We start from the raw sequence: 51,788 nt of genomic DNA on the forward strand, positions 1-51,788 counted from the left end.
GGCCGTCGGCGCAGCAGTGCGCGGCGCTCCCGTTCCGTCATGCCTCCCCACACGCCGAACTCGACGCGGTTGTCGAGCGCGTCGGCCAGGCACTCGGTCCGCACCGGACATCCGGTGCACACCGCCTTGGCCCTGTTCTGCGCTGCTCCTTGAACGAACAGTTCATCCGGATCGGTAGTGCGGCAGGCCGCCTGCGCACTCCAGTCGGTTACCCAGCCCATACCGGCGCCGTCCTCTCCCGAATCGAGGCTCCCCCACGGCGGCAGCGGCATATGCACCGCCGCCAGTTGAGGACGTTACGGAAGGTGGGCACAGCGCAACACCCCCTTCGGGCCCAATCTTGAATGGCCCGAACGGACTATGCGCAACCGGCAGATCACCCGGGGGAGTGAGCCTGCGACATGCGCGGCATTCCCGGCATCCCGGGATGATTCAGTTGCGTCACAACGGACGCCAGGTGACACACAAGGCGGATTCGGGCACGCACCCAACACACCGTCGGGCAGCGCTCCGAGAAGTCGCCGGACCAGCCCGGGAACGTTTCGCCGTCGCCGGACGTATTGATACGTGGCCCCACTGCTGTGACAGTCGAGAGCAGCTTAGGCCAAGGCATATACGCGTGTCCGGCGATTGAGAACGTAGGCTGCCCTCATGGCAAAGAAGCGCTCGGGCGGGGGTCTGTCTCCTACGCAGCAGGCCGCCAAGTTCCTCGGTGTCAGTGTGCTCGCGGGAGCCGTCATGGCCGGCATCGCGCTGCCCGCCGTGGGTGTGCTGGGGCTCGCGGCGAAGGGTTCGGTCGAGGGGTTCGACGAGATCCCCGCCAACCTGAAGACACCGCCGCTCAGTCAGCGCACCACCATCCTCGACGCCCAGGGCGACAGCATCGCGACGGTCTACTCACGCGACCGCACGGTCGTCGACCTCACGGACATCTCGCCGTACATGCAGAAGGCGATCGTCGCGATCGAGGACGCCCGCTTCTATCAGCACGGCGCGATCGACCTGAAGGGCGTCCTGCGCGCCCTCAACAAGAACGCGCAGAGCGGCGGGGTCGCCGAAGGTGCCTCCACGCTCACCCAGCAGTATGTGAAGAACGTCTTCGTGGAGGAGGCCGGCGACGACCCGACGAAGGTCGCGCAGGCCACCCAGCAGACCCTCGGCCGCAAGATCAAGGAGCTGAAGTACGCGATCCAGGTCGAGGAGGAGCTGGGCAAGAAGAAGATCCTCGAGAACTACCTGAACATCACGTTCTTCGGCCAGCAGGCCTACGGCGTCGAGGCCGCCTCCCAGCGGTACTTCTCGAAGCACGCCAAGGACCTCAACCTCCAGGAGGCCGCCCTCCTCGCCGGCATCGTCCAGTCGCCGAGCCGGTACGACCCGGTGAACGACGAGGCGGAGGCCACCAAGCGCCGCAACATCGTCCTCCAGCGCATGGCCGAGGTCGGCGACATCTCGCAGGCGGAGGCCGACCGCGCAACGAAGACCCCGCTGGGCCTCAAGGTGAGCCGGCCGAAGAACGGCTGCATCACCGCGGTCAAGGGCGCCAGCTTCTTCTGCAAGTACGTCGAGAAGGTCTTCCTCAACGACCCGGTCTTCGGGGAGACCAGGGAGGAGCGGGCCAAGCTCTGGAACCAGGGCGGCCTCACCATCCGCACCACCCTCGACCCGCAGGCACAGGAGTCGGTGCAGGACTCGCTGTCCCAGCACGTCAACAAGTCGGACTCGGTCGCCGCGGCCGTCACCCTGGTCGAACCCGGCACCGGCAAGATCCTCGGCATGGGCCAGTCGAAGCCCTTCGGCTACGGCGACAACGAGACCGAGATCAACTACAACGTCGGCAACGGCATGGGCGGCTCCAACTACGGCTTCCCGACCGGTTCCACGTTCAAGCCGTTCGTGGCCGCGGCGGCCCTGGAGCAGGGGCGCCCGCCGACGCAGGAGTACTCGTCGCCGTACGACATGGAGTACCCGAGCCCCGTCCAGACCTGCGACGGAAAGCCGTGGGTCAACACGGACGGCGCGCGCGTCGAGAACGAGGACGAGTCCGAGGTCGGCCCGTACCGCCTGAAGGAGGCCATGGCGAAGTCGGTCAACACCTACTTCGTCCAGATGATCTCCGACATCGGCATGTGCCCGGTGATGAAGACGCTCGACGGGCTGAACGTGGTGCAGGGCAACGGTGAGAAGCTGCCGGAGCTCCCGGCGATCTCCCTCGGCTCCAAGGGCATCTCCCCGCTGACCATGGCGACCGCGTACGCCGCGTTCGCCGCCCGCGGCATGTACTGCACGCCGATCGCGATCGAGTCGATCACGCAGAAGATCGGCGACAAGCAGAAGTCGCTGGAGGTGCCGAAGTCGACCTGCTCCCGCGCCATGTCCGAGAAGACCGCCGACACCGTCAACACCCTGCTGCGCGGCGTGGTCGACTCCGGTACGGGCCAGCAGGCCGGTCTGACCAGCCGCGAGAGCGCGGGCAAGACGGGTACGACGGACGAGCGCAGGAACGCCTGGTTCGTCGGCTACACCCCGAACATGTCCGGCGCCGTCTGGGTCGGCAGCGCCAGCCAGCAGGTCAAGATGGTCGACATCACCATCGGCGGCCGCTGGCACCCCAAGGTCTACGGCGGTGAGGTGCCGGGCCCGATCTGGCGCGACGCCATGGCCGGCGCGCTGGCGAACAAGGAGGCCCCCTCCTTCGACCTCGTCGACATCCCCGACGCCGAGCGCGACCGCGACCCCGGCGAGGACCACGGCGACAACGACAACGGCAACGGCGACGGCAACGGCGGCGACCAGGACAACGGGAACGGTGACGGCAACGGCGCCGGTGGCGCCGGCGGCGCCGGTGGCGACGGCGGACTGATCGCCGGTCTCACCACCGGCGGCCCCGAGCCGGACCCGACCTTCTCCATCCCGGAGGGCTGGTTCCAGGGCGGCGACAACGGCGGGAACAACGGGAACGGCAACGGAAACGGCGGCAACTGGCCGTAGAGGCCGTAGACCCTCCGGCCGCGTCAGCCGTACGAACGACGGCGGGGGCGCCCCCTTACACCTGGGGGCGCCCCCGCCGTCGTATTCGCCTGTCGACGCATCGACGCATCGACGCCTCGACTGCCGGTCGTCAGCCGGCGTATCCGCTGTCGCCGGTGAGCCGGCGTAGCGGCTGTCGCCGGTCAGCCGGCGAGGAACTTCTTCACCGCGGCGGCGACGCGCCCGCCCTCGGCCTGGCCCGCGACCTTCGGGTTCACGATCTTCATGACGGCGCCCATGGCCCGCGGCCCCTCGGCACCGGCCGCCTTGGCCTCCTCGACGGCCTGGGCGACGATCTGGTTCAGCTCGTCGTCACCGAGCTGCTTGGGCAGGTAGCCGGCGAGGACCTCGCCCTCCGCCTTCTCCCGCTCGGCCTGCTCGGCGCGACCACCCTGCGCGAACGCCTCGGCGGCCTCCCGCCGCTTCTTCGCCTCGCGGGCGATCACCTTCTGGACCTCGTCGTCGGAGAGCTCGCGCTTCTCCTTGCCCGCGACCTCCTCCTTGGTGATCGCGGCGAGCGTCAGCCGGAGCGTCGAGGAGCGCAGCTCGTCGCGCTCCTTGATCGCGGCGTTGAGGTCTTCCTGAAGCTTCGACTTGAGCGTGGTCATGGGTGTGATTGTCGCAGGTGCGCACGGCTCACCGCCCGCGCATTTACGGCGGCCGACGCCCGCGCCCGGACGGACCGCCGGGTCTGACACGATGGGCTCATGCGCGCGCGATACGGAGTTCCCCTGGGAATCGCGGCGGTTGGCGCCGCCGGACTGCTCTACTCGGCGGGTTTCGAAGCCCGCTCCTTCCGTCTGCGACGGGTGACCGTGCCCGTCCTGCCCCCGGGCATGCGCCCCCTGCGCGTACTCCAGGTCTCCGACATCCACATGGTCGGCGGGCAGCGCAAGAAGCAGCGCTGGCTGCGCTCGCTGGCCGGACTGCGCCCGGACTTCGTGATCAACACGGGTGACAACCTGTCCGACCCGGAGGGCGTTCCGGAGACCCTGGACGCGCTGGGCCCCCTGATGGAGTTCCCGGGCGCGTACGTCTTCGGCTCGAACGACTACTACGGCCCGAAGCTCCGCAACCCCGCCCGCTACCTGATCGAGAAGGCGCAGGGCCGCCACGGCCTGAACGGCAACGCGCCCGCCGTGGGAGTGGTCCACAACCCGTGGGAGGACCTGCGGGACGGCTTCGACGGGGCCGGCTGGCTGAATCTGACCAACACGCGCGGCACCCTGAAGATCGACGGGTTGTCGGTGGAGCTGACGGGCCTGGACGACCCGCACATCAAGCGGGACCGGTACGCGCGGGTCGCGGGCGGCCCGTCGGACACGGCGGACTTCTCCATGGGCGTCGTCCACGCCCCGTACCTGCGCGTCCTGGACGCGTTCACCGCCGACGACTACCCCCTGATCCTGGCCGGCCACACCCACGGCGGCCAGCTCTGCATCCCCTTCTACGGCGCGCTGGTCACCAACTGCGACCTGGACACGGACCGCGTGAAGGGCCTCTCCACCCACACCGCGGAAGGCCGTACGGCGTACCTCCACGTCTCGGCGGGCTGCGGGACGAACCGCTACACGCCGGTACGGTTCGCCTGCCCGCCCGAGGCGACGCTGCTCACGCTGGTGGCGGGCACGTGAGGCAGCAGCGGGCCAAGTAGCCAGGGACGCGTGGGGGCGGGCCTCGGGGGCCGGAGCCGACTCGGACTCGGATTAACCCACTCGGCCCGCCCGAATCGCCCCTTTCGCCCCTTTTCCTTAGCGTGAGGGGCATGACCGCCCCGATACCCAGGGACATCCCGGACCTCCCCGCGCTCCCGGGCATGCCCGGACTGCTGCCCTCCCCCGTCCCCGCCAGGGCGGTGGTGGCCCCCGTACGCCGCCCCCTGGCCGCCGTCTTCCGCCTGCTGACGGCGCTGACCGCCCTCACGGGCGTGACGATCTGCCTCGCGCTCGGCAGCCCGCTGCGCGTCCTCGGCTACTTCACCGTCCAGAACGGCATCCTGCTGGCCCTGATCATGCTGCTCTCGGCCCGCCGCGCCTGGACCGCCCGCCACCCCCTGCCGAGCGCCCTGACCGGAGCGGTACTGCTGTACACGGCGATCACCGGCCTCGTGTACCACCTGCTGCTGGCCGACGCGGCGACCCCGTTCACGATGATCGACACGGCCACGACCGCCCCGAGCCCCTGGCACGCCGTGGCCGTCCACCTCCTGCACACCGCGGTACCCGCGGCGGCGGTCGTCGACTGGCTGCTCCTGACCGCGCCGGCCCAGCTGCGCCTGCGCCAGGCCCCCGGCTGGCTCCTCTACCCCCTCGCCTACCTGGCGTTCTCCTTCGCCCGCGGCGAGCTGCTCCTCCCCGGCACCCCGGGCCGCTACCTCTACCCCTTCCTCGACGTCGAGGCCCACGGCTACAAGGGCGTCCTCGGCAACGCCCTCCTCCTCGGCCTCTCCTTCTACGCCCTCGCCGTCCTCCTCGTGGCTCTCGACCACGCCCGCCCGAACCCCATCCGGCACCGCTCCAAAACCGGATTTCGTGTCCAGCCACCAGTGGGCTAAAGTAAACGACGTCGCCGCGACGAGCAGCGACACCGGGGTGTAGCGCAGCTTGGCAGCGCGCTTCGTTCGGGACGAAGAGGTCGTGGGTTCAAATCCCGCCACCCCGACGCCGTAGTACCAGGTCAGGGGCCTGATCCGCATCGCGGGTCGGGCCCCTGAATGGTTTCGGAGGCCATCTCGGGATCCGTTTGGGAGCAAAGTTCGGGATCTGGCTCCCGCGGAGCGCTGGTGGCCCGCCTCAGGACCCCCGACGCCTCCGAGCGCAGTCGACTCACCTTCAAGCGGCCGACTCGTGTCCCGGACCGACCTCTTCCGGTGGGGCGAGAAGCCAGCCTGAAGTCGCAGTCGCCGGGACGGTGCCGCAAGCGCTGGACCATCAGAGTGCCGAGAAGTGCGACCCCACGGCCGCCAACCGGCGCCGCGTCCGTACCGACGTCTGGTGGGGAGTGGACGCATGGATCGCAGAGGCTTCCTCACCATCACGGGAGCCACCCTGACGGGTCTCGCGGCGAGCTGGGTGGACGCGCCCTCCGCCATGTCCGCGGCGCTCAACGGTGACCGGGCCACGGACACTATCGTCTCGATGATCGAGCAGCGCATCAGCACCCTCGCACGCTCGACGACCAGCTCGGCGGCGCTCGACTGCTGGAACAGGCGCGAGGCGACCTGGCTTTGGTCATCGGTCTCGTCAGCACTGGCCGCTACACCGACAAAGTCAGGCTCCGGCTGTACTCGCTGGCGGCCCGCGTGTCACACCTGGCCGGATGGATGGCCTACGACGCCGGCCTACGATCCGCAGGGCAGCGCTATTACGTCGGTGCCTGCGCAGCGCCCGCACCGCCGGCGACGACGCCTTCGACGCATTCAGCCTCGCAGAGATGGGCGTGCACGTCTCCGAGGCGGGGCGCACCGCCGAGCGTCATGACCTCATCTCGACCGCCATCGACAACGCGCCACGTTCTCTGCCGCCCTGCACCCAGTCGTTCCTCTACTTGCACAAGGCAGAGGCCATGTCACCCGACGGCGATCACCGCGAGGCATGCACGGCCCTCAGCCGTGTTACCTCCCTGAGGGAACGCCACGTGACGGACGAAAACCCTGACTGGCTCGACTTGGCCGCTCAACGCCCTCTCTGAACTCCGGGCACAGCGCACGGCAACAGGGCGTATGCCGTCACCGACCCACCCGAGATCGACTTCGACTCACCGGAGGTGCAGGAGGCAGAGCTCCCGGCGTCTAATGGGGTTGGTACAGCTCGCGCGCTTGCGCGCATGTACGCAGCGCTGATCGACGAGGTGGACGGCGTGCGCCTGCTCCCCCCCGTTACCTTTTTCGTGGCTCCGCAATGGGGCCTCCGGCCTTCGGGTCCGGCATGACTTCCCCCCCCTTGTTGTTCATGATCCGGGGGGTGGTGTCACCGGGTCCGGAGGCATCGACGGACCGCTGATGAGGGGCTTGAGCACCGGCTTCACCCAGGCCGGAAGAGCTCTCCGTAACGTGGATGTGGCAGCTCGGTGCCCAGGCAAGGCCGGACGTGAACGTGATGGAGGGGCCTGCACGTGATCGACACCGGCGACATCGACGTCTTCCTCGGCCTGGACGTCGGCAAGGGCGAACACCACGCCACCGCCGTCACCCCGGCCGGCAAGAAAGCCTTCGACAAGCGCCTGCCCAACACCGAACCCAAGCTCCGCGAGCTGTTCGCCAAACTCCAGGCCAAGCACGGAACGGTGCTGGTCGTGGTCGACCAGCCGGCCTCGATCGGCGCCCTGCCGCTGGCCGTGGCCCGGGACATGGGCTGCCCGGTCGCCTACCTGCCGGGCCTCACGATGCGGCGGATCGCCGACCTCTACCCCGGTGAGGCCAAGACGGACGCGAAGGACGCGTTCATCATCGCCGACGCGGCCCGAGCGATGCCACATACGCTGCGGGCGATCGACGGCGAGGACGAGACGATCGCCGAGCTGGAGATGATCGTCGGCTTCGACGACGACCTGGCTGGCGAGGCGACCCGGGTCGCGAACCGGCTGCATGGCCTGCTGACCCAGATCCACCCGTCGCTGGAACGGGTGCTGGGGCCGCGGTTGCAGCACCCGGCCGTCCTGACGCTGCTGGAACGGTTCGGGTCACCGGCCCAGATCCGCAAGGCGGGGAGGCGGCGGCTGGTCACGCTGCTGCGGCCGAAGGCACCGAGGATGGCCGAGCGTCTGATCGAGGACATCTTCGCCGCGCTGGACGAGCAGACCGTGACCGTTCCGGGGACCGAGGCGGCCGCGCTGATCGTCCCGAGCCTGGCCGCCTCCCTGGCGGCCGTGCTCGACCAGCGCAAGCTGCTGGCCGGGCGGATCGAGGAACTGCTGGAGGCCCACCCTCTTTCGAAGGTCCTGACGTCGATGCCAGGAGTCGGCGTCAGGACCGGAGCACGGATCCTGATTGAGGTCGGCGACGGCAGGACCTTCCCGACCGCCGGCCACCTCGCCGCCTACGCCGGTCTCGCCCCGGCCACCCGGAGCTCGGGCTCCTCGATCCGCGGCGAACAGCCCTCCAGGAGAGGAAACAAGCGGCTCAAAAGGGCTTTCTTCCTCTCCGCGTTCGCCGCCCTGGGCGACCCCGCGTCCCGGGCCTACTACGACAAGAAGATCGCCCAGGGCAAGCACCACACCCAGGCCCTGCTCTGCCTCGCCCGACGCCGGGCCGACGTCCTGTTCGCGATGCTCCGTGACGGAACCTTCTATGAACCGCAGTCGTCGGCCGCAGTCACCTGACCTGCGGGTCTGCGAGGAGGACGACTCGATCGGCCTCGACATCGAAGCCGAGCACTGGATGGCCATGGTCGCCTTCCGGGTCCATCAGCACGGGCTTGTTCAGCCGCCTTCCGATCTCCCGGAGGAAGCCGCAGAACACATCAAGTCGCTCCTGGCCCTGCAACTCCCGCAGGTCGACGTCGAAGTCGACTTCGTCGTCGGCATAGAACCGGAAGATCGCCAGCACATCGGCCGTCGGCCAGACCCGCAGGTTCGGGCACTCGGCGCCCGCCGGGCGGGACAGCACGACCTCCGCCCGGGGCACCGGAAGCACCGCTTCTCCCTCGGAGTACTGGCACTTCCAGCCCTTCCCCGCGACCAGGTCGAGGACCGCCTGCCAGTCCTGCACCGAGGCATTCGGGACACGCATGTCCGGCAACGACCCCATCAAGTCCGGGTCGAAGAAGCACTTCACGTCATCCCACAACAGATCAGCCACCCGGCCATGCTGCCCGCCTCACCGACCCAGCGCACCCCCGTTTCCCTTGACCAAAGACATAGGGGCCCCCCGGCCACCCTGGCATCGGCAACCGAGGAGGAGGCCAGCGGCAAGGATCAGGTCATGCTCATCCCGAGCCGCTTCAGCGCCGGGTACTCGCTGCCCATCGAGACCCACCCGATGATTGAGCCAAGCTCTTTTGGTCACACCGGCCGAGGCGGGTCACTCGCCTTCGCCGATCCAGAGCACGGTGTTGCTTTCGCCTACACGATGAACCGCGTCATCGGAGGCGGCGGCGACGTGCGTGCGGCCTCGCTGGTCGAGGCTGTGCGCCGGGCCCTGACGTGACTGACTTGGTGGCCGAGCGTCTGGTGATCATTCGGAAAGCCATGACCGCTTCACGTATGAACGGCGACGAAACGCACGGGTTCGGCAAGTACTGCTGTAGCGACGGTCAGGTCCGCCAGTCGCGCCGACAGCGTCGCCTCCGCCAGGCGTAGCGGCAGCGCGTCCGCGAACTTCAGTCCTCGCACCGCCCGTTCGTCGACTGCGGGAAGGCAGAGCCGGTCGGGGGCCTCACTCAACGCTTCCTTCCACACCGGCGGGGTGAGATCTTCGCGTAGGCGGATCCAGTGATCGTTGATGCGCTGAGCCGGCACCGCGATGCCCTCCAGCGTGGCGGCCAGCGTCGCGTTCGCCCGGTGGCCTGCCCAGGTCCACCAGCGCAGTTGTCCCGATTCGTCGCGCGCGATCAACGTGCCGCCCGGGTGAACCTTCTCCAGGAAGACCTCACGTGCCTCCTTGAGCGTCGTGGTGGCGCGTTGGGTCTGGGCGATGGGCGGATCCGTGCCGAGCAGGACCTCGCGCACGGCGCGGGTGACCTCGAAGGAGGTTCCCTGGCCGAAACCGGTGCCGCTCCACTTGGCCTTTCCGCCGCCGTCGACCGGCTCGACGAAGCAGCGTTTGCGGCGCCAGTCGATGTAGGTGACCTGCCAGCTGCGGCCGGCGAGGAGGAGTCTGCGGGGGCCGGCGACGCGCTCGGTGAGCAGGGCGGGGTCGGTGCGGCCGATCTCGGTGCGGCCCTGGAGGACGGTGAACTGCGGGGGTGCGGTGAAGACGGCGGTGAGGTTCATGAAGTGGCGGTGGCCGAAGCGCCGTTCGGCTTCGGGGCCGATGAACAACATGCCGCCGTCCTGGTCCAGGTATCCCTCCTCGACCAGATGGCGGACGATCGGCTCGGCCGGTCCTCCGAACGGCCCCAGGCCGTTCCACCACTCCTGCCAGAGCCGGTCTCCGACGCGGTGTTCCTGGAGGCAGAGGGCGAGCAACTGCTGGGCGACGATGTGGCGGGGCTCGGGGGGCGCGGTGACCGGTTCGACCCAGCCTCGCGACCACTGGAGCAGCAGACCCGCGGCAGCCAGGAGTCCGCCCTGGTCGAGGGTGAGGAAGAGGCAGTTGCGGGTCGTCCCGGGGCGGCGCCCGGTGCGGCCCAGGCGCTGCAGGAAGGAAGCGACCGAGGTGGGCGCGTCGATCTGGATGACGCGGTCCAGGTCGCCGACGTCGATGCCCAGTTCCAGGGTGCTCGTGGCGACGATGACGCAGTCGCGCGCCTCCGCGAACGCTGTTTCCGCGCGTCTGCGTTCGTCGAGGGAGAGGGAGGCGTGCGAGAGGAACGTGGTCACGCCCTTGGCCCGCAGTTTGGCGCCCAGCTCCTCGACCAGGCGCCGCGACTCGCAGAAGACGAGCCGCTTCTCGCCACGGTGGAGGGCGCTGATGACGGTGGCCGCGTTGTCGAGCGAGCCGACGTAGTCGAGCTGGATGTCACCCGGTGGCGCGGAAGCCGGTGTCGGCTGTGCCTCGGACAGGTGGGGCGCGACGACGTGGCCGTGGCGCCGCCCTGCTCCCGATCCCTGGAGCCAGGTGAGCAGGGCTTCGGGGTTGCCGACCGTCGCGGAGAGGCCGACGCGCTGTACAGAGCGGCCTACGACTCGCTGGAGGCGCTCCAGTACGGCGAGCAGGTGCCAGCCGCGGTCGTCGCCGGCGAAGGCGTGGACCTCGTCGACGATCACGGCCCGCAACCCGGAGAAGAAGGACGCGTGGTCGACGTTGACGCTGACCAGCATGGCTTCCAGCGACTCGGGGGTGGTCAGCAGCACGTCGGGCCGGGCCGCGAGGATGCGGCGCCGGGCGCCGGCCGGTGTGTCGCCGTGCCACAGGGCAGCGGTCCGGCCGAGCCAGGCGGTGTAGGTCTCCACGCGCGGAAGCAGGTTGTTCAGCAGCGCCTTGAGGGGACATACGTACAGCACCGATGTGCCGGACCAGCCCTGGGCGTGCATCCGGGACAGCAGGGGGAAGCAGGCGGCTTCGGTCTTGCCGCCGGCCGTCGGGGCCAGCAGCAGGGCGTCGTCTCCCGCGGTGAGCGGGGCGACGGCGGCCTTCTGGAGCGGGCGCAGGTCCTTCCAGCCCAGGGTGTTGACGATGTGGTGGACCAGCGCCGGTTCCAGGCCGTCGGCGGCGGTCACGGCAGGTCCAGCTCGATGTCGTCCGCCCTGTCGGCGGCGGCGTTGCGTTCGGTGTCCGTCAGCTCGCCGTCCGAGACGGTGAGCTGGTAGTGCCTGCGCGGGTCGAAGTCCTCGAACTCGTCGACACGGTCGAGGACGTCGGCGACGAGCTTGCGCAGAAAGACGCGGGGGGCGATCCCGACGTTGCCGCCCAGACCTCCGGTGACGGCGGTGGCGAGTTCGCCCACGTAGGCGTCGTCGACCCGCGCGGTGACCCGCTCGGGGTGGCGGGCCGCTCCCCGGTAGAGGTCCCGCACCTTCCGGCCGAGTTCGCCCAGGCGCGGGAGGTCGAAGCCGGGCAGGCGGAGCTGGACGGCGCGGGGCGAGTCGAAGCGGGCGTCTGTGGTGAAATCAGTCGCGAGCCGCTGGGCCAGGGGCGGGAGCCGCTGGACGCCCTGCTGGCCGTCGTAGAACGCGGGCGTCCCGGTGATGACGAGGAAGAGACCGGGGAAGCGTCCGGCGTCGATCTCGTCGAGGAGCTGGCGCAGTGCGTTGAGGCCTTTCTCCCGGACATCGCCGCGGACGCGTTGCAGGGTCTCCGTCTCGTCGAGGACGAGGAGCAGCCCCGGGTGGCCACAGTCGCGCAGCACGGTCAGCAGTCCCTGGAGGAAGCCGAGCGCGGCGAAGTGGTCCAGGTCTCCGCGCACTCCCGCGGCCCGGCGGGCGGACGCGGCCACGGACTTCTGGCCGCCGAGCCAGGCGATCAGGGCTTCCGCTGTCGCGCCGTCCCCGGCGGTGACGGCCCGCCGGTAGCCGCGCAGGGCGGCGGCGAACGCGGGTGTGGTGCGGGCGACGTCGGCGAGCCGGCGTTCCATCAGCGCGTCCACCGCCGCGGCGAGGGCTTCCTCGTCGTCCTCGTCGATCTCCGAGCCGTCGAGGACCTCCTCCTCCAGGGTGTAGAACCACGAGTCGACGACCGCGCGCAGCGCGCTGGGCTGGTGGGTGGCGGTGGCCAGGCGCTCGGTGAGCCGGCGGTAGACGGTCTCCAGCCGGTGCAACGGTGTCTCGGTCTCGGAGATCTGCACCTCGGCGGTGGCGAGTCCCGCGCGTTTGGCGCGTTCGGCCAGCCAGCGGGCGAAAAAGGTCTTGCCGGAGCCGTAGTCGCCGCGGACGGCGTGGAAGGCGGCACCGCCGCGGGTGACGGTGGCCAGGTCGTCGTCCAGGGCGGCTTCGAACCGGTCCAGTCCGACCGCGAACAGGTCGAGGCCGGACTGCGGGACCGTGCCGCGCCGCAGGGCGTCGATGACCTCGCGGCGCCGGACGGCGCTCACGGAGGCGGGGTCGGTCACGCCTTCTCCTCCCCCTGACTCGCTGCCTCGTCCGTTTCGCCTTCCTTCGGCTTGGGCAGGAACTGCCCGCGCAGGAGCGGCACGTCGAGCTTGACCGCGTGCCCGCCGTCGATGAACCCGAGGACGGGATACCCCTCGACGTTCAGCAGCCGCTGCACCGTGGCGACGAAGCCCTCGATGTTGCGGCGGACCCGCCCGGTGGCGGAGATCGCCGTGGCCAGAGCGGCCGGCGACATCGTCCCGCCCGCTGTGACGAGTGCGTCGATGACCGCGGCCACCACCTTGGCCTCGGGCGCTTTGCGGACGTACTCCTTCTGGGCCGCGTACACCTCGCTGCTCACCACCATGGTCCCCAGCGACTCTGCCGCCGGCGGCGCGGCTTCCGTCCGGGCGGACGGCCGCGCCTCGGCGGCCGGCGCGCTCTCGGAGGGCGCCGTGGGCCGCGCGGGCGTGGGGTGCTCAGGCGTCGTGAGGCGAGCGGCCGTCACGGCGGCGGACTCCGGTCCGTCACCGGTGGCCCGCGTCCGCCACCAGCCCGGCGTGGACAGCTCGCGCGGCAGCGGCACCCAGTCCTTCGGGGCTTCCTCCCCGGCCGGCAGCAGAACGAGCACCGGGACGGTGACTTCGGCCAGGGATGCTCCGCCGTGGTACCCGGCGCGCCGCCCGGTGTAGCGGATGTCCTCGCGCCACGGCAGGATCACCGCTCCCCCGCCCTCTCGGACCCGCGGGCCGTGGACGGCGATCTCCCCATCCTCCACCACCTCACCGGTACGCCAACGGGCGGACTCCGCGCCGTCGGCGGCCGTCGGGGCGTCGGCGCGGCTGCCGCGCTCCAGGACGTGTCCGTGGTCGGCGACGAGGACGACCGGGCGGCCGTAGCTGCGGGCGGCGGCGAGCAGTTCGCGCAGATGCGTGACGTCGGCCAGGGACCAGGTGGTGCCGCGGCCGTGCCGGCCGTTGTCCAGTGCCTCGTCGATGGTGTTGAGAACCACGCCCACCACGGCGTCGGAGGCGAGGGCGGTCATGAGTTCGTGGGAGAGCGCGTGGCCCGCTTCGCCGCCGATGGCCGCCTTGTGGAAGAGGGCCGCCGCCTTGCGCCGCCGTTTCCAGAAGGCGGTGAAGCCGCTCGTCTCGGTCGACTGGCCGCCACCCGCCGCTTCACCCGTCAGCAGCGAGGCACGGCTGACGCGGGTGATGGAGGGCAGCATCGAGACAGCGGCGAGCCGTGCCGGGGCCTCTCCCGCCTCTGGACGTGGCACGATCTCGCGCCAGCCGTCGCGTTCCGCCTCCTCGCCGAGCTGGGCGGCGACCGCGCTGCTCATGCCGTCGAGGACGAGGAGGAGCGGAGCGGCCTGGCCGGCCAGCGGGCGTACGACGGTGTCCAGCACGTTCTCGACGACGAGGCAGCCGTCGGGGTGCCGGGCGGTGGCGTGCGCGGCCCAGGCGGCGAGCCTTCGGGCGAACTCCTGGTCGAGGCGCTGCCTGCGCTCCCGTGCCTGTTCGTAGAGGGCGCGCAGGTCCCGGCCGGTCTCCAGGTCGCCGTCGGGGTCGCCCGCCCACAGCACGGTGAGCGCCCGGTCCACCCAGCCCCAGTCGGAGACGTGCGCCCGTACGGCGGCGGCCACGCTGGTGACGGCGGGCTCGGGGCCGCTGAGCCAGCGCGCCACCCGTACGGCCGTCTCGGCGGCCTGGACGTGGTCCGGGCGGAGGCCGGCCAGGGCGTGGCCGAGCAGGTCGGCCAGCGCGGCCTCGCCGACGGCCGGTGAACGGCGGGCCTCCGCGACGGTCCGGCGCAGTTGCGCGGTGAAGCTGGACGGGAGGAAGCGGCTCGCGGTGAGTCCCGGAATGAGACCTGCCTTGTCGGCCAGCTCGTCGGCCCGGTCCAGTACGGCGTCGACGCGTCGGCGGGCGTCCTGGCTGGTCCGGGCGTCGGCGATCCAGCGGGTGAGGGTTCCCTCCACGGCGTCGGTGAACACGGCGAGTTCCGACCGCCGGGGCATGACCTGCCCGAACAGCCCGCCGAGGGCGAGCACGGTGTCGGGCTGGGCGGCGGGGTCCCGCAGTGCGGCGCCGAGCAGTCCGAGTGGCAGGGCGTCGTGGCCGAGTCCGGCCTCGGCGAGGGACAGCAGGACGGGGACGGCCGGTCCGGCGACCTCCGCGAGCCACTTCTTCAGTTCCGCGCGCTCGGTGGTGCCCAGTTCCGCGAACCGCCGGGGGCCGGCGGGTGTGCGCGACCAGGCGAGCAGAGTGTCGGCGTCGAGGGTGACCTGCCCGTCCTGCCCTGAGGAGCCGTGCACCGCGCGCAGGCCGAGCCGTTCGGCGGTCAGGGCGCGCAGGGCCGCGTCCCGGGTCAGCACTCCGCCGACGCGCGGCCAGCCGTCTTCCGCGGGCTCCGCTTCGACCAGGGCTTCCAGGAGCCACCGCTCGCGGTACATCCGCGGGTCCAGGGCGGTGGCGCCGAAACGCTGGAGGACGACTTCGGCGTTCTCGACGGTGAGGGTCTTGCGCCGTACGGCCCTGCCGCGCACGTCCCAGCCGAGCTGCTCGTCCTCGATCCCGGTCGTCAGCACCAGCACGTCGGAGGAGGCGGCGGTGCTCCTGTGCTCGTGGAGGGCGGCGACGACGCCGAGGACGGAGGCTTCGTCCCGTACCTGGACGCGCCGCGCCTCGCCGTCCAGGGTGACGGTGAACCGGGGCGGGGCGCCAGGCGCGTACCGGCCGTGGACGAGCACGAGGCTGCACTCACCCAGGTCCTTGGCGTTCGCCGCGAGCAGGGCCTCGACGGTACGGCGGCCCACCCGGGGCAGGGCCGGGGCCATCAGCCGGCGGTCCCTTCGCCCGGTTCCGTAACGGTCCCGGCGGAGCCGTCGGGACCGGACCCGTTGTCGAGGACCGGCTGCCAGGAGACCTGGATGCGGGTGCCGGGGTGGGCGGCGAGGTAGGCGCGGATCTCCGCGTCGATCTCGGCGACCGTGGTGGCCAGCGATACCTCCAGCTGGGTGGGCTCGATGAGGTGGACGGCGCGCCGGGGACCGGCCTGTGCCGGGACGACGGCCTGTGCGTCGCCCCCGCCGCGGGAGGCGTCGTCCGGCGTGGAGGGCTGGTCCGGGGTGGGTGTCGAGGGGACGGAGGGCTTGCCGTGGGTGGCCGGGCTGACGTCCTCGGCGGTCGGCTCCGGCGTGACCGGCGCGACGGGCGGAGTTGTCGGCTGGGCCGGCTGCGCGAGACGGGTGGCCTCGCGCATCAGGGCCATGACGGTGTCCGGGAGCCGGTCCAGGACGGGCACGAGCGAGACGGTCTGCTCGTGCTCGCGGGCGGTGCGGTGCACCTCGTCCAGGAAGCGGGTGGCCCGCTCGCCGAGGCTGTCCTGGCGTACGGCGAGGTCGCGGCGTACGTCCTCCAGCAGGGACCACTTGGTACCGCGCAGCGCGGCGGCGACCTCCGGGGCGTGCCGCAGGGCACCCGCGATCTCCTCGTCGGTCACGTCGTACGCGGCGGCGGCCAGCTCCCGCACGCACGCGGCCGGTTCGGTGGTGCGCAGCAGCCGGGCGACGAGGTCGGCGGCGGCCTTGGTGGACTTCAGGCGGGGTGCGTCGGCGCCGGTCAGCCCGAGGTGGGTGGCGTGCTCCGTCAGCAGGGTGCGCACCTCGCCGAGGGCCACGCGGTGTTCCTCCGCGACCGCGCGCACGCCTTCGGCGAGCCGGGCGACGTTGCGGGCGAACAGGACCCGCGAGACGGTCCTGCCGAAGATCGTCCCGGCGCGGCCGAGCGCGGTGTGGAACTCGTCCTCGGTGGGCAGTTCCACGGCCCTCAGCCCGTATCCGGGACCGATCCGCTCCAGCTCCGGGGCCTTGGGCAGCGGCGAGGTCTGGTAGACCCAGGTGCGGTCGTCGAGCAGGGCGTACGTGGCGATGATGAGGTTGCCGACGTGGCGGTCGAGGCCGGTGTAGCCGAGCTCCTCGATCCAGTCGCGGATGTCCTCCACGGACAGGTCCGGGCCGGCGTCGGAGGTCTCGGCGGCCTTCTTGTTGATGCGCAGGCGCCAGTCGGTGGTGACGTTCAGCGGCCCCTCGTGGACCTCGCCGAGCTGGAGGGCGTGCGCGATCCGGCGGACGACGGGCAGGTGCCGGCTGTCGACCACGACGCGCCGGGAGCCGTCCTCCATCGCCCTCGTGATCCATTCGAGGGTGGTCTTCAGCTCGCCGGTGGTGACGGCCTTGCGGGTGAGGCGCGGGTCGAAGTCGGGGTGCTTGGGGTGGCGGGCGCCGAGGAGCCCGTCGGCGAGCAGGAAGAGGTTCTCCTCGAAGCCGACCGCCGGTTCGGGCCGGGTGCGGGTGAAGCCGGGCTGGAGGGAGATCAGGTGGTGGCCCTCGGGGACCTCGGCGCCCGCGGTGCCCGGCTCGGCCTTGTTGATGCCGTACAGCTGCAGCAGGGCGTCGGTGAGCTGGGTCGTGAGACTGTCGCGGGACGCCTTGAGCTGGTTGCGGATCTGGATGCGTTCCTCGGCGGGGCGGGTCGCCGTGTGGTCGTCGAGCCGGTCGCGCTCCAGCAGATAGTTGATCTTCAGCAGGCGTCCGAGGTTGCGGGCCTTCTGCTCGGACAGGAAGTGTGGCAGCCAGACGATGGTCGGCGCCGTCTTCCCGGCGCGCTTCATCCGCTCCACCCGCTGCACGTCGTCCATGGGCGAGCGGCCGTGGTCGTCGAAGGGGTAGTCGAAGACGAAGCGGATGTTGCCCTTGGTCTGCGGCGCGAACTCGGCGTCGGGCAGGTGCGGGTCGCGGACGTTGCCGAAGACGAACTCGACGGTGCGCTTGGTGCCGCGCCAGACGACGGTCCGCTCGCAGACGAACGCCTGGGTGTCGGGGATGCCCAGGGCCGCCCACAGCTGGTCCTTGATCCACTGGCGGCGGTAGCCGTCCTGGTCGGCGACGCCCTGCACCTCCTCCAGCAGCGGTTCGACGTCCAGGTCGGACAGGTGCAGGTGGAAGACCGGGTCGGCGGGGTCGCCCTCGCTGCGCAGCTCGCCGTCGAAGCCCTCGGCCTGGAGCTCCTGGAGGCGCTGGACGGCTTTGGCCCCGGCGTCGCCCACCCGGGTCCTGATGGTGCCGTGGTTCAGCGCGGCGAGCCGGCCGCCCGTGAGCCGGGTCAGGGCGGGCACGTTGGGGGCGAGGGAGGCCAGCAGCAGCGTCTTGACGAGCCGGTCGTCGATCCGGAACCGCTGGTCGTCCTCGGAGCCGTACTTGGTCAGCAGGTGCTCGCGGACGCGGGCGTGGAAGCGGTGCGCGATCTCCGACTCCTTGCGGAGCTTCGCGGTGAACGCCTCACCGGTCCGCTCGGCGATGACGTCCCACAGGTCGCCGATCGGGATGAGCTGGCCGAGCCGCAGGTCGTCGCGGTGGCGCCGCAGCAGCTCCTGCACCAGTTTGAGACCGGTCCGCTCGCGCTGGAGCGCACCGGAGAGGTCGACCAGCACGTTGAGCAGGGCCGGGGACAGCGGATACAGGGTGCGGAAGTCGTCCCAGCTCGCCTCGGTGCGCCCCTGCGCGTCGAGCAGCACCTGCCGCACCTCGTCCCGCGACGACTCGACGATCTTGAACGCGTCGTCGCGTGCCTGCTCCATGCCCGGACGCGGGGCGAGCACCCGGTGCTTGATGATCTCGACGAGGTTGCTGTCCTCCAGCTCCACGACGTCCAGCCGGCCGGCGAGGTAGTCGACCTGCTGTTCCAGGTTCTGCACGTCGGCGCCCGCCACGTCGGAGCCGATCAGCTGGGACAGGTCGCGCTGGCGGGAGATGAAGGACACGATCGGCACGGGCCGGCCACTGTCGGCGGACTCGATCAGCTTGACCAGCCGCTGCACCTGGTCGCGGACGAAATCCTGGTCACCCATGTGCGCCTGGAGCCACAGGATCAGCTCGTCGAGGAAGAGGACGACGCCGTGGTAGCCCAGCGACTGGGCGTGGCGGGAGATGACCTTCAGGCCGTTCTCCAGCGGGATGAAGGACTGCGCGTCGCCGCGGGCAGCCTGCGTGTACGCGGCCATGGGCCCGGTCAGCAGCGCCGACACCAGCCGCTCCCGCTCCTCGCTGCCGGGCGGCGCGGCGAAAGCCCGGTCCAGCTCGGCGGTGCTCCAGCCGCCCGTGCCGGGCAGGTCGGCTCCTCCGTCGATGCCCGGCAGGTCGTCCTCGTCGTCCGCACCGCCCCCGCCGGGGGCGGTGGCCGCCGCCCCGGCACCGAGCCACTGCCGGAACTTGTCGTCGTCGCCGAGGAACTTGCGCTGCCGGTCCGCGTCGGCGAGCAGCGCGTCCGACCGGTAGACGGCGGGGGTCGCCGCCTCCGGGTGCAGCTCCCGCACCGTGTGGACGTAACCACCGAGCAGCGCCGAGTCGAGATCGGTCGATCCGACCAGGTGGTACGGGATCATCAGGAACCGGCTGCCGCCCAGCCAGTCCCGGTGCTCGGCGACGACCTCCGTCAGTCCCCGCTTGTTCAGAGCCCCCTCGTGGCCGTTGAGCACGGCGTGCAGCACGGTGAGGAAGTGGCTCTTACCGGCACCGAACGAGCCGTGCAGGTACGCGGCGTGCGAGTCGCCCGTGCGGACGGCCTTCGCGACGATGCCGAGCGCCTTGCGGAACGCCTTCTGCAGCTGCTCGGTGACAACGTACTCCGCCACCCGCTCGTCGGCCTCGTGGAAACCCTGGGAGAGGTCGACCTTGAAATCGCCCGCGTGGACGTCCTCCTTGATGTCGATGACATCCCGGAGGAACAGCTCTGTGGTCGACATCAGGCGATCATTCCCTCACTGTGCTGGCGGCCGGCCCGGACAGCGCCCCCCTCAGGCGTTGGCGCGACGTCCATCTTGCCAGGTGGGTCCGACAGTGGGAGGGGAGATCGTCACACCTTCAGGGTGGGGGATCACGGTGGGTGATCGTCTGGGGGTGGGTGGCCGGGTGCGCTCACGCGGGGTGTCCGGCGGGGGCCCTTCCCGGGAGGTCCACCTCCGCCCACACCGTCTTTCCCGGCCCGGTGCGCTCCGTCACACCCCAGCGAGAAGCCAGGGCGCCGACCAGGAGCAGGCCCCGGCCCCCGTCGGCGTCGGCGGACGGGGCCAGGCACACGGGCAGGGCGGGATGCGTGTCGGACACCTCGACGCGTACGAGCGCGGCGGCCGGCCTGTGGACCAGCCGCAGCGCGAAGTCGCGCCCCGCTACGCGTCCGTGCACCACGGCGTTGGCGCTCAGCTCCGCGACGATCAGTACGACGGCGTCCGACGCCGACGTGCCGTGGGGTACGCCCCACACGTCCAGTTGGTGCGCGGCGAGCCTGCGGGCGAGCCGCGCCCCGCGGCGGGTCGCGGAGAAACGCTGGGCGAACGTACGTACGGTGACGGTGACTTGGGTCTGCGGCGTCGGCATGCGGACCAAGGTCCCGCCGTCACGGCCCCGCCAACAGGGCCGACGCTGATACAGATTCGCCTGTACTGGTTCACTCGGTGGACTGGGTCAATCACGTTGCGTATCCATAGGGGCGGGTTCGGTGTGTGACGGTGCACGGGGAGGCGGCTGCATGGCTACGGACAACGGCGGCGGGGTCGGCAGCGGGGGCGGGGGTGTCGGTGGTGCCGGTGGCTCGAACGGAGAGCACGATCTGTCCGACAGCCTCAAGACTTTCGGCGCGGTGTTGAAGGCGCTGCGGGAGGAGGCCCGGCTCACCCAGGAGGATTTCGCCCAGCGGGTGCAGTACTCCGCGGCCTACGTCGCCAAGATCGAGCAGGGTAAGAGGTTCCCGCCGAGCGATCTGCCGTCACGAGCGGAACCGGCGCTCGGGGCGGCTGCGGCCAAGGTGCTGGCCGCTGCGGCGCGGAGCCTTACGCGGCGGGCGGGGCTGGCGTCGTGGTTCCGGCAGTGGGCGGGGATCGAGGAGGAGGCGGTGTCGTTGTATGCGTACGAAGCATGCGCGATCCCCGGTTTGTTGCAGCCGGAGCCGTACATCCGGGCCATCTTCGACCGCAGGTTGCCGCCTCTGTGCGAGGAGCAATTCGAGCGGCAGGTTGCCGCCCGCTTGGAACGACAGCGCCTGCTGGCCGAACGCCCCAACACCGAGTTCTCCTTCGTCATCGAAGAGGCGCTGCTGCGACGCCGGTTGGGAGGTAGTGAGGTCACTCGCGCGCTCATCGACAACCTGCTGGAGCAGGGCCGTCGCCGTAACGTTGAGATCTTGGTCATGCCGCTGCGCCAGGAAGACCACTCAGGGTTCGAGGGGCCGCAGTACCTTGCGGAATCTCAGGACAACAAGTGGGTGGGATACGTCGAAGCGCACGACACCAGCGCTCTCGTCACCGACCCGAAACTCGTGAGTGCGATGCTCCGCCGCTATGGAAAGATGCGCTCGCAGGCACTCAGCCGGACGGACACCGCGAGCCTGTTGGAGCAGATGCGAGGAGCGCTATGAGCAGCACCGAACTTGTCTGGTTCAAGAGCAGCTACAGCGGCGGTGGCGGTGGCAACTGCGTCGAGGTGGCCCTGGCCCCGCAGGCTGTGCACGTTCGCGACTCCAAGGACACTCGGATTCAGCCCCTGCGCATGTCCCCCACGGCCTGGTCGGCGTTCACCGCGCACGCGTCCGGCACCGCCCGCTGAGTCGTCGGTCGGCAGCTCGGGGAGAGCACTCTGGCTCTCCCCTTTGCCCGCTCTACGCGTCGTCCAGCTCCGGCTGTTCGGTCGTCTCCCGACGCGGTACGGCCTTCCGCCCGCGTGTCTTCCGTACCGGACGCCAGTCCTTCATCTGCGCCTCGCTCACGCCGTGTGTGCGCAGCAGTTTCCGGTACTCCGCCTCCAGGTCCTCTGCCGGTGAGCTCTCCCACTCGTCGTCGTACGCGCTGTGCCACTGGTGCACCCACGGCATGACCTCACGCAGTCCGGCGAGCAGGGGGACGAGCCGGTCGGCACCCCACGCGTCATTCCTGACACGCGTGTCGATCAGATCCGTGAGGGCCAGGGCCTGGTCCTTGTGGTCCCAGCCGGCCCAGCCGAGCATCAGTGTGGAGTCGCTGTCCGGGCCCGCGTCCGGGTAGGAGATGAACCGTTCCTTGGGGACGTCGAGCTTGCCGCGGTGGGTCCAGTAGGACTGCTTGAGGAAGTCGGAGGACTTGTACTTGGTCGGCGGGTCGATGTCGAGCCGTGTGCCGGTACGGTCCTCCTCGCGCTGCTTCTCCCAGACCTTCTCCCACTCGCGGCGAATGCGCAGGCCGGAGTCCTTGTAGCGCATCGCGGCGAGGTACGGCACGTGCTCGTCGGCGATGATCTCGTTGAGGATCTGCGCGAGGGGGAGGTCCGGCTTCTTCAGGTGGTCTGCGGCATAGAGCGCGGCCACTGAGGTGAAGTCGGGGTCGGAACCGAGCCGGTCGGCAAGGTTGTTGACGGTCAGCGTCCGGGGGCGGCGCAGCCCGTCACGCACCTCGAACCACAGGTCCTCGTCCTCGCAGCGGTCCAGCAGCCAGGTGCGGAGCGCGGCGCGTTCCTTCTTCTCCCACGGCTCGGTCGCCCAGCGGCGCTTGCACTCCGGGCGCTCGATGAGGGCGATGTCCTTGCGGCTGGTGATCAGGTCGATACGGGCCTGGACGATCTCCCGGTACCAGTCGGGCCAGTGGGCGGGGATCTCGGTGACGGGGGTCGAGCCGTGGCGCGTGAACCAGGCGGTTTCGACCTCCCCGGCCTCGGCTTTCCGCGCGAGGACGATTTCGAAGGCGCGCTCGCCGAGCTTGACCTCGGGGATGGTCTCTGGGTCGGGTGAGGGGGTCACGGTCCGGGCGACCTCGCGGTCGGTGAGCAGCCCGTAGAGACCGTAGACCTGCCAGTCCAGCTCCTCTTGCAGCGCGATCATGCGACGGCGGACCTCAGCGTGCGCGGCTTCGGCGTCATCCAGCGCTTGTCGCGTGGGCACGACAGTTGCGGCCACGGCCGAGGGCTCGAACTCGGCGAGCTTCTGTGCCTGGGCGTCGAGGATGCGGCCGAGGTGGCGCGGGAGCTTGGCTGGGAGGGGGAACTCTTGCAGCTTGGTACTGGTGAACTCGAAACGGTGCTCCCACAGCTCATCCGAGATACCGCCACCAATACCACCGTTCCCCTTGGACTGACTCACCTGCTTCAGCCAAAAACACGCGGTCGATGAATTGAGGAGTCCAAACAACTCCAGATATTCATCAACACAAGCCCCTTCGCGGAGCTTGATCACTGGAGCAGTACGGTTGAACACCTTGCCGCCCCGGTCCAGCACGAAGTGGTTGTGCGTAGCCACAAATGGAAAAGCGACAGAGAGCGGACTCCGGAAGCGACGCGGAAAGAACATGCTGTGGTCGAACCAACGCAGTCCTCTCTCCTCTGGCGTTTCACCGAAGTCCATGCGCTGCCGCAGTACGGTTCGGCTGGGCCAGAGGAACTGCTCCTCGCGTGGAGAAAGTTGGCGCAAATCTCCCTCCTTCGAGTAGGGGAAGAAGGTCTGCATCGGGGCCGAAAGGACATAATCGCGCAGCCCTTCACCTCGAACTACGGCGACACATCCGTGCGCTAGGCCACGGGTGTGCACAGCGGAGCGCGGCAGATAAAACGCATCATCCAGACCCGTATGCGTAGTCCGACCACCTTCAAGCAACACATCCGACAATTTGACGCGCGCCCGCTCGAAAATGGCGAACAGGTCTCCTGCCCCACCACCAGTCAAAGACCAGGGGTGTGCGGAGTATGCGACTGCCGCCGCATCCTCCACCGAAACCCACTCCGACTCGCTCCCCGGCTTGCCCACCTGCTCGACAATCGCCCGCCACACGGCCCCCTGGGACGCCTCTTCCGGCTGGGCAGGCTCCCCCCGCACACCCAGCACCGCCCGCACCGTCCGCTCCGGACTCGGAACCCGGTTACGCCCCACCAGAATCACCGTCGGCGTACCGTGCCCCGGAATGAAGGCACCCGACGTGTCGATCACGTGGGACAGCTCGACCCGGTTCCGGAAGACGACCTCGATGAGCTTCTTGCCGAACTCCCGCTTCATGAACGAATTCGCGGTGATCTGCCCTACGAACCCACCGCCGCCCAGCCGCCCGCCGGGCCCCTTCACCGCAAGCTCGAACATCCGCTGTGCGAACGGCACCGACAGCGCGTACGTGCCCGCGCACGCGTCGTACGCCGCCCGGTAGTTCTCGTTCTCCTGCTTGTCCTTCACCGTGATGTACGGCGGATTCCCCACCACCACGTGATACGAGCCCCGCCCCAGCAGGTCGACCTTCCTCGCGTACTCCCAGACATCCTCCGTGGCGTACGCGTACGTCTCCCCCTCTTCGCGCCCCACGACCGCCTCCGCGAGCAGCGTCTCCAAGTCGGTCTGGCTGCCCTGCGCTCCGCGCCCGTGCAGCAGCGAGTCGCCCACGGCCACGTTGATGGGGAACGGCGGCGCGTCCGCCAGCCTCCGCGTGCCCGCCGCGCGCATCGCGGCGACCAGGAGGCGGAAGCGGGCGATGCTCGCGGCGAAGGGGTTCTTGTCGCAGCCGTGGACGGACTCCAGCACCCGGCGCACCAGTGTCCAGTCGTCCGTGCCGGGTTCCGCCTGGCGCCACTTGTCCAGCAGGCGGTGGAAGATGCCGAGCAGGAAGTGGCCGGAGCCGCACGCCGGGTCGATGGTGCGCAGGCCGCGGCGTTCCCGGCCGTCGGGGCCGGTCCACACGGGGTCGAGACCGAAGCCCTGCCCGTCGTCGGCGACCGCCGGTTCCAGGGTCAGGTCGAGGATGAACTCCTCGACGAACTCGGGGGTCTGGAGCAGCGCGTACGTCTTGCGGGCGTGCTCGCTCAGGTCCTGGTAGAGGTCACCGAGGAAACGGGTGTCCCACTCAGGGTCGGTGAAGTCGTAGCGGATCTCGCCGTCCGCGCCCCAGCGGCGCCAGAACATCAGCAGTTCCGTCGCCGTCTCGTAGCCGGGGGTCAGCCCCCACAGCGGGTTGTGCCGCTCGTCGAAGAGGCCGGCGGCCGTCTCGTTGGTGCTCGCCAGGTGGCGGAACGCCTCGATGATCCAGTCGCGGTTGTTGTGGTGCGGGTAAGTGCGGAAGTGGGCTTCGTGCCGGGCCTCCGCCTCGGCGAGGCGTTCGCCGGGGCCGGCGAGGTACGGCTCGTCGATCAGGCCGTTGTCCTCGCAGAAGCGGACGAAGACACAGCCCAGTACCCACGCCACGGCGGCCTGCGTGACGCGCTCGTCGCGCCAGGCCGGGTAGGACAGGGCGGTACGCCGGGCCTCCTTGGCCTCGCGCCACTCGCGGTCCAGGCGGGTGCGGAACTCCTCCTCGGACTCGCTGCGGACCCGCAGGTCGTCCTCCAGTGCGACGACCAGCTTCTTCAGGTCCTTGAGCAGGGCCGCCTTGTCCGTGCCCGTAGTCGTCACCGTCACTCTTCGCTTCCTTCTCCCTGCACCGCGTCAGCGCCCCACCGCGTCATCCGCGGACCGGACCTCCCATCCTGCCGCACCAGCGCCTCCGTACGACGGCCCAGGGTCCGTCGCGATCTGGGAAAAGCCCCCGCAGCCCTCTTGATCGACTCGTTAAAGTGATCGTCGTGACGGCCTCGACACCCTCCGCGACACCGCCGCCGCCCGCATTCGCGACGGCGAGCAGGAACCACTATCGCGCGGCCACGCTGGCCGCCGCCAAGGACCTGCGGATATCCGCCGATCATCTGGCCGGGCTGGCGGCGGAATGCGGCATCAAGGCCATCCTGGCCGACTTCCTGGGTTCCCGGCTCAACACGCGAAACCGGCTGGAGAACGCCGAAGTGGCCACCGTGAAGGGCGCCCCGGGCAACCGGACGAGGAAACCGCAGGAACACGGGCACCTCCCCGAGCTGTGGGAACACCTCACCGCCGTCGCCCACCGCCGCCGGGGAGGCGGATCGGGCGCACTGTTCACGCAGCTCATCTGGAAGAACCCGTTCGCCGGCTGGGACGTCGGGGACCGGTACTGCGACGGCACCACGATTTCCGACGCCGCTCTCGACCGTCATCTGAAAGCCGCGTACGACCTCATCGCCGCGCATGAGCAGGCGAGCATTCTGGGGACGAGGACCCACGCATGAGCCGTTCCCCCGTGCGGTTCGACACCGCCTGGCAGGCCGCCCTCGACCACGCCCAGCAGGCTGCGGCGCAGTTCGGCATGGACGTCGTCGTCACCCGGGACGTGCTCGGCCGGGCCTGCCTCCTCATCGACGACCGGCAAAGCCCCCTCGCGCCCGATGACCCCGCCGTGGTGGTTCTCCGGGACGCGTTCACCGCCGCCACGCGCCCTTTCACCGGGCTGGAACCTCTCCTCTTCGGCGACAAGCTCTTCGCGCCCGAGCTGTACTTCGACGCCGACGACCGCGTGGAGGTCACTCCCCGGCAGGCCACCGGAACCGGGCCCGGCAGTGTGCACGTCCTGGAGCGGACCGTCATCGGCACCGACTGGGCACGGAGCACCCCCGCGCCGTCCGCCGGAGCCTCCCGGCGCCGGGACCGGCGGGTGGCGCTGTACGGCTTCAAGGGCGGGGTGGGGCGCACCACCGCCACCGCCGTCCTCGCCCGGTACCTGGCCGGAACGGGCCGCTGCGTGCTCGTGGTGGACCTCGACCTGGAGTCACCGGGCGTCTCAAACCTGCTGGAGGATGCCGCCGGCATCCCCCGCCACGGCATCGTCGACCACCTGATCGAGGGCGGTGTCGGCAACGCCGACGGGCTGGAGCTGGTGGCGCGCAGTTCCGCATTACCCTTCAAGGGCAACGGAGAGGTGTGGCTGGCGCCCGCGGGCGGCTCGCCGCTGGAGGGGGAGCCGTACGACTACCTCGCCAAGCTGAACCGCATCTACAGCGACCTCGCCGGGCTCAACCCCGGTGACGGGGACCGGCCGTTCGCCGCGCGGCTGGAGGAGGCGATCGCTGCCTGCGAGGACCAGGTGACCGAGCTGTCCCGGCGGCCGGACGTCGTCCTGCTGGACAGCAGGGCCGGCATGCACGACATCGCGGCGGTCACCCTGACCCATCTCAGCGGGCTCGCCCTGCTGTTCGCGGTGGACAACCCCTCCACCTGGGAGGGCTACAGCATGCTGTTCACGCAGTGGCAACGGCGTCCGGCCCTGGCCCGGGAGCTGCGGGAGCGGCTGCGGATCGTGGCGGCCATGTTCCATTCCGCCGGGGACGCGAAGCGGCTGCCCGCCCTGCGCGACCGCGCCCAGGAGCTGTTCGCCTCGACGCTGTACGACCAGCTCGACACGGACGAGGACGGCCCGGACGACGAGGGCGACGAGCTGTACCACCCTCCCCTGGAGGACGACGACGCCCCGCACGCCCCCATCCCCATCCTCTTCGGCAACGACCTGGTGGGGCTGGACCCGCTGCGCAGCCGGGACTGGCCCGAGCTGCCATTCGTCGAGGCCGCGTATCGGACGTTTACTACTACGGTGGAGCGTCTGCTGCCGAAACTGAACCCCGCCCCGGAGTCCTCATGACCGCCGCCCCGACCACCGACGAGTACCGCACCCTGATCGCCAGGGCCCTCGGTGCCGCACTCGACGCGGACACGGACGGCCCGGACCTGCGGCGGCTATTCACCCCGTCCAGCCACCGCCTCGCGCTCGACCCGGACGTGACCGTGGTCCGGGGCGCGCGCGGCACAGGCAAGACGTACTGGGCGAAGGCGCTGACCGATCCCGAGCTGAGGGAGGTGGCCGCGCGGTCATACATGATGCCGCGGCTCCGGCGGGTCCGGGTCACCACCGGGTTCAGGACAGGCGGCAACAGTGAGACCCCTTATCCGGGTAAGCGTAAAATCGCCAGGCTGTTGCGGGACGTGGTTGGTCCCGACGGCTATGACATCTTCTGGCACGCAATCGTGATGATGGCGCTCGACGTACCGGAGATCGCGAGCATTCCTGACTGGCCCGACCGTATCCGCTGGGCCGCGGCGAACGAAGACGCGTATGACGACGCGCTAGGCAAAGCCGACCGGGAAGCCCGAGACAGCGGCGAGACGCGCGTGCTGCTCTTCGACGCCTTGGACCATCTTCACGCGGACCGCACGACCGCCGACCGGCTGGTGTCGGCACTGTTCCAGGTGGCACTGGAGTTGCGGCTGACCACGGGGGCGCTGCGCGCCAAGATCTTCGTACGCCCGGACATGTACGACAGCGCGCCCAAGACGTTCCCGGACGCCTCGAAACTGGGGGCGAACGCGGCCGACCTGACATGGAGCCGAGAGAACCTCTACGGGCTCCTTTTCCACCGGCTGGGCAACCATCCGAGTACCGAGGCGGAAAAGTTTCGGGCGCAGTACGGCAAGTGGGAGGTGCAAGGTGAGGGGCGATTCATCGCGCCGGTCGACCTGATCGCCGACGAGAAGTGCCAGGAGCAGGCTTTCATCTCCCTGGCTGGGCCGTACATGGGAACCGACCGCCGCAAGGGTCACACCTTCACCTGGGTGCCGAATCATCTCCAGGACGGCAAGGGACGCGTGAGCCCGAGGACCTGGCTGCTCGCGCTGCGCACGGCTGCGGACCTGACGGCGGCGCGGTACGCCATGCAGCCGTACCCGCTGCACTACGAGGCGCTCCGAGAGAGCCTGCACGAGGCGTCGCGGGTCCGGGTGAACGAGTTGAAGGAGGACATCGGCTGGGCCGCCGCAGCGATCGGACAGCTTGAGGGCGAACAGGTACCCATGGAGCCGTCACACGTCCGCTTCCTGTGGGAGCAGGGAGGTCTTACTGGAATCCTTCGGGACATGGCCGCCGCCGACGAAGGCGCCGAGGGGCCTGAGGGAGGACGTGAAGGGGGCAGCGGCCCCCGTGACGCCGACGATCTCTTCGCGCTCATAGAGGAACTTGTGGATCTCGGCGTCCTGACCAAACGCACCAGCGGCGCCCTCGACCTCCCCGACGTGTACCGGCTGGCGTTCAACATCGGCCGCAAGGGCGGTGTGCCCCGCAAGTCCTGAGCCGTCAGCCGGTGCCGGCCGGCACCCGCTCAGCCCGTGCCGGCCGGCACCCGCAGCGAATCCAGGAACTCCTTGTCCAGGTGCGCCCGTTCCCCGTCGCCGCCGATCACCTCCACCGTCCGGCCGTCCAGTTTCGGCTCCTGCGCGCGCGTCTCGACCGTGCACAGCAGCCACAGGCCGTGCGGCGCGTCGGCGGGGCGGCGGGCCGCGTTCTGGAGCCGGACCAGGAAGGCGTGGCCGCCCTCGTCCCAGTACCGGGCGACCAGGCCGGCGTCGTGGAGGAAGAGCACGGTGCGCGGCGTGTCGGCGCGGGCCAGTACCGCCTCCCCCACGCGCTGCCAGACCACCCGGACGAAGGACGCCAGCCCCGGCTTGATGTTGCCGGGTGTGGAGAGGCTGTCGGCGCGCAGCACCTTCTGCCAGTCCTGTCCCTTCTCGGCGGCCAGGGCGCGGAAGGCGGTGAGGAACACGGCCGACAGGTCGACGGCCTCGACCGGGAAGGCGGCTGCCACGGTCTCCGCCGCTCCCGCGAACGCGTTCGCCTTCACCGTGAGGGCGAGGAAACCGCCCCGCTCCGCCACGGCGGCAAGCCGCTCCCGCAGCGGGCCGTGCGGGTCGTCCCGGTCGGCCCGGGTGACGGGGGTGGGCGGCTGGTAGCTGGTGAGGGCGCCGGTGGAGCTCCAGGTGCCCGTCGACTCCGGCGCCCTGGGGAAGAACTTCTCCGCCTCGTCGTCGTACACGAGGTCGAAGCGCGCCCCTTCCAGGGCGTCCAGCATGTCCACATGGGTGGGTTCCCGGGAACCCGACACCAGGTCCAGGCCCGGGAAGCGGGCGCGCAGCCGCGCCACCAGCTCGGCGACGGTGATCCCCCGGTCCCGGCGGACGCCCGCGCCCGCCTGGGAGATGCGCAGCGCCCGCTCCAGGCTCAGGTCACGCGGGTACAGCTCCAGCCGGGGCGTGGCCGCGACGCCGGGGGCCGTCGCGGCGGCCAGGGACACCAGGCGGGTGTCGGCGAGCGGGGCCAGTCCGTCGGGTGCGGCCACGGAGCGCAGGACGCGCAGTACCTCGCCGCGGCCGGGCAGCGGGTCCTGCCGTGCCAGTCGTTCGGCGGCCTGGCCGAGGAGCGCCGCGTAGTCCGCCAGTTCCCGCGGGCTGGGGTCGTCCGCGCCCGGCAGGGACTCGGCGGCGAGCAGAACCGTGTCGCCGCGCCGGTGCACGGCGAACCGGGGCTCGTGCTGCCCGGCGGGATCCTCGTCCGGGCGTTCGGCGGTTTCCGCGTCGGCGGCGGCCCGGACGACGGCCAGAGCCCTGGCGAGCGTCCGCTCGGGGGTGTCCGCCCCCGCGCCGTGACGGGCCCGGAGTTCGGCCGCGGCCTCGTCGGCGGTCATCACCCGGCCCACGGACTGGATGATCTCGGTCAGCTCGGTGCGGACCGGGTCCAGCCAGTCCGCCTCCGCCCACTTCTTGATCTCGCCCCGGTGGTGCCGGGAGACGGAGGTCTGCTTGATGCCCAGGTGGTCGGCGACGCGGGCCTGCACGGGCCAGGCGCCGAGCGGGGAGAGACCGCCGTCGTCCGGGGGCAGGCCCAGGGTGAGGCGTACGACGTCGGCACGGTGGGAGCCCTTGCGGCCCGGCTCGGGGGCGAGGAGCGCGGCCATGTCGTCTATCGACAGGATGCGGGCTTCGCCGTGGCCGGGAGCGGACTGCTTCAGGGCGGCGTCGTCCGGCGACTGCCTGCGGGGTGCGTACGGCGCCGCCGGGCGCAGCGCGGTGGCCCACTGCCTGCGGCGCCGGTTGAGTTCCTTGCGGACGAGGTTTCCCGCGCCACGCGCCTTGGAGATGGCGTACGGCTGGATGTCCAGCAGCTGACCGACCGTCGTCGCGCCCAGTCCGCCGGCCACCGACACGGCACGCGGGGACAGGCCGGCGGCGTCCAGCGGCGTCGTCAGGTCGGCCGCCGCGGCGGCGCGGTCGCGGGCCTCGACCGGGTCGTCGGAGGGGCTGCCGACGGTGGAGGGGGTCGTGGCGGGCGCGGTCGCGTCGGCCGCCCGGAACACCTCACGCCACGCGTCCCACATCTGCCGCAGCGTGTCGAAGCGCTGCTCGGTATCCCGGTGCAGCGCACGCTGGAAGAAAGCGGTGAGTCCGTCGCGCAGCGCGGGCTCGAACAGCTCGGTGGCGACGTGGAGTTCGGCCGACTCGTTGGTCAGCGGGTCGAGCTGCCCCTCGCCCCACAGCGGACGCTCGCCGCTCGCCATCTCGTGGAGGGTGACGGCGGCGGCGTACCGCTCGGCGTGGTCGTCGTAGTGGGCGCGGCGCATCGAGCCGAGGAACGGGTCGAGGTAGCCGCGCGTGCCGGCCTTCACATCCCGGTCGGACGCGTCCGTCAGGGAGAAGTCGAACAGCTTGAGCTGGCGGGTGCGGTCCTTGCGGCGCTGGATGCCGAAGTTGTCCGGTTTGATGTCGCGGTGGCGCACGCCCTGGGCGGCGAGCTGGTCCAGGGCGCGGAACAGGTCGTCGGCGAAGCGCTCCAGGTCGTGGTAGCTGAGCCGCCCCTTGCCGCGCAGCCGCTCGCCGAGCGACTGCTCACCGGCGTACTCCAGCTCCAGAACGGTCCGCCCGCCGAGCTCCCGCAGTCCCTCGCCGCGCAACTGGACGACGGAGCCGCCGCCGACCTTGCGCAGCGCCCGTTCCTCGGCGCGCAGCCGCCCCGCCTTCTCCTCGTCGAGGGCGACCTTGAAGACGTGCTCGTCGATCTGGGTGCGGCCGTCCTCGTCCTCCGTGGCCCGCTCCACGAGCAGGGCGCGGGCGGTGGCGCCGGTGCCCAGGACGCGGCGTACCGTCCACTCGGCGTCGAGCGCCTGACCGGGCACCGCTTCGAGCGGGTCGACGCAGGCCGCCGCCGGAGAGTCCGGGAGGATGCTGGCGCGTTCCGCCTCGTCCAGCAGGTCCAGGAACGCCTCGGCCGAGCCGAGGCGCTCGTCGACGTCGGCGCGGGTCGCCCGGAAGACCAGGTCGTCGAGGGCGTCGGGAAGGCCGTCGGCCACCGCGAAAAGGCGCAGCCCGCCGTCGCTGCGAAGGCGTTCGGCCAGGTCGCTGCGCTGGGTGGCCGGCGGACGGCCGGTGAGGATCAGGTAGGCGAGCGCGCCGAGACCGAAAATGTCCAGGTCGGCGGGGTCCGCGTACGGCTGGTCCGATTCGGGGGCGAGGTAGACGCGGGCCGCGTCCTCGATCAGGGCGGCGTCGAGGGCGGAGCCGCCGATGGAACGGAAGAACGTGGCGTTGCTGTCGAAGTCCCGCGCCGCCGTCTGCCAGTCGGTGATCCGCAGCTCGGGGCTGGCGCCGTCGGCCCGGAACGACACGTAGACGGAGCGGGCCGCGAGCGCCCGGTGGTAGAGCGAGCGGTTGTGCGCGTAGCGGACCGCCTCGGCGAGCTGCCGGACCAGGTCCAGGCGGATCTCGGGCGTGAGCCTGCCGCCGTAGGTGTCCAGGTACTGGTCGAGGCGGAGATCGCCGTGGCGGTGGCGGAAGAGGATCGCCGGTCCGCCCTGGTGTTCGCGGTAGTCGAGCGCGTCGACGATGCCGCGGTGGGTGATGCCCTGCAACACCTGGTACTCGCGGCGCGCGGCGCGTTCGGTGGCTTTGCGGGCCGCCTCCGTCGCCATCTGGCTCACCAGATAGATGCGGACCCGGCCCTCCTCCTGCACGAGGCCGTCGTCCCGGGTGGCCAGGCGGTCCTCCCAGGATGGTCCGGCGTCGAGCGGGTGCGGCTCCATCTTCCAGGCGTCACCGAAGCGGAGGTGGGCCGTGGACTGGCGGATCCCGATCGCCTTGAGCAGCTGCGGCAGGGTGTGCCGCGAGAACTCCGGGGTGATGCGCCGGTCGGGACGGTCCGGGGGCAGACCGAGGAAGTCGTGCCAGATCCGCTTCAGGCCGCTGCCGCCGTCGTCACGGCCGTAGACCTTGATCTGCTGGATCTCGTCCAGGTGGCTTTCCAGGTCGGGCGACGACAGGAACACGGCGGGCTCGACCCGCGGGACCACCCGCTCCGAGAGACCCAGCTTGCGGGCCGCCCACTGCAGCTGGCTCTTCAGCTCCTTGGACTTCAGGTCGGTCAGATGCAGCGGGTTGTTGATCGTCCGCATGCGGTCGGGTCCCTGGAAGTTCCAGGTCGACCCGGTGTTGCGGAGCTGCCCTGGATGCCCCTTGATCTCGATGAGGAAGAGACCGGCGGGAACGGCGATCAGCAGATCGCACTCGTTGACGCGGCCGGACATCGCGGTGAAGGAAAACGTGGCCCAGGCGCGGAACGGCTCGGCCTGCGGCATGAGCCCCCGCACATGGTCCAGCGCGTCCTGCTCCCACGGGTACGGCGAGGGACGCTCCTGGAACCACTGCCGGGCGGGGCGCGGCGGGCCCGGCTTGGGTGCGCCGGGCCCCGGTGCCGACGCGCCTGACTGTGCTGTCACCGTCCGGCCTCCCCAGGCTTTCCTCACGGACCACGATGCAAAAGTGCCTGGTCGAGCCTATCGCGAGAGGAAGCGGCGGAAGCCGGTTTGTGGACGGGAGCCGAGCCCGGCCAGGCAAGGAGCCAGGGGCATTTTCAGCCACCCACCGGTGCCAGCCGAGCGCGCCGCGTAACCTCGCAGGCATGGAACCACCCGCATCCGGGGCAGCGCGGGACGCCGTACCGCAGGTTCAGGGCGCGCAGGACGCCGACAGCGAGGCGCGGCGCCGGCTGGACGCCTACACCTACCTCAGCGCCCCCGAGCGGCTGGAGCACCTGGCGATCATGCGGGTCTTCTGCGGGACCCTGCTGGCGGACCTGGCCGTCCCGGACGTCCTGGCGAAGCTGCGCCAGACCGGGGGCCCCGCCGCCGGGCTCGACGCCGACACCCTCACCGTCCGGCTCGAACAGCTGGTGAAGTGGGGCAACCTGCTGCGCAGCAGCCACACGGTGAAGGCGTCCAGCATCAGCGAGTACCAGCGGTCCCGTGCCCGCTACCAGCTGTCGAAGCTGGGCGAACGCATCCAGCGTGACGCCGATGGCGTCCTGGCCGAGGCGGACGCCGCCCGCGAGGTGAGCAACGAGCTGCTCGCCCTGGTCGAGCGCGGGCTCAGGGAGCTGGTCGAGCTCGTGACCGCGCCCGGCGGCATCGAACCGCAGGACGGGCTGGAACGGGTCAGCACGCTGTTCGTGCAGTTCACCGAGTTCGCGGACTCCATCCGGGACTTCTACGCCTACCTCGGCCAGGTGCTCGCCCGGTACGACCTGGACAGCGCCGAGTACCAGGGGTTCAAGGAGCTGCTCCTCGACTACGTCGAGGCGATCACTGAAGACGTGGCGTTCCGCGCGCCCCGGATCTCGGCGGCACTGGACACGCTGTGGCCGCACGTCCCGGGTCTGCTGGCCCGGCTGGACGCCCACGCTCAGGGCCTCACCGGGCTGTCGCCGCAGGGTGACGGCCGCATGGAGACACGGGTGCTGCGCAGCCGCGGGCGCGAGCTCGCGGACTGGGAGGGCTTGCGCGGCTGGTTCAGCGACACCGACGGGCAGGGCAGCCAGGTCGATCAACTGCGGGACGCCACCCTGCGCGCGTTGCAGTCGCTGCTCGCCAACGCCAAGCGGATGCTGCGGTCGGCCACCGGGGAGATGTCCCGGCGCAAGGACCTCCTGCGGCTGGCCCGGTGGTTCGAGGAAGCGGCGCCGCAGGACGCGCACGACATCGCCGTCGCAGCCTTCGGGCTGTACGGCGCCCGCCATCTGGGCATACCCCCGGCCGCCGACGAGGTGGTGCCCGCCTACACGAGCTGGTGGACCGGCCCGGTGGTCGAGGTGCCGGTGGCCCTGCGGGAAAGGGGCAGCCGCGCCCAGCGGGGCCGGACGTCCGCGGTGGAGGACCACTCCGCACAGAAGCGGCGGCTGTGGGAGGCCGCCCGTGAGCGGGCCGCGGCCAGGGCAGCGGCGGCGGACGAACTGCGCAGCGCCTCGGGCCGGTTCGCCGAGGTACGCCTCACCTCGGCAGCGCTCGGGCTGCTCCTGGAGCTGCTGGCCACCGCACTCGGGAACGCGCAGCTCCGGCGCCTCGCCGACACGGACGGGGAGGGCGCGACGGAATTCGGCCTCGACCATGCGCACAGCGAGGACGCCGAGATGGGGATCCGGCTCACCGTGCGACGCACGGCGGGCGCCCGGTGCGTCCTGCACTCGGTCGACGGCGACCTGCTGCTGGACGACCTTGAGCTGGACATCGGCCGTACCTCCTCCGACATGACCGACGGTGATGCGGAGGCGAGCGTGTCGTGACCCTCCCCTCGACACATGACGTCGCCCTGGCCGCCGAGCGCCGCAGCGCCGCCCGGCTGCTGCTCGCCCATCCGCTGGTCACCTCGGACGGCCCGCACGCCGACCTCTTCCCCCTGATCCGCAGGCATGCCGACTGGCTGGGCAAGCGGTTCCAGCAGGTGCTCGGCTACCGCCTGCTGGTCGACAGCTCCTACGCCCGGCTGTTCAAGGCGGGGCTGGGAGCAGGCGCGGGTCACCGGCTGGAGCGCGCCACCGGCACCCCGTTCACCCCGCACACGTACGCCTGCCTCGCACTGGCCCTGTCCGTGCTGGTGACCTCACCCGAACAACTCCTGCTGTCACAGCTGGTGGCCGACATCAGGGCCGCCGCGGCCGACGCGGAGATCGAGCTGGAGGAGACAGGCAGAGCGGCGGGGAAACGGACCCTGGTAGCGGCTCTGCGCCTGCTGGTCGAGTGGGGCGTCCTCATCGAGACGGAGGGCCATGTGGCCGCTCTCGCGCAGGATGCGGGTGGCGAGGCCCTGATCACAGTGGACCGCGAGCTGGCCCGCGCCGTCGTCGCCGGCCCTCTCGCCCAGGCCCGTGACGGCGCCGACCTGGTCCGGCGCGCAGCGGACCCGGGATTCGGCGGACCTCGCACCTATGTGCGCCGGATGCTCGTCGAGACACCCGTCGTCCACCTCGACGAGCTGACCGACGCCGAACGCGACTGGCTGCGCACCCGGCAGCGCCGCGAAGCGCAGGCGTTCTCCGAACTACTGGGCCTGGAGATGGAGATCCGCGCCGAGGGAGTGGCGCTGGTGGACCCCGAGGACGAACTGACGGATCTGCACCTGCCGGGCACGGGGACGGTCGCGCAGGCCGCGCTGTTGCTGGTGGAACGGCTCGTGGAGCGGCTTCGGCCGCAGGAGCCCGGACACCCGGCGACCGGAGGGACGCTCGTCATCGGCGTAGCCGTCCCGGACGGCCTGGTGGACGAACTGCTGACCGGACTGGTCGCCGAGTACGGCCAGCGCAGCAACTGGCAACGTGGCTACCTGGAGGACATCCCCGCCCTGCGCGAGGCCGTGCTGGACCTTCTGGCCCGCATGCGGTTGACGGCCCGGACCCGGCGGCTGCGAGCCGAGGGGGACGGACTGCCGGAGGGATACGCCGAAGAGGCGCCGGAGGGGCGCATCGTGACCGATGTCCGCGGGACTCGTCCGGGCGGTGACGGCTGGGTGCTGCTGGCCGCGGCGGCTCGTTACGCCACCCACGTGACTGTGCGCCCGGCCACCGAAGTCGGCAGGATCAACGACGTTCAGGAGGAGTTGCCGCTGTGACCACCGATGCGCGTGGCCTCGTCCCGCTGCCGCGTTCCGGCCCCGCCACGACCGCCGGCACCCGCTTTCGGCTGCACCGGGCGGGTATCCAGAACGTATGGCAGTACGACGAGCAGGAGTTCGCCTTCGGCGAGGGACGGCTGCTGCTGCGCGGCAAGAACGGCGCGGGCAAGTCCAAGGCCCTGGAAATGCTGCTCCCGTATCTGCTGGACGGCGACTCACGGGCGCTGGACGCGACGGGCACCGGCCGGACCACCCTCGCCTGGCTGATGCTGGGCGGGTTCGAGCAGACCAACCGTCTCGGCTACCTGTGGGTGGAGTTCCGGGGCACGACCGACGGCGCCGACCACCGCCACCTCACCCTCGGCGCCGCCATCCGCGCCTCGAAGTCGACGCAAAAGGCGCTGCCGACGTTCTTCGTCACGCCGCTGCGCGTCGGTGAGGACCTGCACCTGGTCGAGAGCGGAAGGCCCCTGCCGGTCGACCGGCTCAAGGAGATCGTCGGCTCCGACAACGTCACCGACCGCGCGGTCGTCCACCGCTCGCGGGTGGCCCGGGAGCTGTTCGGCATCACCGACGCGACCCGCTACCGCAACCTCACCCAGCTCCTCCACCGGCTGCGGCGGCCCACCGTCGGGGACCGCATCGAGCACGGTGGACTCGCCTCCCTGCTGAGCGAGACCCTGCCGGGACTCGACGAGGACGTGGTCGAGAAGGTCGCGCGCAACCTCCACGACCTCGACGCCGTACGCGACGAGCTCGGCCGCCTGGAGCGCACCGATACGGCGCTGCGCACCTTCCTCACCAGTTACCGCGGCTACCTGTCCGGAGTCCTGCGCACCTCCGCGCAGGCAGTGAGCCGGGAGCTGGAGGTGCTCGCCCAGCGACGCCGGGCGGCCGGAGACGCCGCACAGCGGACCAACGAGCTGAAGGCGCAGGAGGAGGAGTCGGAAGCCCGGCTGGAAACCCTGCGCGAAGAGGAAGAAGCCGCCCGGACCGACCTCGCCGCCCTGCACGCCGGCCACGCCTACCGCAGCCTGCGCGAACTGTCGGAACGCCGCAGCACGGTCGAGGCGCTGCACACAGCCGCCGTGGCCGCCTTCACCGCCCTCAGCAACGCACACGGCGCGGAGGAGGGCGCGGCCGAGCGGCTGGCCGACGGTGTCGAACACCTCGGGAGCCGGCTCGCCGAACTGGGCACCGAACACCGGGAACTGCTGACGCAGGCGGAGAAGGCCGGGCTTCCGACCGGCCATCTCGGCGAGACAGTCGCTCTGCTCCGCACGGTCCGCTCCCAGGCCGTCGAGACGGAGCTGACCGCCCCGGACGGGGAGACGCACACTGTGCAGCAGGCATCGGTCGTCCGCGTGGACACGGCCGCGGTGCAGGACGGACTGCGGTCCTGGCAGGGACAGTTGCAGGATGCCGAGACGGTCGTGAAGAACCGGGCCCGGATGGTCCAGGAGGTGACGCGTCTCACCGCGCGGGCCGAGGAGGCCCGGAGCCGTGCGGTGCAGGCCGACACTGAGCGGGAACGACTGGAAGGCGAGGCGGAAGAGGCCGCCGGCCGCCTCGACGCCGACCGCGAGAAGGTCGCCGAGGAGAGCGGTGCCTACGGCCGCCGGGTCGCCGAGTGGGCAGCACGCACGCGGGCCGCCGTCGGGTCCGACTGCCCGCCGCTGGACGCCGTCCACGCAGTGGTCGCCTGCGAGAGCTCCGCCGATGCCCCGTTCGCGGACCGCACGCTCCCGCCTGACATCGACGGCCAGGCGTGGCAGGCCGCCCATGCCGCACTGGAGCCGTACGGCGAGGAACTCGCCGGGCGCCGCGACGCCCTCGCACTCACCGTCGGCCGGCTCGACGAGGAACTCGGTCGCCTGTCGAGTCAGAAGCGTGACTGGGAGCGACGTACCGATCCCGAGCCGCCGGTCCCCTACCATCGCGTCGCCGAAAGGACACCGGGCACCGGGGCACCCTTCTACCGGCTGGTGGACTTCACGGATGATCTGAGCCCCGCGCATCGGGCCGGTCTGGAAGCAGCGCTGGAAGCCAGCGGAATCCTGGACGCGTGGGTCGGCGCGGACGGCGCCCTCGTCGATCCCGGCACTCGTGACACTCTGCTGCGTCCCGGCCCCGCGGTGCCGGACAGACCGACCCTCGCCTCGGCCCTGCGCCCAGCACCGCAACCGGGGTGCGGGGTCACGTTCGAGCAGGTGGAACACCTGCTGACCGCCATCGCGCTCGCACCGGCCGAGGAAACGACCGCTCATGACGCGGTGTACTACGACGGAAGCTGGCGTCTGGGCATCCTCAGCGGGAGGCACCACAAGAGTGACGCCGAGTACGTGGGAGCCGCCGTACGCGCCGAGACCCGGCGGCGCATCCTGGCCGAGCTGGAGGAGCGGCTCACACAAACGGAGCAGCGGCTGGCCGACGCCCGTCACGCACTCGCCGCGGCCGACGCCCGACGCCGGGCCCTCAGGCTCGCGGAGCAGGACTTCCCCCGGGCACGCTCTCTCGCCGACGCCTGGAGCAGGGCCGAGTCGGACGAGAGGACGCTGCGTGACCTGACCGCCAAGGCCACCCGAGCGGCACGGCTGGCCGAGGAAGCCCGTGCCCTCGCCGTAGCCGCACGCGCCGAGGCGGACGCCACCGCCACCGCCCATGACCTGCCCAGCGACCCCGTCGAGCTGGAACGCGTACGCACGGCGTCGGCTGCCCTTCTCACCGGCATGGGGCATCTTCGCCGGGCGATCGGCAGCACGGGCGAGCGGCTCGGCGCCCATCACACCGATGCCGAACGGTACGAGCGCGCCCGGAAAGACCGCCTGGGCGCGGAGGAGAACTACCGGCTCCGCCTGACCGGGCTGCGTACCGCGCAACAGGACCTGCGCACCCGCGAGGAAGCCATCGGGGCGACCGAAGAAGAGATCCTCACCCGCGAGCAGGAAGCCAGACAGCGCATCGCGCACGCCGCCGAGGCCGTCCCGGCAGCACAACGTATTCGGAACGATCTGCACGACCGGCGCGTGCGCGCGGAAGAAGAAGAGAAGCGCCTGCGCGAGAACCTGGCCGCCCAGGAGACGGCGGTCATCGCGACCGGCGGCGCCCTTCGCGGCGCACTCGGCCGACCGGAGGTGGTGCGCGGCGCCGGGCTGGAACGGTCCGCACTGCCCGAGGACATGGTGGACGATCCCGGCTCGGACGTCCGCAGCCGTCTGCGCGCGCTCCAGGGACTGGCCGACGCGACACAGCAGTCCCTCGGCCGCCTGAAAGGCGAGGTGTCGGACAGCACCCTGCTCAACCGGCACACCGAACTGCGCGACCAGCTGGCAGGCGGATACGACGCGCAACTGGAGGAACGCGACGGGATCAAGGTGTGCCGTCTGATCGACGACCACGGCTCCCACGACGTCGCGGCCGTGGGCGAGCGGATCGCCGTCCAGGCGGCAGAGGCCCGGGGACGGCTCACCGAGCGCGAACGCGAGGTCTTCCAGCGGTTCCTGACCGGCGAGCTAGGCGACCACCTCTCGGCCCAGGTCATCACCGCGGCGAACCTGGTGGCGGCTCTCAACGACACGCTGCGGACCGTACGCACCTCCCACGGTCTCGGCGTGGAGCTGTTGTGGAAGCTGGACGAGGACGTCGACGCGGACGTGAGGGCGGCCGTGGAGCTGCTGCGCAGTCCGTCGAGCCTGCGCACGCGTGAGCAGACCGAGCAGCTCCGCGAGGTGCTGCAACGCCGGATCGAGGATGCGCGTCGGGCCGATCCCTCGGCCGGTTACGCCGCCCATCTGCGGACCGCGCTCGACTACCGTGACTGGTTCCGCTTCCACACCTTCGTGGTCGAGGACGCCGCTCCGGGACGGCGGCGGAAACTGACCGGCCGCACCGGGCTCAGCCAGGGCGAGCAGCGAGTGCTCTCCTACCTCGTGCTCTTCGCCGCAGCCGCCGCCCACTTCACCAGCCTCGCCGAGTCGGCACCCCACGCCCCGCGGCTGATCCTGCTCGACGACGCCTTCGCCAAGGTCGACGAACCCACCCACGGGCGGCTGGGACGCATCCTCGTGGACCTCGACCTCGACTTCGTCCTCACCAGCGAACGGCTCATGGGCAACTGGCCGGAGGTGCCGTCCCTGCACATCTACGAGTGCCTCCGCGATCCCCATGTGCGCGGGGTGGCCACCCTGCACTACACCTGGAACGGCCGGCAGCGGCGGCTGGTGTCCGTATGAGCAAGCTGCCCGCGGCGACACGGGACTGGCTCGCCGGTCCCGGGCTAATCAGGCTCTGGGAAGCGGTACGCAAGCGCCTGGAAAGCAACGGCGTGCAGGCCACCGGTTCCCTCCGGCTGACCTCGGTGAGCACCCAGGAACGCAACGACCTGTCGCTCCTGCTGGGCAAACCCGTCACGGGCGCTGCCGTAACGGTGCGCCTTGACGCGCTCGACACGCGGCTGCGCGCCTCGGCGGCCGGACTCGGGCTCAGGGACGTTATGGAGGAACTCGGCCAACCGCTCACCGACCGCCGTGCCGTCCGCGCGGGCGTCGCGGCACAGCGCGAGCACATCTGGTCGTCGCTCGCCTCGGCGCTGGACGCCTCTCCGCTCGCCGGCCAGGAGTGGACCGGGCAGTGGTACGAGCTGCTCCGCCGTACCGGCGTCCCAAGAGGATTGACACCTGAAACGGCGATACGAACGCTTCGGCAGGCTGTCCAGATCCTCGCCCTCCTGCTCGGCACGGAAGGGGGTGGCACCCGAGGCCGAGGAGAACTCGCCGCCCTGGCGACCGGGTCCGCGCACGGTCTGGACGACGGCACCTGGCTCGCGCGCCTCGTCCAACGCGGCATCGCCCTCGCCCACGACACCGAGTTTCCCGGCGACGCGGCCGGCCGACGCGCACTGTGGCGTCTGGTGTCCGTCACACCGGACGAGGTCTCCAGCACAGTGCTGACCTACGGGCTGCGGCCCGTCGGCGGGGGCTGGCGGGAGCAGGCCCTGCGGGAGCGGGCCGATCATCACGCCGAAGCCCACCTCACGTCCCGGGACCTGCACGACCTGCAGCTGCGCCTGCCTGCCGGAACAGTGATCCACATCTGTGAGAATCCACGCGTGGTGGAGGCTGCGGCGGACGCTGCCGGTGTCCACGCCCTGGTGTGCACCTCCGGCAGCGCCGCCACGGTGGTCCTGACGCTCCTCGATGCCCTCGCCACCACCGGCTGCCATTTCGCGTACCACGGCGATTTCGACTGGCCGGGCATCGCTCTGGCGAACCGGATCATCCGCCGCTACGGAGCCCGGCCATGGCGCATGGGCGCCGAGGACTACGAGCACCTGGCCGCTCGAAGCCAGGCCGAGGGGATCCCTCAGCTGCCGCTCGACGGTCACCCCGTCAGCGCGACCTGGGACCCGGGTCTCGCCCCTGCCATGACCGCTCTTGGGGTCGCGCTCCACGAGGAGGCCACCCTCGACCTTCTGGTGGACGACCTGTCGGGTCCGGCGTAGGAACGGAACGCCTTGGGACACGCGCAGTCCCGATGCTGGGAGCCATCTGGGAGCCGACCCGCTCCCCGAGCCCCTTCCAGGCCACGCCACACCTACCGAGCCCACCCATCTGACCTGCGGAAACGCCATCGAAGCTGGCAGGCTCGCCAACCGAACCTCATTCGGGACGAAGAGGTCGTGGGTTCAAATCCCGCCACCCCGACGCCGTAGTACCAGGTGAGGCACCTACTGAGCTCAGTAGGTGCCTCACCTGTTTCGTCTGTGTCTGTCTGCGGTCCGGTCTCTCATCGGGTATCGAAGCCGCAGGTCACCGGCGCGACGACCCAATCCCTCCCCTGGAGCGGACGTCGCCGTCCGGATCTGTGTCGAATCCGACGTCGACGGCCGCAGCCAATGGGCTGCCTTCGGGCGCATACTAGGGGCAATGACAAAGCCTGCTGCACTGAAGCGTCATTTGCCTACCAGCCCCTTCAAGGCCCGGGTCACGCCGGATCCCAAGCACTTCGCGATGGGCGACCAGGTGACGCACGACATGTACGGCCTCGGCCGTGTGATCGGCGTCGAGGACGGGATCGCGGCGCTCGTGGATTTCGGCTCGACACAAGAGCGGATCCTGAGCCCCTACGCCAAGATGACCAAGCTGTAGTTCCCCGTGTCCAGTCAAGGAACGCCAAGTCCCTTGAGGGATGCGTAGCGAAAAGGGAGACCTCTCATCCATCTGACCTCGCTGTTCTCGGCTCCGGAAGGAGCCCCTCGCTGCACTGCCGCCGCAGCATCGCCGGCTCCGACGACGAATCCTTTCCAGGCCCCGGACTTCGGGGAGGACCAGGCCGCCGCCGCGTTCGAGGACGCGCAAGGGCACGTCTCACAGATGAGTGCAGCGTGACCCGGCGGCGGACGCGGCGGTATTGAAGCAGGTCGCGGTCGTGGGTTGGCATCCCGCTACCCCGACGCCGGTCAGAGGGCCAACCGCTTGATCGCGGTTGGCCCTCTGTCGTGTGTGCCCGGGGGCCCATCGGCGTGGGATGCCGCTACCGTGGGCCGTATGAGCGGGGGATCTCGGCGGACGGTGCCGTGTCAGTGGTGTGGGGTGCCGGTGATGCAGGCGCGGCGGTGGCGGACGCGGCGGTATTGCAGCAAGGCGCATCGGCGGAAGAACCGGGTGCTCGAGGCCGTGGGGAATTTTCTGGACAGCATCAGTCCCTGAGCGGGCGGTGTTCCGGGCCTGCCATGCTGGTGCGATGACGTCGCTTTCGGATCTGGTGTTGCTGCGTCGGGCGCGGGACCGGATGGACCGCGATTACGCGGAGCCGCTGGACGTGCCGGCGTTGGCGCGGGCGGCGCACATGTCGGCGGGGCACTTCTCGCGGAGTTTTCGGGCCGCGTTCGGGGAGACGCCGTACAGCTATCTCATGACGCGCCGGATCGAGCGGGCCAAGGCGTTGCTGCGGCGCGGGGATCTGTCGGTGACCGAGGTCTGCTTCGCGGTGGGATGTACCTCGCTGGGATCGTTCAGTTCACGGTTCACCGAGCTGGTGGGCGAGAGCCCGAGTGCCTACCGGGCGCGCGGTCATGAGGAGGGCGCGGACATTCCGGCCTGTGTCGCCAAGGTCTTCACGCGACCGGTCAGGAACGGAGAAGCGAAGGGCGACGCCCGGTCGTAGCGTGTCCGGCATGGACATCAAGCTGTCGCAGTGCTTCATCGCCGTGGATGATCATGAGAAGGCGCTCGGGTTCTACCGTGACGCGCTCGGCCTCGAGGTGCGTCACGACGTGTCGTTCGAGGGGATGCGGTGGGTGACCGTCGGGTCGCCGGAGCAGCCCGGGGTGGAGATCGTGCTGGAGCCGCCGGTCGCCGATCCGAACGCCTCCGACGCGGACCGGCAGGCCATGGCGGAGCTGCTGGCCAAGGGCCTGCTGCGCGGGGTGATCTTCTCGACCGAGGACTGCGACGCGACCTTCGAGCGCATCCGGGCGTCGGGGGCCGAGGTCCTGCAGGAGCCGGTCGACCAGCCGTACGGGGTGCGGGACTGCGCCTTCCGCGATCCCGCGGGCAACATGCTGCGGTTCGCGCAGCGGCGGAGTGGGTGAGTCCGCCCGCGTCGCCCCATAATGCCAGCTGCCGCCCCGACTTGGAGATCCGATGAGCCGCGAGCCCGCCAGCGCCGCACCGCAGTCGCCGTCCGTTCCGCACGTCGCGGACAGTCATGATCTGATCCGGGTGCACGGGGCCCGGGAGAACAATCTGAAAGACGTGAGTGTCGAGATACCGAAGCGGCGGCTCACGGTGTTCACCGGTGTCTCCGGGTCGGGCAAGAGCTCGCTGGTGTTCGACACGGTCGCCGCGGAGTCGCAGCGGCTGATCAACGAGACGTACAGCGCCTTCGTGCAGGGATTCATGCCAACCCTGGCGCGGCCCGAGGTCGATGTGCTGGACGGCCTGACCACGGTGATCAGCGTGGATCAGTCGAGGATGGGCGCCGATCCGCGGTCGACGGTCGGCACCGCCACCGACGCCAACGCGATGCTGCGGATCCTGTTCAGCCGGCTCGGCGACCCGCACATCGGGCCGCCCAGCGCCTACTCCTTCAACACGGCCTCGGTGCGGGCGAGCGGTGCCATCACCGTGCAGCGCGGGGCGAAGACGAAGGCGGAGAAGGCGACGTTCGAGCGCACCGGCGGGATGTGCCCGCGCTGTGAGGGGCGGGGGTCCGTCACCGACTTCGACCTCTCGCAGCTGTACGACGACAGCAAGTCGCTGAGCGAGGGCGCGCTGACGATCCCCGGTTACAGCGTGGACGGCTGGTACGGGCGGATCTACAGTGGCTGCGGGTTCTTCGACCCCGACAAGCCGATCCGCGACTTCACCGAGCGGGAACTGCGCGATCTGCTGCACAAGGAGCCGACGAAGATCAAGGTCGAGGGCATCAACCTCACCTACGAGGGGCTGATCCCGAAGATCCAGAAGTCGTTCCTGGCCAAGGACAAGGAGGCGATGCAGCCGCACATCCGGGCCTTCGTGGAGCGGGCGGTCACCTTCACCACCTGCCCGGAGTGCGACGGGACGCGGCTGAGCGAGGGGGCCCGGTCGTCGAAGATCAAGGGGATCAGCATCGCCGACGCCTGTGCGATGGAGATCCGGGACCTGGCCGACTGGGTACGCGGGCTCGACGAGCCGTCCGTGGCGCCGTTGCTCACCGCGCTGCAGAACACCCTCGACTCGTTCGTGGAGATCGGGCTCGGCTATCTGTCGCTGGAGCGGCCCGCGGGCACGCTGTCGGGCGGTGAGGCGCAGCGCGTGAAGATGATCCGGCATCTCGGGTCCTCGCTCACCGATGTCACGTACGTCTTCGACGAGCCGACCAGCGGTCTGCACCCGCACGACATCCAGCGGATGAACGAGCTGCTGCTGCGGCTGCGCGACAAGGGCAACACGGTGCTCGTGGTCGAGCACAAGCCGGAGGTCATCGCGATCGCCGACCATGTCGTCGATCTCGGACCGGGCGCCGGTACGGCGGGCGGCACCGTCTGCTTCGAGGGCACCGTGGACGGGCTGCGGGCGAGCGACACCGTGACCGGCCGGCATCTGGACGACCGGGCGTCCCTGAAGGAGTCGGTGCGCAAGCCGACCGGCACGCTGGAGATCCGCGGCGCGACGGCGAACAATCTGCGCGGGGTCGACGTCGACGTTCCGCTCGGGGTGCTGGTCGCGGTGACCGGTGTCGCCGGGTCCGGCAAGAGTTCGCTGCTGCACGGGTCGATCCCGGCCGACGCGGGCGTCGTCTCGGTCGACCAGGCGCCCATCCGGGGGTCGCGGCGCAGCAATCCGGCGACGTACACCGGTCTGCTGGACCCGATCCGCAAGGCGTTCGCCAAGGCCAACGGCGTGAAGCCCGCCCTGTTCAGCGCGAACTCCGAGGGCGCCTGCCCCGCCTGCAACGGCGCCGGGGTCATCTACACCGACCTGGCGATGATGGCCGGGGTCGCCACCACCTGCGAGGACTGCGAGGGGCGGCGGTTCGAGGCGTCGGTGCTGGAGTACCGGCTCGGCGGGCGGGACATCAGCGAGGTGCTGGCGATGCCGGTGGCCGAGGCGGAGGAGTTCTTCGGCGCCGGTGAGGCGCGGACGCCGGCCGCCCACAAGATCCTGACCCGTCTCGCCGACGTCGGGCTCGGCTATCTCACCCTGGGCCAGCCGCTCACCACGCTGTCCGGCGGCGAGCGGCAGCGGCTGAAGCTGGCCACGCACATGGCCGAGAAGGGCGGGATCTACGTCCTCGACGAGCCGACCACGGGTCTGCACCTCGCCGATGTCGAGCAGCTGCTCGGTCTGCTGGACCGGCTCGTCGGCTCCGGCAAGTCGGTCATCGTGATCGAGCACCACCAGGCGGTGATGGCGCACGCCGACTGGATCATCGACCTCGGCCCCGGCGCCGGTCACGACGGCGGCCGGATCGTCTTCGAGGGCACCCCCGCGGACCTGGTCGCGGGCCGCTCCACCCTCACGGCTGAGCATCTGGCGGCGTACGTCGGTTCCTGAGCGAGGAATGAGCCCGCCGGGGTGTGACGCGGAGCACACCCCGGCGGCGATGACTCCGGTCCCGGCGGACGGTCATGAACGCCGACAAGACAGTGGCGACTCCGCACCGCGCACAGACGGGAGCATCATCATGACCGCAGCCGCAGCGAAGGGCCCCGCCGGTTACTTCCCCTCCATCGAGAAGAAGTACGGCCGTCCGATCGCCGAGTGGAAGGAGGTCATCCGCTCGTCGGGGCTGACGCGGCACATGGAGCTGGTCGGCATGCTGAAGACCGAGCACGGTCTGGGGCACGGCCACGCCAACGCGCTCGTCGCGCACACCCTGGCCGAGGGGCTGTAGGACCACACTCCCGGCCCGTCACACCCGTTCCTTCGCCGCCGCCTCCCGTACCGCCGGGGCGATCTCCTGGGCCCAGCGGGCGAGGGCGGTGGGGTCGGGTGCGCCGTGGTCGGGGGCGAAGAGGGTGAAGCCGGAGGCGCCATGGTGAAGGACCGCGTCGGTGAGCTCCTCGGTCCACTGGCCGACCGAGCCGCCCAGCCAGCGGCCGTCGCGGTCGCGTGGGGCGGGCACCGGGCGGTCGGTGATACGACCCGGGAAGTTGAAGATCGTACGGACGGCGCGCGGGTCGCGGTCCACCGCGGCGGCGGCCTCGTCGACGATCGGGCGGGAGGTCCGGTAGCGCTCGCTGAGCCAGTCCGCCGCGTGGCCGGGGATCCAGCCGTCGGCCACCCTGCCGGTGGCCGCCAGGGACTTCGGGCCGACCGACCCGGTCCACACCGGCGGCGCGGGCACGGGGGCCGGTTCGATGCCGTTCACCCGGTAGTGGCGGCCGTGGAAGGTGACCGGTTCGCCGCCGCCGGACAGCAGCTTGATCAGCACGATCGCCTCCTCGAAGGCGTCCACCGCCTCGGCCGGTGTCAGCCGTGGCACGCCCAGGTCGGCGATCCGGTCCCACAGCCCGCCCGCGCCCATGCCCAGGATCACCCGGCCCCCGGTGAGCGCCGACAGCGAGGTGACCGTGCGCGCGAGCACGGGGGCGGGTCGGCTCGGCAGGTTGGTGACGTTGGCGAATCCCGCGATGTGCCGGGTGCGGCCGAGGAGGAAGCCGAGGGCGGCGTACGCGTCGAGCCGGGCGCCGAGGTAGGGGTGGTCCGAGAGGGAGAAGTGGTCGAGGCCGTCCCGGTCGGCCTGCTGGACCATGCGCAGCAGCTCCGGCGCGTCGTCGATCGCACTGTGCGCGCCGAAACCGAAGACGACCGGTGGGTTGGAGACGGCCCCCTGTGGGGAAACCGGCCCGGAGGCGGTTCCGGAAACCACCGGAGATTCAGAGGACTCAGGCTTGCGTTCGGACATCGATCCACTCCCCCGGGAACGCCAATAGGTTCGTACCGCGAACCATATTGGTTCGCGGTACGAACTTCAATCGTTCGTCCGGCACCGGTCCCTCCCCTCGCGGGGACCGGTACCGCACGTTCGGGTGTCGAGCTAGCGCTGAGTGGCCGAGTGGCTACCGCTCCGGATCCGGTCGTGATCCTGCCATTCACAGCTGAGGAGGAGGAGGTCGCAACGTCCGGAACAGGACTAAGCCGCAGGTCAGATATATAGAGTGAGTTTTCCGGACCGGATGTCCAGTGCCGCGGAAGTAAGGGGTGGAGGCCTTGGGTTGCGACTCAGGGGCACGCACAGCCTTCGCTGAACGGCTCGCGCTGCTGTACAAGGAGGCCGGCAATCCGCCCCTGAAGCGGGTGTCCGAGGCGGTCGCCCGGCTGGAGCGGATCGACGAGCGGGGGCGTCCCGTACGGGTCTCCGCGCAGCGGATCAGCGACTGGCGGCGGGCGAGGAACGTACCCGCGCAGTTCGCCGCGCTCGCGGCCGTACTGCTCGTGCTGATCCCGCAGGCCCGCCGGATCCGGGCCATGCCGGTGAGCCCCGGCCTGTACGACATGGCCGACTGGCAGCGGCTGTGGGAGCGGGCGGTGGCCGTACCGGTCACCGACCGGCCCGAAGACGCCCCGAAGGCGGAGGAAGCCGAGCAGCCCCTCCCCGCCGGGGTCTGTCCCTACCGGGGCCTCGCCGCCTACCGGCAGGAGGACGCCCGCTGGTTCTTCGGCCGGGAACGCAGCACCGAGGCGCTCATCGGCCAGTTGTGCACGGTGGAGGAGAGCGGGACCGGCGGTCTCGTGATGCTCGTGGGCGCCTCGGGCGCCGGGAAGTCCTCGCTGCTGAACGCCGGTCTGATGCCCGCCCTTCGGTACGCCGAGGCCCGGCGCGTGCTCCAGCTGGTGCCCGGCGCCGATCCGCTCGGCGAGCTGTGCCGCCGGGTTCCGGGACTCGCCGCGGTGGTGCGCAAGCCTCCGGGCCCGGATGGGGAATCGGACGCGGACGCGGACGCGGACGAGGACGCGGACGAGGACGCGACGGCGAACGCGGTGGCCGGAACGGCTGACTCCGGAACGGCCGACTCCGGAACGGCCGACTCCGCCGCGGCCACCTCCAGCGGGCCCCGCACCCCCGGAACCAAGATCCCCGGAACCAAGATCCCCGAAGCCAGGACTCCCGCAGCCCGGATCCCCGAACCCGGGCCCCCCGACCCCCACACCCCCGAGTTCGCCCGAGCAGTCCGGAGAGCCTTCGCCGACTGGGCGGGCCCCGGCCCCCGGCCGGTCGTGATCGTGGACCAGTTCGAGGAGGCGTTCACGCTCTGCGCCGAGGAGGCGGACCGGCGGACATTCGTCCGGGTGCTGCACGCCGCCTGCTCGCCCGGCGCTCCCGGTGAGCCGGCGCCCGTGCTGATCGTCCTCGGCATACGGGCCGACTTCTACGAGCAGTGCCTGCGCCACCCGGAGCTGGCCGACGCGCTCCAGCACCGGCACATGGTGCTCGGGCCGCTGACCACCGCCGAGCTGCGGGAGGCGGTGACCGGGCCGGCGAAGGCGGTCGGTCTGGAGCTGGAGCCGGGCCTCGCGGAGCTGATCGTGCGGGAGGTCGGCGCGGACGGGCCGCGCGGCGCGCACGACGCGGGCGTGCTGCCGCTGCTCTCGCACGCCCTGCTCGCCACCTGGCAGCGCCGCAAGGCGGGCCGGCTGACGCTGGCCGGGTACCGGGCGGCGGGCGGCATCCAGGGCGCCGTGGCGGCGACCGCCGAGCGGGCCTGGTCGGGACTGGACCCGGCGGCGCGCACGGCGGCCCGGCTGCTGCTGCTCCGGCTGGTGCGGGTCGGCGAGGACACCGCCGCGACCCGGCGGCGCGGCACCCGGCGCCAGCTGGCGGAGGAGTCGACCGACCCGGGCAAGACGGAGGAGTCGCTGGAGGCGCTGGTGCGCGCCCGGCTGGTGACGCTCGACGCGGAGACCGTGGAGATCACCCATGAGGCGCTGCTGCACGCCTGGCCCCGGCTGCGCGACTGGATCGACGAGGACCGGGGCGGCAATCTGCTGCGCCAGCGGCTGGAGGAGGACGGCCGGGCCTGGGAGGCCTCGCAGCGCGATACGGCGCTGCTGTACCGGGGGTCGCGGCTGGAGCAGGCGGAGAGCTGGGCGAAGTCGGCCGGGGACACCTTCCTGACCCGTGGCGCGGTGGAGTTCCTGGCGGCCTCGGTGCGGCTGCGCCGCCGTACCGCCTGGATCAGCCGGGGCGCGGTCGCGGCGCTGGTGGTGCTGACGCTGGTGGCGGTCGGGGCGGCGGTGGTGGCCTGGAAGCAGCGGGACGACGCGGTGTTCGCGCAGGTGGTCGCCGAGGCGGACCGGGTGCAGTACACGGACCCGTCGCTCTCCGCCCAGCTGGACCTGGTGGCGCACCGGCTGCGCCCGGACGACGCGGGGACGAACAACCGGCTGGTCTCGATCGTGAACGCGCCGCTGGCCACCCCGCTGCTCGGCCACACCGGCGCGGTCTACCTGACCTCGTTCAGCCCGGACGGCCGTACCCTGGCGACCGCGAGCTACGACCGCACCGTCCGCCTGTGGGACGTGTCCGACCCGACCCGTCCCAAGCCGCTCGGCGCGCCGCTGGCCGGTCACACCAGCTGGGTGAGCAGCGCGGTGTTCAGCCCGGACGGCCGCACCCTGGCCAGCGCGGGCGACGACGGGGTGATCCGGCTGTGGGACGTGACGGACCGGGGGCGCCCGAAGGCCCTCGGGTCGCTGACCGGACATCAGGGCACGGTGTATCTGGTGGCGTTCGGCCCGGACGGGCGTACGCTCGCCTCCGCCAGCGAGGACCGCACCGTGGGCCTGTGGGACGTACGGGAGCCCGGGCGGGCGACGGCGCTCGGCAGGCTGACCGGGCACGGGGCCGCCGTACGGTCGGTGGCGTTCGCACCGGACGGGCGGACCCTGGCGGCCGGGGGCGACGACCACACGATCCGCCTGTGGAGCACGGCCGAGCCGGGCCGGGCCCGGGAACTGGGGAAACTCGCCGGGCACACGGACACCGTCCACTCGGTGGCGTTCAGTCCCGACGGGCGCACCCTCGCCAGCGGCGGCGCGGACGACACCATCCGGCTGTGGGACGTGGCCGATCCCGGCCGGGCCGCCCGGCTCGGTCCCCCGCTCACCGCGCACACCGGGCCCGTCTGGTCGGTGGCGTTCGCACCCGGCGGGCGCACGCTCGCCGCCGCCAGCGCGGACAGCACGGCCAGCCTGTGGAACGTCAGCGACCCGGCGTACCCCTCGCAGGTCGGCGAGCCGCTGGCGGGCAGCAGCGGGGAGATGTACGCGCTGGGGTTCAGCCCCGACGGGCGCACCCTGGCCACCGGCAGCGGGGACAGCAAGGTGCGGCTGTGGTCGGTGCCGACGTCGGACATGATCGGCCGCAGCGGGGCGTTCCGCCCGGACGGGCGGGTGCTGGCCACCGCCGCGCGCGACGGGAAGGTGCGGCTGTGGGACGTACGGCGGCCGGAGCGGCCGGTGCGGCTGGGCCGGTCGTTCATGCCCGGGGACGGCGGCGACCGCTCGCCGGCGTTCTCCCCCGACGGCCGGCTGCTCGCCGTGCTGACGGCGAAGCGGTCGGTGTACCTGTGGGACGTCACCGACCCCTCCCACCCGGTCCTGGCCGGGCCGCCGATCCCGCTGCGCACCCGCTTCATGGGCCCCGACGCGCTGGCCTTCGCCCCGGACGGGCGCACCCTGGCAACCGCCTACGACGACCGCACGATCCAGCTGTGGAACGTCGCCGACCCGTCCCGGCCGGTCCCGCTCGGCACGCCGCTCACCGGCCACAGGGGTTACGTCAACGCGCTCGCCTTCGGCCCCGACGGCCACACCCTGGCGAGCGGCAGCGCGGACGGCACCGTACGGCTGTGGAACGTGACCGACCCGCGCCGCGCCACCGGGCTCGGCGCGCCGCTCACCGACCACCGGGGCCCGGTCAACGTGCTGGCCTTCAGCCCCGACGGGAAGACCCTCGCGGGCGGCGGTGACGACGACACGGTCCGGCTGTGGGACC

At 71.1% G+C, this 51,788-nt stretch carries 31 protein-coding genes, 1 tRNA gene and 2 pseudogenes (1 of these 34 cut by a window edge); 23 read left to right on the forward strand and 11 right to left on the reverse strand.

Features of this window, described 5'->3' with window-relative positions:
- Positions 1-221, reverse strand: the 5' portion of a protein-coding gene (wblA, locus tag VE614_RS00775) for a transcriptional regulator WblA (protein WP_063608098.1). The gene continues 118 nt to the left of window position 1, outside the view; 221 of the gene's 339 nt are visible here — the first part of the coding sequence; it begins with the start codon at positions 219-221; its stop codon lies beyond the left edge, outside the window.
- 430 nt (positions 222-651) lie between these two features.
- Between wblA and VE614_RS00780 the strand changes: the two genes are divergently transcribed.
- The gene (locus VE614_RS00780) at positions 652-2,991 is read left to right on the forward strand and encodes a transglycosylase domain-containing protein (protein WP_324930193.1); all 2,340 of its coding nucleotides are present in this window, start codon (positions 652-654) and stop codon (positions 2,989-2,991) included.
- A 182-nt stretch (positions 2,992-3,173) separates the two neighbouring features.
- Here the strand turns inward: VE614_RS00780 and VE614_RS00785 are convergent, their stop codons facing one another.
- Complete coding sequence (locus tag VE614_RS00785) at positions 3,174-3,638, reverse strand: GatB/YqeY domain-containing protein (RefSeq protein WP_324930196.1); 465 nt, start codon at positions 3,636-3,638, stop codon at positions 3,174-3,176.
- Positions 3,639-3,737: 99 nt separating this feature from the next.
- Between VE614_RS00785 and VE614_RS00790 the strand changes: the two genes are divergently transcribed.
- The 6 genes and pseudogenes from VE614_RS00790 to VE614_RS00815 all read left to right on the forward strand — a co-directional run bounded on the left by VE614_RS00790 (position 3,738) and on the right by VE614_RS00815 (position 8,349).
- The gene (locus tag VE614_RS00790; RefSeq protein ID WP_324930199.1) at positions 3,738-4,664 is read left to right on the forward strand and encodes a metallophosphoesterase; all 927 of its coding nucleotides are present in this window, start codon (positions 3,738-3,740) and stop codon (positions 4,662-4,664) included.
- 131 nt (positions 4,665-4,795) lie between these two features.
- Positions 4,796-5,584 carry a Pr6Pr family membrane protein gene (locus tag VE614_RS00795; protein ID WP_324930201.1) on the forward strand — a complete coding sequence of 263 codons (789 nt, stop codon included), beginning with the start codon at positions 4,796-4,798 and terminating at the stop codon, positions 5,582-5,584.
- Between the two features lie 33 nt (positions 5,585-5,617).
- Positions 5,618-5,691: transfer RNA gene (locus VE614_RS00800), tRNA-Pro, on the forward strand.
- Positions 5,692-6,020: 329 nt separating this feature from the next.
- Positions 6,021-6,696, forward strand: a pseudogene (locus VE614_RS00805) (transcriptional regulator); the annotation flags it as partial.
- Positions 6,697-6,741: 45 nt separating this feature from the next.
- Positions 6,742-6,912, forward strand: a pseudogene (locus tag VE614_RS00810) (esterase); the annotation flags it as partial.
- A gap of 231 nt (positions 6,913-7,143) precedes the next feature.
- On the forward strand, positions 7,144-8,349 hold the full coding sequence (locus tag VE614_RS00815; protein WP_414719463.1) for an IS110 family transposase: 1,206 nt from the start codon (positions 7,144-7,146) through the stop codon (positions 8,347-8,349).
- On the opposite strand, the gene VE614_RS00820 is transcribed toward VE614_RS00815, so the two are convergent.
- Positions 8,342-8,827: a hypothetical protein gene (locus tag VE614_RS00820; protein WP_324930204.1), complete on the reverse strand. Its 486-nt coding sequence runs from the start codon at positions 8,825-8,827 to the stop codon at positions 8,342-8,344. The genes VE614_RS00815 and VE614_RS00820 overlap by 8 nt on opposite strands.
- Before the next feature lie 6 nt (positions 8,828-8,833).
- On the opposite strand from VE614_RS00820, the gene VE614_RS00825 reads away from it, so the two are divergent.
- Complete coding sequence (locus VE614_RS00825) at positions 8,834-9,175, forward strand: serine hydrolase (RefSeq protein WP_324930207.1); 342 nt, start codon at positions 8,834-8,836, stop codon at positions 9,173-9,175.
- A 50-nt stretch (positions 9,176-9,225) separates the two neighbouring features.
- Here VE614_RS00825 and VE614_RS00830 read toward each other — a convergent pair whose 3' ends face one another.
- The 5 genes from VE614_RS00830 to VE614_RS00850 form a co-directional block, all read right to left on the reverse strand.
- A complete protein-coding gene (locus VE614_RS00830; protein WP_324930210.1) occupies positions 9,226-11,349 on the reverse strand; it encodes a DEAD/DEAH box helicase in 2,124 nt (707 codons plus the stop codon).
- Positions 11,346-12,677, reverse strand: coding sequence for a BREX system ATP-binding protein BrxD (gene brxD, locus VE614_RS00835; RefSeq protein WP_324930213.1), 1,332 nt, complete (start codon positions 12,675-12,677; stop codon positions 11,346-11,348). Before brxD ends, VE614_RS00830 begins: the two co-directional genes overlap by 4 nt.
- Positions 12,674-15,496: a BREX-2 system phosphatase PglZ gene (pglZ, locus tag VE614_RS00840; RefSeq protein ID WP_324930216.1), complete on the reverse strand. Its 2,823-nt coding sequence runs from the start codon at positions 15,494-15,496 to the stop codon at positions 12,674-12,676. The genes brxD and pglZ overlap by 4 nt, the downstream gene beginning before the upstream one ends.
- Positions 15,496-19,461: a PglY protein gene (locus VE614_RS00845; protein ID WP_324930219.1), complete on the reverse strand. Its 3,966-nt coding sequence runs from the start codon at positions 19,459-19,461 to the stop codon at positions 15,496-15,498. The genes pglZ and VE614_RS00845 overlap by 1 nt, the downstream gene beginning before the upstream one ends.
- A 172-nt stretch (positions 19,462-19,633) precedes the next feature.
- The gene (locus VE614_RS00850; RefSeq protein WP_324930222.1) at positions 19,634-20,092 is read right to left on the reverse strand and encodes an ATP-binding protein; all 459 of its coding nucleotides are present in this window, start codon (positions 20,090-20,092) and stop codon (positions 19,634-19,636) included.
- 151 nt (positions 20,093-20,243) lie between these two features.
- Here VE614_RS00850 and VE614_RS00855 point away from each other — a divergent pair, with 151 nt between their 5' ends.
- Complete coding sequence (locus tag VE614_RS00855; RefSeq protein WP_324930223.1) at positions 20,244-21,128, forward strand: helix-turn-helix transcriptional regulator; 885 nt, start codon at positions 20,244-20,246, stop codon at positions 21,126-21,128.
- Complete coding sequence (locus tag VE614_RS00860; RefSeq protein ID WP_324930226.1) at positions 21,125-21,316, forward strand: DUF397 domain-containing protein; 192 nt, start codon at positions 21,125-21,127, stop codon at positions 21,314-21,316. Before VE614_RS00855 ends, VE614_RS00860 begins: the two co-directional genes overlap by 4 nt.
- 52 nt (positions 21,317-21,368) lie before the next feature.
- On the opposite strand, the gene pglX is transcribed toward VE614_RS00860, so the two are convergent.
- A complete protein-coding gene (gene pglX, locus VE614_RS00865; RefSeq protein ID WP_324930229.1) occupies positions 21,369-25,106 on the reverse strand; it encodes a BREX-2 system adenine-specific DNA-methyltransferase PglX in 3,738 nt (1,245 codons plus the stop codon).
- Between the two features lie 164 nt (positions 25,107-25,270).
- Between pglX and VE614_RS00870 the strand changes: the two genes are divergently transcribed.
- From VE614_RS00870 to VE614_RS00880, 3 genes are read left to right on the forward strand one after another with little or no spacing between them, the layout of a single operon-like run.
- The gene (locus tag VE614_RS00870) at positions 25,271-25,786 is read left to right on the forward strand and encodes a hypothetical protein (RefSeq protein ID WP_324930232.1); all 516 of its coding nucleotides are present in this window, start codon (positions 25,271-25,273) and stop codon (positions 25,784-25,786) included.
- Positions 25,783-27,189 carry a ParA family protein gene (locus VE614_RS00875; RefSeq protein ID WP_324930235.1) on the forward strand — a complete coding sequence of 469 codons (1,407 nt, stop codon included), beginning with the start codon at positions 25,783-25,785 and terminating at the stop codon, positions 27,187-27,189. The genes VE614_RS00870 and VE614_RS00875 overlap by 4 nt, the downstream gene beginning before the upstream one ends.
- Positions 27,186-28,670 (forward strand): hypothetical protein, encoded by a 1,485-nt coding sequence (locus VE614_RS00880; protein WP_324930237.1) that lies wholly within the window; start codon positions 27,186-27,188, stop codon positions 28,668-28,670. The genes VE614_RS00875 and VE614_RS00880 overlap by 4 nt, the downstream gene beginning before the upstream one ends.
- Before the next feature lie 29 nt (positions 28,671-28,699).
- On the opposite strand, the gene pglW is transcribed toward VE614_RS00880, so the two are convergent.
- Complete coding sequence (gene pglW, locus VE614_RS00885; protein WP_324930240.1) at positions 28,700-33,139, reverse strand: BREX system serine/threonine kinase PglW; 4,440 nt, start codon at positions 33,137-33,139, stop codon at positions 28,700-28,702.
- A 182-nt stretch (positions 33,140-33,321) separates the two neighbouring features.
- Here pglW and VE614_RS00890 point away from each other — a divergent pair, with 182 nt between their 5' ends.
- The 9 genes from VE614_RS00890 to VE614_RS00930 all read left to right on the forward strand — a co-directional run bounded on the left by VE614_RS00890 (position 33,322) and on the right by VE614_RS00930 (position 46,682).
- A complete protein-coding gene (locus VE614_RS00890; protein ID WP_324930242.1) occupies positions 33,322-34,977 on the forward strand; it encodes a TIGR02677 family protein in 1,656 nt (551 codons plus the stop codon).
- Positions 34,974-36,299, forward strand: coding sequence for a TIGR02678 family protein (locus VE614_RS00895; protein ID WP_324930246.1), 1,326 nt, complete (start codon positions 34,974-34,976; stop codon positions 36,297-36,299). Before VE614_RS00890 ends, VE614_RS00895 begins: the two co-directional genes overlap by 4 nt.
- Positions 36,296-40,534 (forward strand): TIGR02680 family protein, encoded by a 4,239-nt coding sequence (locus tag VE614_RS00900; protein ID WP_324930249.1) that lies wholly within the window; start codon positions 36,296-36,298, stop codon positions 40,532-40,534. Before VE614_RS00895 ends, VE614_RS00900 begins: the two co-directional genes overlap by 4 nt.
- Positions 40,531-41,802 (forward strand): TIGR02679 family protein, encoded by a 1,272-nt coding sequence (locus tag VE614_RS00905; protein WP_324930252.1) that lies wholly within the window; start codon positions 40,531-40,533, stop codon positions 41,800-41,802. The genes VE614_RS00900 and VE614_RS00905 overlap by 4 nt, the downstream gene beginning before the upstream one ends.
- A 424-nt stretch (positions 41,803-42,226) precedes the next feature.
- Positions 42,227-42,448, forward strand: a complete 222-nt coding sequence (locus tag VE614_RS00910; RefSeq protein WP_324930255.1) for a hypothetical protein — start codon at positions 42,227-42,229, stop codon at positions 42,446-42,448.
- Positions 42,449-43,043: 595 nt separating this feature from the next.
- Entirely contained in the window at positions 43,044-43,466 is a 423-nt protein-coding gene (locus tag VE614_RS00915; protein WP_324930259.1) for a helix-turn-helix transcriptional regulator, read from the forward strand.
- Between the two features lie 10 nt (positions 43,467-43,476).
- Positions 43,477-43,893 carry a VOC family protein gene (locus tag VE614_RS00920; protein ID WP_324930262.1) on the forward strand — a complete coding sequence of 139 codons (417 nt, stop codon included), beginning with the start codon at positions 43,477-43,479 and terminating at the stop codon, positions 43,891-43,893.
- A gap of 52 nt (positions 43,894-43,945) precedes the next feature.
- Positions 43,946-46,342 (forward strand): excinuclease ABC subunit UvrA, encoded by a 2,397-nt coding sequence (locus VE614_RS00925; protein WP_324930265.1) that lies wholly within the window; start codon positions 43,946-43,948, stop codon positions 46,340-46,342.
- 130 nt (positions 46,343-46,472) lie between these two features.
- Positions 46,473-46,682 carry a DUF4287 domain-containing protein gene (locus tag VE614_RS00930; protein ID WP_324930267.1) on the forward strand — a complete coding sequence of 70 codons (210 nt, stop codon included), beginning with the start codon at positions 46,473-46,475 and terminating at the stop codon, positions 46,680-46,682.
- 18 nt (positions 46,683-46,700) lie between these two features.
- On the opposite strand, the gene VE614_RS00935 is transcribed toward VE614_RS00930, so the two are convergent.
- The gene (locus VE614_RS00935; protein WP_324930270.1) at positions 46,701-47,660 is read right to left on the reverse strand and encodes an LLM class flavin-dependent oxidoreductase; all 960 of its coding nucleotides are present in this window, start codon (positions 47,658-47,660) and stop codon (positions 46,701-46,703) included.
- Positions 47,661-47,992: 332 nt separating this feature from the next.
- Between VE614_RS00935 and VE614_RS00940 the strand changes: the two genes are divergently transcribed.
- Positions 47,993-51,788, forward strand: a 3,796-nt coding sequence (locus VE614_RS00940) for an AAA family ATPase (protein WP_324930273.1), incomplete at its 3' end; no start/stop codon positions are given.

Origin of the sequence: Streptomyces sp., from assembly GCF_035645055.1 — a bacterium.
Taxonomy (GTDB): domain Bacteria; phylum Actinomycetota; class Actinomycetes; order Streptomycetales; family Streptomycetaceae; genus Streptomyces.

Bases quoted from the DNA above. Each gene is read 5' to 3' on its own strand.
- VE614_RS00905 (WP_324930252.1), top strand. From the start codon at position 40,531: ATGAGCAAGCTGCCCGCGGCGACACGGGACTGGCTCGCCGGTCCCGGG.
- VE614_RS00825 (WP_324930207.1), top strand. From the start codon at position 8,834: ATGCTGCCCGCCTCACCGACCCAGCGCACCCCCGTTTCCCTTGACCAA.
- VE614_RS00795 (WP_324930201.1), top strand. From the start codon at position 4,796: ATGACCGCCCCGATACCCAGGGACATCCCGGACCTCCCCGCGCTCCCG.
- VE614_RS00855 (WP_324930223.1), top strand. From the start codon at position 20,244: ATGGCTACGGACAACGGCGGCGGGGTCGGCAGCGGGGGCGGGGGTGTC.
- VE614_RS00845 (WP_324930219.1), bottom strand. From the start codon at position 19,461: ATGTCGACCACAGAGCTGTTCCTCCGGGATGTCATCGACATCAAGGAG.
- VE614_RS00850 (WP_324930222.1), bottom strand. From the start codon at position 20,092: ATGCCGACGCCGCAGACCCAAGTCACCGTCACCGTACGTACGTTCGCC.
- VE614_RS00930 (WP_324930267.1), top strand. From the start codon at position 46,473: ATGACCGCAGCCGCAGCGAAGGGCCCCGCCGGTTACTTCCCCTCCATC.
- VE614_RS00910 (WP_324930255.1), top strand. From the start codon at position 42,227: ATGACAAAGCCTGCTGCACTGAAGCGTCATTTGCCTACCAGCCCCTTC.
- VE614_RS00915 (WP_324930259.1), top strand. From the start codon at position 43,044: ATGACGTCGCTTTCGGATCTGGTGTTGCTGCGTCGGGCGCGGGACCGG.
- VE614_RS00875 (WP_324930235.1), top strand. From the start codon at position 25,783: ATGAGCCGTTCCCCCGTGCGGTTCGACACCGCCTGGCAGGCCGCCCTC.
- VE614_RS00790 (WP_324930199.1), top strand. From the start codon at position 3,738: ATGCGCGCGCGATACGGAGTTCCCCTGGGAATCGCGGCGGTTGGCGCC.
- VE614_RS00925 (WP_324930265.1), top strand. From the start codon at position 43,946: ATGAGCCGCGAGCCCGCCAGCGCCGCACCGCAGTCGCCGTCCGTTCCG.
- VE614_RS00860 (WP_324930226.1), top strand. From the start codon at position 21,125: ATGAGCAGCACCGAACTTGTCTGGTTCAAGAGCAGCTACAGCGGCGGT.
- VE614_RS00780 (WP_324930193.1), top strand. From the start codon at position 652: ATGGCAAAGAAGCGCTCGGGCGGGGGTCTGTCTCCTACGCAGCAGGCC.
- VE614_RS00785 (WP_324930196.1), bottom strand. From the start codon at position 3,638: ATGACCACGCTCAAGTCGAAGCTTCAGGAAGACCTCAACGCCGCGATC.
- VE614_RS00890 (WP_324930242.1), top strand. From the start codon at position 33,322: ATGGAACCACCCGCATCCGGGGCAGCGCGGGACGCCGTACCGCAGGTT.
- VE614_RS00880 (WP_324930237.1), top strand. From the start codon at position 27,186: ATGACCGCCGCCCCGACCACCGACGAGTACCGCACCCTGATCGCCAGG.
- pglZ (WP_324930216.1), bottom strand. From the start codon at position 15,496: ATGGCCCCGGCCCTGCCCCGGGTGGGCCGCCGTACCGTCGAGGCCCTG.
- VE614_RS00920 (WP_324930262.1), top strand. From the start codon at position 43,477: ATGGACATCAAGCTGTCGCAGTGCTTCATCGCCGTGGATGATCATGAG.